Raw genomic sequence first — 57671 nt, 5'->3', positions numbered from 1 at the left:
GGACTCGGTCTCGCTCATGCCGAGGCAGAAGGTCGCCTCGCCCGAGGCGATCCTCGGCAGGTAGGTGCGCTGCAGCTCCGGCGAGCCGTACCGCAGGATGGCCGGGCCGATCTGCCGGTCCGCGATCCAGTGCGCCGCAACGGGTGCACCGGCTCGCAGCAGCTCCTCGGTGACGACGAGCCGGGCGCGGTTGCTGCGACCGCCACCGCCCAGCTCGGTCGGCCAGGTGATGCCGATCCAGCCGTGGGCACCGAGCTCGCGGCTGAAGTCGAGGTCGTAGGAGCGCAGCCACGCGTCGCAGCCGGGAGTGAACCGGCCCTCGTCCTGCCAGCGGTCCACCAGCGCGCGCACTTCGGCGCGCAGGGTCCGCAGGTCCTCCGGTGCCCGGTCCGTCGTCGTCGCGGTCACGGTCATCGCTCCTCCTCGATCTCGTTCACGGCCTTGCGCGCCACGCCGTACCCGCGGCGCGCGGCGTCCCGCAGCGTGTGGGCGGCCGCCGCGCGTTCGTCGTCCTGGACGGGCGCCCGCTCGACGGCCCCGGATGCCGCGACGCCCAGGCCGGCCAGGTGCTCGAGCCACTCCTGGTGGCCCGGCACATCGGGCGCCACCTCCTCGACCACGGGCTCGGCGCCGAGCCGAGCCACGCCCCACCGGGTGTGCAGCCGCACCAGCGAGCTCGCCCCGGGGGCGGCGGTCACGTGCTCGACCCGCGCCTGGATGCGCGACAGGTCGCCCCCGCCGTGCAGCCACACGAGCTCGCGCGCCCGGGCCGCGATGTCAGGGGCGCCTCCGCCGCCGGGCAGCCGCACGGTCGGTCGCGCGAGGTCACCGACGAACGAGGAGTTGACGCACCCGCGGACGTCGATGTTGCTCGCGTCGAGCACCACGCGGTCGAACCGGCGCCCCATGCCGAGCAGGACGTCGGCCGTGGTCCCCGTGAAGCCCAGTGCGTTGCCGTACGCCGGGTAGTCGGTGGTGCTCGTCGGCAGCTCGGCAGCGGCCTCGTGGGTGCTCGCGCCGGCCTCGAACACCTGCGTGAAGTCGTTGCCGCGCAGCCGGTAGGCCGTCTGGCCGGCGACGACTGGCCAGTGGAATCCGGTGAACACCCAGCCGCCGCGCCGGTACTCGCGGGCCGCGCGCACCAGGAAGTCCAGCACCGGGGTCGCGGGCCGCGTCGTCACCGGGCCACCGTCGTCACGTCGGGCGCCGCCGGGCGCTGCCCGTGCAGCACTTCGTCCGTCAGCCACTGCGCGAAGCCCTCCGCCGTGCGCGAGCGACGGGAGTAGGACTCGAAGGCCTCGACGTCGCGCGGGTAGCGGCCGATGGCGCCGTCCGGCAGCACCGCCCCCGGATGGTGCACCACCGCGCTCGTCAGGACGCCGGGCACCGTGATCCCCGCGTCGCGCACCTGCTCGGTGCTCACGACCTCCTCGGCCACCAACACCACGCTGGACGACGCCTGCGCCGCGACGAGCACCTCGCCGAGCGGACCGCGCACCGCTCCGTTGCCCTGCGCGTCGGCGAGGTCGACGTGCACGAAGGCGACGTCCGGGCTCAGTGCGGCGACGACCCGCGAGGCACCGAACGGGCTGCCCACCTCGGCGAGGCGCCCGTTCGACCAGTCCTCGTCGACGTAGCCGGTGCCGGGCAGGTCGGGCACCGGCATGAACGGCACCCCCCAGGCTCCGGCGGTGAGGGCTGCGGTCAGCAGGCCCAGGCTCAGCTCGTGCCGCTCGACGCTGGTGTCCCCGGACTCCGCGGCGCGGCGAAAGCACCAGGCCGGCGACGGCCCGACGGCGCTCCAGCAGTGCCCGTAGGTCACCGAGCGCAGCGTGCCCGCACCCAGCAGCTGGTCCATCAGCAGGCCGCCAGAGGCGATCACGAGGTCGAGGTCGCGCAGGCCCTGCCGCACCATCTCGTGACCGACGCAGAACAGCTGGGCGCCGAAGTTGCCGAGGTAGACGCTCGTCCCGGGCCGGACGTACCGCGCTACGGCCCCCGCGAGGTCCATCGGCTCCGATCCGCTCACGCGTACGCCTCGGGCAGCATGTGCAGGCCCTGGCCGAGGTGCGCGCCACCGTCGATCTGGATCAGCTGGCCGGTCATCAGCGCGCCGGCCGGGCTGGCGAGGAACGCGACGAGCTCGGCGACGTCCTCGACCGGCGTGGGCACCTTCATGGGCGTCGCCCGGTCGACCAGCTTGCCGAGCACGTGCCCGCTGGCCTCGTCGCTCAGCGCGTGGGTCAGCACGGTGCCCGGGCCGATGCAGTTCAGCCGGATGCCGTCGGCCGCCCACTCCAGCGCGAGGGTGCGGGTCAGGCCCAGGACGCCGGCACGTGCCGCGATCGAGTGCGCCATCCCCATGCCGCCGCGCTCGACGCCAGACAACGAGATGTTGATGACGCTCCCGTGGCTGCGAGCGAGGTAGGGGTAGGCGGCGCGGGTGAGGTGGAAGACGCTGGTCAGGTTGAGGTCGAGCACCGCGCGCCAGCCGCCCGGGGTGATGTCGACGGCCGGGGCGAAGAACTGACCACCGGCGTTGTTCACCAGCAGGCCCAGGCCGCGCGCGTCAGCGACCTCGGCGAGCGCCGCCGTCACGGCGTCGGTGTCCCGGACGTCGCACACGCGGTAGTCGTAGGAGTCCGGCCGGGTCAGCCCTTCACGGGTGCCGGCCAGGGTCTCCTCGTGCCGGCCGATGCCGGTCACGGTCGCGCCGAGCTCCACCAGCCGCGCCACGGCGGCGCGACCGATGCCGCTGCCGGCGCCGGTGACCACGGCGCTCAGGCCGGTCAGCGCGCCCTCGGCGAGCACACGCACGTCGGCGCGCTCGCGCGCGGCGGCCCGGTCGTTCGGTGCGGCGGTGGGCGTCGTCATCGGGTGGCCTCTTCCTGGAGTGGTTGCGCAGCAATGCGATCGGGACGGTTTGCGGTGGGCAGAGCGGGTGCCGCCGTGCGCGACGGGCGCACGCCGTCGAACGTCACTGGCAGCTGCGGGACGCCGGCGCCGTCGTCCCCCTGGACGACGACCGATCCCGGCCGCTCGGCCCGGGTCGCCCGCAGCGCCTCCACGGGGTCGCGCACCGGGCCGGCCGGTACGTCGAGCGCCGCCATCAGGTCGCAGACCTCTCGGACGGAACGGCGCTGGGTCCACGCCTCGACCACGTCGTCCCATCGGCCGGGATCGGCGAGCCGCTGCTGAGCGTCGGTGTCCGCCAGGGGCCCGAGGTCCGCCTCCAGCACCGGACGCAACCGCGACCAGTGCTTGTCGAGGCCCGCGTACACGTACGCGAAGCCGTCCGTGCAGCGGTAGACGTTGGACGGCGCGGTCGCCGCGTCCGCATTGCCTCGCCCCGGCCGGAACGTGCCCTCCTCGGCGGCCACCAGGGCCGCCGGCCCGGTCAGCGCTGCCACCGCGACCTCGCTCATCGCGACGTCGACCAGCAGGCCGTCGGTACGCTCGGCGTCCGCGAGGGCCATGGCCGTCGACAACCCGGCATAGAGCCCGCTCAGGACGTCGGTCGGGTAGCCCGCGCTGATCCGCGGCCGGCCGTCCTCGGCGGCGTTGAGCAGCGCGAAACCACTGACCGCCTGCGCGATCGAGTCGAAGCAGGTGCGTGCGTCGTCTGCGCCGTACGCGCTGACGAGCGTCACGACGAGCCGCGGGAAGGCTGCGTGAAGCGCCGGCCAGTCCAGGCCCAGCCGCTCGCGGGTGCGTAGGCCGAAGTTCATGACCAGCGCGTCGGCGTCCGCGAGCAGCTCGTCGAGCCGCCCACGGTCACCGGCGTCGTGCAGGTCGAGGGCGGTCGCCTGCTTGCCGGTGTTGTACGTCCGGAAGTAGGGGCTGCCGAAGCGGCTGCCCGGCAGGGCCCGCGAAGGGTCGCCGGCGAGCGGCTCGACCTTGAGCACTTCGGCGCCGAAGTCGGCGAGCAGCTGGCCGCAGACCGAGCCGGCGATGTACTGGCTCAGGTCGACGACCCGCAGTCCCCGCAAGGGCGCCGGCACCATCAGCTCGTGCCTCGCGCCGGCGCCGCGTCCCTGCTGAGGGCCTGGCGACGCAGCAGCTGGGACGGCCGGTAGCGCGGGTCGCCGAACAGGTCGGCCATCGAGCGCAGCGACGCGTGCACGCGCGCCGGGCCGTCCTGGGCCAGCCGCTCGAACGGGCCGGTGGGGTGGTTCATCGCGAGCCGCAGGGCGACGTCGACGTCGTCCGCCGTCGCGGTCCCCTCCTCCACGACGACGCTGGCCTCGTTGACCATGCAGTGCGCGAGCCGGTCGGCAACGAACCCGGGCAGGGCCAGCACCTCCACGCTCGCTGCGCCCAGGGCGTCCAGCACCATCGCGACGGCCGGCGTCGGACGGATGCCGGCCACCTCGTCGTGGACGACCTCCGCGAACGCCTCGCCGCGCGGCGAGCGGTGCAGCCGCAGCCAACCCACGCCGTCCGGCAGCACCTCCAGCCAGCCGCCGTCCGAGCTGTCGACGACGACCTGCGCGCCGCCCTCGACGAGCTCGCGCACCGCCGAGACGTCCTGCGTGGTGGGCGCCCCGTGGCACGAGTAGACGACGACGCCATCGCCGTCGGTGCCGGTGGAGGACGTCGACTCCGTCGCGGGGGCGTCCGGGCCGGAGAAGGCGACGCTCGCGCCGCCCGCGTCGCCGGGGCGGCGCACCACGCGCTGCACGGCGTCGCGCGGCTTCTCGACCGCGTAGTCGTAGAACCCGCGCCCCGCGGCGCGCCCCGTCATCCCGGCCCGCACGAGCCCGCGCACCTGCGGGATCGGTCGGTAGCGCGGGTCGCCGAACTCGCGCAGGGCGGTCTCGGACGACGCGAGATGCGTGTGCAGCCCGGTGAAGTCGAGCAGCGTCAGCGGCCCCATCGGGTGTCCCAGCGCGCCGGTGGCGGCAGCGTCCACCACGGCGGGTTCGATCCCTTGCGCCGCAAGGAGCTGGGCCTCGTAGTACAGCGGTCGGCAGACCCGGTTGACGACGAAGTTCGGCGAGTCGCGGCACACCACCGGCGTCTTGCCGATGGCCTCCACGAGCTCGCGCGCACGGGCCGCCACCTTGTCGCTCGTGCCCGCCCCGAGGATCACCTCGACCAGCCGCATCTTGGTGGGCGGGTTGAAGAAGTGCAGCCCGACCAGGCGCTCGGGGTCGCCGAGCGCGCGGCCCATCTCACTGACGCTCAAGGACGACGTGTTGCTCGCGACGAGCAGGTCCGACGGCCCGGCGGCCGCCACGCGGGCGAGCAGGTCGCGCTTGACGTCCATGTTCTCGACGACGGCCTCGACGAGCACGTCGGCGTCGGCCACCGCCTCCTCGAGGGTGTGGCCGGTCACGGACCCCAGCGTGTCGCCGTCCGCGCGGGCGTCGTCGTCGATGGCGGCCAGCCCGGCCGCGGTCGCCTCGGGTGTCACGTCGACGACGCGCACCTGCGCGCCGGCCCGGTCAAAGACCCGCGCGATACCGCGGCCCATCGGGCCGAGCCCGACGACCACGACCCGAAGGCCGTCCAGGTCGCTCACGCCTGCACCCTCTCGATCACCGCGGCGACGCCCTGCCCTCCGCCGACGCACAGGCTCGCGACGCCGTAGCGCGCGCCCCGGCGCTCGAGCTCGTTCATCAGCGACACCACGATGCGCAGGCCGCTCTGGCCGGTGGGGTGGCCGAGCGCGATGCCGCCGCCGTTGACGTTGACCCGCTCCTCGTCCAACCCGAGCTCGGTGACGTTCTGCACGATCTGCGCGGCGAACGCCTCGTTGATCTCGAACACGTCGACCGCGCCCACATCGAGGCCGGCCCGCTCCAGCGCGAGCGGGATCGCGTGCGTCGGCCCGATGCCCATCATGCTGGGGTCGACGCCGACGGCCGCGAACGACAGCATCCGAGCGCGGGGCACCAGCCCGTGGCGCTCGACCGCCTCGCCGCTCGCCACGACGAGAGCCGCTGCGCCGTCGGCCATCTGGCTGGAGTTGCCGGCCGTGACGGTGCCGTCCTGCTGGAACGCCGGCCGCAGCCGGGCCATCCGCTCGAGGTCGGTGTCGCGGCGGACGGTCTCGTCCTGGTCGAGGCTGCCGTCGTCGGTCGAGACCGGCACGACCTCGTGGGCGAAGCGGCCCTCCTCCCACGCGCGCAGCAGCCGCTGGTGGCTGCGCACCGACCACGCGTCCTGGGCCTCGCGCGAGACGCCGAACTTCTGGGCCACCTTCTCCGCGGTCTGACCCATGTTCAGCCCGCAGATCGGGTCGGTTCCGCCGTCCTTCCACCCGTCGGCCAGCGTGATGTCACCGCGCCGGGCGCCGTCCCACCGCAACGAGTAGGGCGCGATGAAGGGCATCGTGCTCATGCTCTCGGCCGCGATGGCGAGCACCGCGTCGGCCTCGCCGGACAGCACCGACTGGCGGGCCAGCTGCACGGTCTTCAGGCCCGACGCGCACGCCATGTTGATCGTCTGCGCGGGGACGTGCTGTGCCACACCGGCTCGCAGCGAGATCTGCCGGCCGGGGTTGGGGCCGTTGCCGGCCTGCCGGCAGTTGCTGACGATCGTCTCGTCGACCGCGTCACCTGGCAGGCCCGCGCGCTCGAGCGCCGCCTCACCGGCGAGACCGCCGAGCTCGACCACCCGAACGTCGCGCAGCGACCCGCCGTAGCGGCCGTGGGGCGTGCGGACGCCACCCACGAGGAAGGCTTCTCTGGTCATCTCGGTCTCCGTCTCCTGGTGCTCTGTGCTGGTCCTGGTGTCGTGCGGGAGTGGCGCGGGTCTCTCAGCTCACCGTCACGACCCGCTTGCTCTTGTGCGTGCTGCGCGGCAGCGAGCCGGCTGGCGCCACCTCGACGAGGCAGCGGACCGTGAGCTCGGCGCGCACGGCCGCCGCGAGCTCGTGCGCGACGTCCCGGGTGCAGCCGGGCTCGATCTCGACGCGCAGCTTGATGCCCGTCAGGTAGCCCGTCACGCCGTCGGTCACGTCGTCGTCGAGGACGATGAGGTACTCGCCGGTGGTGCCCTCGGTGCGGCGCACGACCTGCTCCACCGCGCTGGGGAACAGGTTCACGCCGCGGACGACGAGCATGTCGTCAGCGCGGCCCACCACTCCCCCGGGCAGCCGGGCCAGGGTGCGACCGCACTCGCAGCGCGTGCTGTCGCGGACGACGACGTCACCGGTCCACCAGCGCACGAGCGGCGTCGCCTGCTTGTCGAGGTGGGTCAGCACCAGGACGCCGGGCGTGCCGTCCGGCACCGGCTCGTGCGTCTCGGCGTCGACGACCTCGGCGTACGCGAAGTCCTCCGCGAGGTGGCCGCCCTGTTGGCTCTCGCACTCCCACGCGATGGGCTGGAACTCCAGGCTGCCGTAGCCGTCGAAGCACTTGGCGCCCCACCGCTGCTCGATGTGCGCCCGAGTCGCAGGCACGCCGGCCCCTGGCTCGCCGCCCACCTGGATGCGGCTCACGGACGAGCCGGTGAGCGGCGTGCCGAGCGCCTCGGCGGTCTCGGCAAGGTGCAGCATGAACGACGGCGTGCCGCTGATCGCGGTGGTGCCGTAGCGGAAGATCGTGTCGATCTGCCGCTCGGTCTCGCTCGAGCCGCCTGGCAGCACGGTGGCGCCGATCCGCTCGTAGCCGGCAGTCGCGCCGAGGCCGCCGACGAACCAGGCGTACCCGAAGAGGCACTGGTACACGTCGTTGTCGCGCACGCCCTGGCTGTAAGCCGAGCGCGCGTACAGGTCCGCCCAGCGGTCGAGGTCGTACTGGGTCCAGAGCACGGGGGTGGGCCGGCCCGTCGTCCCTGACGAGAAGTGCACGCGTCGGCGGTCTCGTGGCTCGGCCGCGGCCATCGAGCCCCACGGCGGGTCCTGGTCGAGGCTGCGCACGTAGTCGGCCTTGCTCACCATGGGCAGCGCCCGCAGGTCCTCGAGCGACCTCAGGTCACCGGGCTCGAAACCCAACCCGGCCCACTGCTCGCGGTAGAAGGAGCTGCGCTGGCCCACCTGCGCGAGCTGGCGCTGCAACGCGGTCAGCTGCTGCGCCGCGAGCTGCTCGCGGTCCAGCGTCTCGACGTGGTCCCAGTACCGCTCGCTGTACGGCGTCCCGGTGCTCATGCCCGGCTCCTTCGCAGTCCGTTGACGATGAAGTCGGCGTACTCGCTGGCGACCCGCTGCACCGTCGACCAGTCGCCGCGGTCGGGGTCGTACCAGAGGCTGATCCAGTTCAGGGCGCCGAGTGCCGGCTTGGTGGCGAGGCGGCTGTCGACGTCCCGGAAGACGCCCTTCTGCTTGCCCTCCTCGATCACGTCGGCGAAGAGCTGCTCGTACTGGTCGCGCATGGCGATCACCTTCTCGAGGGCTTGCGCCTGCGCGGGCGCCTCGCTGAGCCGGTGCATCTCCACGGCCTGCACGGCGACCCGCTGGAAGGAGTTGCGGGTCATCATCAGCCCGGCGTGGTGGTGGGCCATGCGCCACAGGCGGCTCTCCGGCTCGACGTCTGCGGCGACCGCGATCGGCTGGGCGCCGGCGATCATCTCCTCCATGCCGGTCAGCACGACGTCGAGGAAGATGTCGGCCTTGGCCCGGTAGTAGTGGTAGACCCGACCCTTGGTGGCCTTGAGCAGGTCGGCGATGTCGTCGATCGTCGTGGCCGCGAAACCGCTGCGGGTGAAGGCGATCGCGGCCGCCTCGAGGATCTCGCGCTGGCCCGGGCCGGAGCCGGACCGCGACAGCGGGGAGCTCATGCCTGCGCCTCCTCGGGGACGAGCGCGAGCGGGCGGATCGGCGAGCCGGTGCCGCCGCGGATGGGCAGAGGCGAGGCGGTGAAGAAGAACTCCCACACCTCGTCACGAGCGATCGGGGCCAGGTTCATGGCCTCCATGATGGGGACCCCGTTCTCGACGAGCAGGTGGCAGTGCACCTCGATGCTCGGCATGGGCATCCGCTCGTAGGCCACGGTGTCCGCGCCGGTCGCCACGACGCCGTGGTCGGTGAGCCAGCGCGCGCCCGACAGGACGACGCCCGGCGCGCCGTCGTTGGTGCCGAGGTACGTCGCGTTGTCGGACCAGTGCTGGTCCCAGCCGGTGCGCACCAGGACGACCGACCCGGGCTCGGGACGCTCGTGCTCGCTGAACCACGCCTCGAGCAGGTCCGCGTCGACGCCGTCCTGCGCAGTCAGCGGCCGGCCGAGCGCGACCGTGGCGTCGACGAGGTGCCCGCGCGCGAAGAACGGCGCGAGCTCGTGCACCGACACCTCCTTCATGCCCTCGGAGTACGACTGGTTCTTCGTGATGTCGACGCCGCCGTACACCTGCCCGAGCCGCGAGACGTGGGCCAGACCGTCGACGTGCGTCCCCACGTGGCCGCCGGTGGTGATCATCTCGGAGGCCGCGGAGACGCCGTCCGGGTACATGACCTCGCCGTGCTGCTTGGTCAGCGTGAACCCGTACGGCGGGTGGTTCGGGTGGTGCGGGATGCCCGTGTACATCTGCTGCGCGAGGTCGTAGACCCGCTGGCGACCGGCAGCCGGCCACGGCACGTCGAGCGACCAGGACGCGTGGGTCACGCCTCCACCTCGCCGGCCGCCTTCGCCGCTGCCTGCGCCTCGGCCTTGATCGCGCGGCCGAGCACGAGACGCTGGATCTCGGAGGTGCCCTCGTAGATCTCGAGGATGCGCTGGTCGCGGTACAGCCGCTCCGCGGGGCACGGCTTGCAGAACCCGTCGCCGCCGTACACCTGGACGGCGGTGTCGACCGCCCGGTGCGCCACCTCGCTGGCGTAGAGCTTGGCCATCGCTCCGAGGACGGAGACGTCGCCGCCCTCCTGGTAGGTACGGGCCGCCTGGAAGGTGATCATCCGTGCCGCGGTCAGGCCGGTCGCGATGTCGGCCAGGGGGAACGAGATGCCCTGGTTGTCGATGATCGGGGTGCCGAAGGTCTGGCGACGGGTGGCCTCGCGGCTGGCCAGGTCGTACCCCGCGAGGCCGACGCCCATCGACTGCGCGGCGACGCTGATCCGGCCGGCGTTGAGCGTGAGCATGGCGAGCTTCATGCCGCGGTTCAGCTCGCCGAGCACGTCCTCGTCCCGCACGACGGTGTCGAGCTTGAGGTTGCTGGTCTGCGTGCCGCGGATCCCCATCTTGTCCTCGTACCGGTCGATCGTGACGCCGTCGGCGTCCTTGTCGACCATGAACGCGGTGATGCCGCGGGTGCCCGCGGCGGGGTCGGTGAGCGCGAACACCACGTAGTGCTGCGAGGCGCCGCCGTTGCCGATGTAGATCTTCTCGCCGCGGATCCGCCAGCCGTCGCCCTCGCGCTCGGCGGTGGTCCGGATCCGTGCGGCGTCGCTGCCGGCGCCCACCTCGGTGAGGGCGAAGCTGACCGCGCGGCCCTGGGCCATACCGCCCAGGTAGGTGCGCTTCTGCTCGTCGGTGCCCGCCAGCACCAGCGGCGTGCCGCCCAGCGCGTACGCCGTGAGGATCGCCCCGGTGGACGCGCACGCCCGTGAGACCTCCTCGATGACGGCGCAGGTGGTCTCGAAGCTGGCCCCCTGGCCGCCGTACTCGGTGCCGACGAACAGGCCGGCCAGGCCGTGCTCGGTGAGCACCTTCACGCTCTCCCAGGGGTAGCGCTGCTCGCGGTCGAGCTCCTCGGCGAGCGGGGCGAAGTACTCCGCGGACAGGCTGCGGGCACGCTCGCGCCACGTGCGGCCGGAGTCGTCGAGCTCGGGTTCCCAGATGACGGACACGTCCGCCCTCCAATCAGTGGGTGCGGTTGGCGGGGTCTGCAGAGGCCGCGGCCTCGGGGGCCGGGGCCCCGGCAGGAGCCTCGGCGGTGCCGGGACGACGTCGAGCCCGGCGCGCCAGGGCGTGCCAGATCCCGACGAGCCCGTTGGGGGACAGCAGGAGCACGGCGGCGAGAACCCCACCGAGCACGATCTTGTCGGCGTCGCCGCCGAACGACGCGAGCTGCTGCTGACCGGTGAGCAGCGCCGCGCCGACGAGAGGCCCCAGCAGCTGGCGTCGTCCAGGCAGGATCACCGCGGTCAGCATGAACAGCAGGAAGAAGGACGACAGCAGGTCCGGGCTGACGTAGCTGCGCTGGTAGGCGTACAGCCAGCCGGCGAGGGCCGTCACCGGCGCGGAGAGCACGAAGACCAGGACGCGGGTGCGCCGCACGTCGACGCCCATGGACGTCGCGAGGTCGCCGTTCATCTGCGCCATCAGGGCGGTGGCGCCGAGCCGCGAACGGCGGAACCGCGCGATCAGCGCGATCACCAGCACCAGCAGCAGGAACGCTATGGGCCACAGGTCGGCGTTGGTGCGAACGACGTACTGTCCACCCATCGCGGGAAGGGTCAGCAGCGGCACGCCGACCAGGCCGTCCGACCCGCCGAGCGCGTCGCTGCTCGACACCACGGTGAGGCCGATGATCGCGGCGGCGTACGTCACGAGCGAGAACACGAACTCTCGCGTGCGCAGCGTCGCGAGCCCGAGGACGAGAGCGAGGACCACGGCCACCACGAGCGCCAGCAGCAGCGCCGGGAGCGGCGCCCAGCCGGACCGCACGGTGACCATCGCGGTCGTGTAGGCACCCGCGGCCCAGAACAGCGTGTGCCCCAGGCTCACCTCCCCCAGGTACGACAGCACGACGTCGTTGCCGTAGGACATGATCGCGAAGATCGCGACCAGCACGAACGTCGTGTAGATCTGGTTACCGCCGCCCAGCAGCGTGGGCAGCAGGTAGCCGACGATGAGCAGGGCGACCCAGCCCAGGGCGCGCAGGGGGCCGCCGAGTCGGCGGCGACCGCCGATGGCGCCCGGCGTGCCGGTGGCGGACACGGGCTGGCCGGATGCGGTGTGGTCGGACGAGGTGACGGTCATCGGGTACCCAGCCCCTGAGGTCGCACGACGAGGACGACGAGCAGCACCGCGAACGCGGCGGCCATGGCGTAGGCCGGCGAGACGTACGCGCCGAACAGCGCCACGAACACCCCGAGCCCGAGACCCACGACCAGACCGCCCTTGAGGTTGCCGATGCCGCCGAGGACGACGACGAGGAACGTGATGATGACTTCCTCGAAGCCGATCGAGGTGAGGATCGGGCTGCGCGGAGCCACGACGACCCCGGCCAAGGCGACGCTCGCGGCGGAGAACACGAACACCCCCAGGTACACGCGTGCCGCGTTGATGCCGTAGAGCTGGGCGAGCTTCGGGTCCTCGGCGACGCCGCGCACCACCCGGCCCAGGTTGGTGCGACCCAGGACGTAGACGGTGCCGCCGTACATGACGAAGGCCATGACGACGATCAGCACGTCCTGCAGGGTGAACCGCGCCGACGACAGCGCCACGGTGTGCGCCTGCAGCGGGCTGTCGATCACCTGCGGGTTGCCCCCGAACACCAGAGCCGCCCCGCCCTGCAGCAGGTAGCCGAACGCCAGCGTCACGAGCATCAGGTTGACGATGTTCTGGTCGAGCGTCAGTCGCGTCATCGACAGCTGCATGAGCGCCCCCAGCGCGGCCACCACGAGGACGGCGATCACGGCCGCCAGCAGGTACGGCACGCCGAGGTGCGCCATCACGAACCAGGTGACGAAGGCGCCGACCATGTACAGCTGGCCGTGCGCGAAGTTCACCAGCCGGGCCGCGCTCAGCAGCACCGTCCAGCCGACGGCGAGCAGCGCGTAGCCGGCGCCGAGCGCCAGGCCGTTGACGAGTTGGGCGAGCAGCTTCATCGGCTCAGCCCTCCGAGGTAGGCGCGGGCGATCCGGTCGTCGTCCCGCATGGCGTCGGCGCTACCAGAGCCGGCCACGTGGCCCTGTTCGAGCAGGTAGAGGCGGTCAGCGACGTCGAGCGTCGCGCGCACGTTCTGCTCGACGAGCAGCACCGACAGGCCGCCGTGGACGAGCTCGCGGACGTGCTGCAGCACCTCGACGACGAGCCGAGGCGCCAGTCCGACGGACGGCTCGTCCAGGATGAGCAGCCGCGGCGCGGCGCGCAGCGCCCGCGCGATGGCGACCATCTGCCGCTCGCCACCGCTGAGCGTCGAGCACCGTGCGGCGGTTCGGTCACGCAGCTGGGGGAACAGGCCGTAGACGTCCTCGACCTCGTAGCGCTTGCCGACCGCGTCCTTCGGCGCGCGCACCAGGCGGAGGTTCTCGTCGACGGTCATCTGCTCGAAGACGCCCTTGCCCTCGGGGACGAGCACGACACCCTGGGCCGAGCGGCGGTGCGCGGGACTGGCGCTGATGTCGCGACCGTCCAGCAGCACCTGGCCGGTCACGGACACGCGCCCGCGTGACCAGCCGGCGACGGCGTTGACGAGCGTGGACTTGCCGGCGCCGTTGGCTCCCGCGACGGCCACGAGCTCGCCCTCGCCGATCTCGAGCTCGACGCCGTCGAGGGCCACGCTGTGCCCGTACCGCACGCGCAGGTCACGGACCTCGAGCAGCGCGCTCATGCCGACCTCCCCAGGTAGGCCTCGAGCACGGCGGGGTCGCGCTGGACGTCGTCCGGTGCGCCGTAGGCGATCCGGACCCCGCGGTCGATGACGACGAGCCGGTCGACGACCTCCATGACGAGGTCCATGTGGTGCTCGATCAGGACGACGGCGACGTCGCGCTCGCGTAGGTTCCGCAGCAGGTCGGCCAAGGACCGCATGTCGTCTCCTCCGACACCGGCGGCCGGCTCGTCGACGAGCAGCACCCGGGCGCCGGCGCCGTACGCCAGCACGATGGACAGGGTCCGTTGCAGCCCGTACGGCATGTCGTCGGGGAACACGTCGTGGTACCGCGCGTCGATTCCGAACTCTCGCAGCAGGTCTGCGGCCTGGCCGCGGCAGGCGGCCCGCTGCCGGGCCTCCCGCCACGGCGTGAGAACGCTCGCCGCGAGACCTGCCGCGCCCTGCACCTGGAACGCCGCCATCGCGTTCTCCAGGACGGTGAGGCCGCTGTAGAAGGAGTTCTGCTGGAACGTGCGACGCAGTCCCCGGTTGGCGAGGCGCTGGGTGGAGACGCCGGTGGTGCTGGCGCCCTCCAACCAGGCCTCGCCGCTGTGCCGGATGGTGTTGGTGACGGCGGCGAAGCTGCTGCTCTTACCGGCGCCGTTGGGCCCGATGATGCCGAGGATCTCCCCCGCATCCACGTGCCACGAGACGTTCGACAGCGCCCGCAGGCTGCCGTACCTCACGGTCAGTCCCTCGACCTTGAGGGAGGGCGTGGTGCCGCTCACGAGCTCACCTCCGTCATCAACCCGCTCCGTCGTTCGGTGATTCGGTATCTGCTGGGTCAGCCGCTGGTCTGGCTCACTTGCCCCAGACGGAGTCCGGCACGGGGATCTCGTCCTTCACGACGATCTTCCCGTCCTTGACGGTGAAGGCGTAGACCTTGGAGCGCATCTGCCCGGCGTCCGTGAACGTCACGTCGCCGAGGATCGTGTTCGTGAAGGTCTGGCCGTGGATGGCGTCGGCGACCTTCTGCCGGTCGGTGCTGCCGGCCTTGGCGACAGCCTTGGCCCAGATGTCGACCGACTGGGCGCCCAGGGCCCGGTACTTGTCCGGCAGCTCACCGCCGGACTTCTTGGTGTAGGCCTCGATGAAGGCCTTGTTGTCCGCGAAACCGGAGAAGGGTTCGGCCTCGGGGAAGTAGATGTCGGCGGACAGCAGGCCGTCGATCTTCGACCCACCGGCGAGCTCGACCACCTTCGGCGACACCGTGCCGAGGCCGGCGAAGTGAGGTGCGGAGATGTTGGCCTCGGCGTACTGCTTGGCGAGGGCCGGCATGCCGGAGGACTCGGCCGCGTTCGCGGAGAACACGACGTCTGGCTTGCTGCTGCGGATGTTGCTCAACGGCACCCGGAAGTCGGTGTCGGTGTACGCGAACTTCTGGACCGAGCCGATCTTCACGCCGGCCTGCTTCAGCTGATCGCTGAGGTACTGCCCGGCGTCGTTGCCGTAGGCGTCGTTCTCGAGCAGCATCGCCACCGTCTTGGCCTTGAGTGTCTTGGCGATGTACTCGGCCGCCGCGTAGCCACCCACCGCGTTGCCGGCGTTGAGCCGCACGGCGTCCGGGTCGGCGCCGCCGATGATCGACGCGTTCTGCGGGATGGTCGTGATGTTGAGGATTCCGGCTCGCACCAGCACCGGCTGGATCGCGAGGGTCACGGGGCTGTTCCAGCCGCCCATGACGACCGACACGCCTTCACCGGCGAGCGCAGTGGCGGCGCTGACGCCGGCCGCCGGCGTGCTCTGGTCGTCCTTGGCGATGACCTCGAGCTTGCGGCCCAGCACGCCGCCCTTGGCGTTGACCAGGTCGGCCTGCACCTGGATGGCCTCCAGCACGTCCTTGCCGTTCGGGCCGGCCGGACCGCTGAGGGGAACGATCACCCCGATCTTGATCGGGCCGGACGAGTCGTTCTTCGTGGCTGAGGTCGAACCGCCGTTATTGGCGCAACCCCCGACCAGCGCGACCGCAATCCCCAGGACCCACACCTTGGCGAGCTTCACCGAAGCCTCCCGCTCTCGTAGCGACATCGTTGTCCGTGCCGGGCCTGCCGTGCGGATGTGCGGGGCGGCCCGTACTACTGCGTAGGTTGGGAGCCTGGTGGACGACGCACTCGGAAGTCAAGGGTTTGCGCTGACCTTCTCGTGGGCTTGTGCCGCAAGCATTTTCGACCATGCCCAAACCGTTGCCCCTGGACATACTCTCCGGTATGGTCCGCGTCGACCCCACAACCGGAGTCCGGCGAGGAGGGCACGTGAACGACGAGGTCACCGTCCAGGACGGCGGTGTGCGGTACGACGCGCACGACCATGTGGCGGTCGTGACGATCGACCGCCCCGAGGCCCGCAACGCCCTGAGCACCGACGTCCTGCGCGGTCTGGTGCAGTCCCTGGACCGCGCGGAGCAGGACGACGACGTCCGCGCCGTGGTCCTCACCGGAGGGCCGGCGATCTTCGCGAGCGGCGCCGACGTGCGCGAGCTGCGCGCCACCACGCCGGCCGAGTACCTGCAGTCTGAGCGGATGGCCGCGTGGCTGCGCTTCGCGCGCTTCAGCAAGCCGTCGGTAGCGGCGGTGTCCGGTTACGTCCTCGGTGGTGGCTGCGAGCTCGCCATGACGTGCGACCTCATCGTGGCCTCCGACACCGCCGTGCTCGGCCAGCCCGAGATCCGGCTCGGCATCATCCCCGGGGCCGGTGGCACCCAGCGCTGGGCGAGGGTGTGCGGTCGCTTCCGCGCCGCCGAGCTCGTCCTCGCCGGGCGCACCGTCGACGCCTGGACGGCCCACGGGATGGGCATGGTCAGCCAGGTCGTGCCCGCCGAGCGGGTCGTCGAGGCCGGTACCGCCCTCGCCCAGCAGCTCGCGTCGTTCAGCCCCGTGGCCACGCGCCTCGGCAAGGGTGCGCTGCGCTCGTCGGAGGAGCTGCCACTCACCGGCGGCCTGGACCACGAACGCTCGGTGCTCGCGACCCTGCTGTCGACCGAAGACCACCTCGAGGGCATCGACGCCTTCCTCGGCAAGCGCCCCCCGACGTTCACCGGGCGGTGACCACGACCGTGAGGAGCATCGTGAGCGAACACCCCCAGCCGGTCACCGAGGTCGTCGTCCCGGACGCCGGCAGCCCCCACCGGCTCGACGGCGAGGCCGTCTCAGCGCTGGCTGGCGAGCTGCGCCGGGCCCGCAAGGCCGCAGGCGTCGTCCTGGTGCGCGTCGAGGGAGACGCGTGGCACCAGGCGCCCCCCGGAGAGCTGCCGGATGTCGACTGGGCCGTGGACACGGTCGCCGGGCGGTACCAGGCCGTCGTCCGTCAGCTCTTCGCGCTCGACCTGCCGGTCGTCGTGCACGTCGACGGTGCCGTGAGCGGGCTCGGCCTGGCCCTCGCCGCGGCCGCGGACCTGCGGGTCTGCAGCTCGCGCAGCACGTGGGCGGTCGGGCACCCGGCGACCGCTCTGCTCGGCGGCACCGGCTGGCTGCTCGAACGCCTGGTGGGCACCGGACGGTACGCCCACCTGGCCTGGACCGGACGCTCGCTGGACGCAGCGCAGGCGCTCGCCGTCGGCCTCGTCGGCGACGTGGACGACGACCCGCAGGCGGGGCGGGCGCTCGCCGAGCACGTGGCGGCGCTTCCCGCCGCCGCGACCTCCGCGCTCAAGCGGGCCACGGCCAGCCGCCACCGCTCGGACCTCGACGTCGCGCTGGGTTACGAGTCCTGGCTGGCAGGCGTCGCCGCCGGCCAGTGAGCGCTGCGCAGTCGGGACCGCTCGCTCCTCCTCGACGACCGCCAGGCCCCGAACAACTCGTGGAAGGCAGGACGGACAAGGGGTTCCGCGGCTTGCGAGTATCGGGGACCCAACGAAGTACCGTCCCACGACGCCACTGCGAGCGACCGACAGCAGCCGGTCCCACCGGCGTCCGGTAGCCTTCCTCAAGCGACAGGCGCACTCATGCGAACCCCGATGATCTTGTCGGGCCCAGTTCTCTTGAGCGTTCTCTTGTCGCCCCCGCCCCCGTAGCTCAGGGGATAGAGCAAGGGTTTCCTAAACCCTGTGTCGGAGGTTCGAATCCTCTCGGGGGCACCGCGCCCTCCGGTTGGCGGGAGCCCTTCTGCCGGGCGGGCGTCCAGCGCACAATGACGCCATGTTCATCTCCGGCATCAGCGAGGACACGGCGGACGGCGAGGTCGCCGCCTACTACGAGGGCCAGCGCGCGGCGTGGGGGTTCCTGCCCGACTACGCTCGGGCGTTCTCGACCCGACCCGACGTCGCCCGCGCGTGGGGCGCCCTCAGCGCTGCAGTGCGCGACGGCATGGACCGGCGGCTGTTCGAGATCGCGACCATCGCGGCCGCGCGCGCCCGCCGCTCGACGTACTGCACCGCGGCGCACTCGAAGTTCCTGCGTGACGTCTGCGGCGACGAGGCCACCATGCGGGCGATCTGCGAGAACCCGGACGGCAGCAGCCTCGAGCCTCGCGACCGCGCCGCCTACGAGCTGGCGGCGGCCGTGGCCGACGACGCGTCGTCCGTCACGCAGTCGCAGGTCGACCAAGCACTGGCCCGTGGCCTGAGCGAGAAGGACGTGGCCGACGTCGTGTTCGCCGCCGCGGCGCGCTGCTTCTTCACCGCCGTCCTCGACGGCCTCGGCGCCCAGCTCGACCCGCAGACCGCGGGAACGTTCTCCCCCGACCTGCTCGGCAGCATGGTGGTCGGTCGACCGGTCGGCTGACCACCATGCCGCGCGAGCAGGCACGTCGGTGCGTCAGCTCAGCAGGACACCGACGGGTTCCACTGGGCGAACATCCCGTTCGGGTTGTGCGCCCAGAGCCACACGTGCAGGTCGTCGTGGATCGGCATGCCGGGCTCGTGACCCAGCATCGGGCCGTTGAACCGCTGACCGAACAACGACGGCACGTCGTCGTCGGTGCTGAGGTCCTGGTCGGCGTCGACGTGGAAGTACTCGACGCCGACGAGGCGCACCCCGCCGTCGGGTGACGGCACGTAGAGCAGGATGGGCGGCTGCGTCACGTCGGTGCCCATGAGGCGTCCGTAGTTGATGTAGTGGAAGCCCATCGTCCCGGTGGGCGAGGCCTCGCAGTGGTCGCTCGGAACGTAGCCGTCGGCGATCGCCGTGGCGACGTCGTGGTACTTGGCCGTGGCGGCGCGCACGGACGCGAGCGTGGCGGTCACCGAGGCCTGCGAAGCGGGGGCAGCCTGCGCCGGAGCGGCGGTCACGGCGAGCCCGACGAGAGCGGCGCCCACCGTGGACGCGGCGGCGACGCGGGCAGAACGAGTGCGGTTCAACGGACATCTCCTGTCAGAGCGCGGCTCGTGGCCGCGAAGATCCCGGACGGTCGTCCGGCACCGCACAGACTGCTGCGCACCACTTGTGAGTCACTTGGGCCCGGCTTGCACGGGACCTCTGACCTGGCCGTCGCCGTCCCACGGACCCCAGGGTGGTGGGGAGCGTTCCGCGGGGGTGGTCGCACCCCCACCGACCCCGAGGGGGTAGTCATGCCAGCCATCAAGGACGCCGCTGAGGAGTTCCTCAGCCACCGCCGCATCGCCGTCACCGGCGTCTCGCGCAACCCGGGCAGCCACGGCAGCAACGTCGTCTACCAGCGCCTGCGCGAGCGCGGCTACGAGGTCTTCGCCGTCAACCCCAACACCGACCAGGTCGAAGGTGACCGCTGCTACCCGAACCTGCACGCGATCCCGGACGGCGTGGACGTCGTCGTCATCGGCACCCGGCCCGAGCACGCGCAAGGCACCGTGGAGGAGTGCGCCGAGCTCGGCATCCAGCGAGTGTGGATGCATCGGGCACCCGGCCAGGGCAGCGTCTCGCCGCAGGCCGCCGCCTACGGGCGCGGCCACGGCATGACCGTCATCGACGGCGGGTGCCCGTGCATGTTCGGCCCGACGGCGGACCGCGGCCACCAGGTCATGCGCTGGGTGTTCACCCTGAACGGCCACGTGCCGCGCACGGTCTAGGACGTCGGGACCGAGCACGACGAAGGGCCCCGCCGAGATCGGCGAGGCCCTTCGCGTGCCGGCGAGCCGGCGGGTGGATCAGATGGGGCGGACGTTCTCCGCCTGCGGGCCCTTCGGGCCCTGCGTGACGTCGAACTCGACGCGCTGGTTCTCGTCGAGCGAACGGTAGCCGTCCGACGCGATCGCCGAGTAGTGCACGAAGACGTCGGCGCCGCCGCCGTCCTGAGCGATGAAGCCGAAGCCCTTCTCGGCGTTGAACCACTTCACTGTGCCCTGGGACATGGATCCTCCTGGTGGGGGCGATACGGCCGGCACTTTGCCGGTCGTGGCGGCCGCGGTGTTCGACGTCCACGAGGAGGGCGAAGCCCAACAACGAGAAAGCGTCCGCGAGATCCCGCGGACGCTTTGGTAAACGATCGAGGAACTGCTACTGCAACCACGCCCTACGGTACCTGGTCCAGCGCCCAGTACCAAGTAGGGCCGCCGCTCAGGTGGTGCAGCCGTCCGGACCGCACACCTCGGCGCCCGCGCCGTCGGTGCTCGGCACGCTCAACAGCGCGGGCCGATGCTCGCTCCACGCCTGGCGCAGCGCCTGCTCGAACAGCTCCACGGGCTGGGCGCCGCTCACCGCGTACCGCCGGTCGATGACGAAGAACGGCACGCCGTTCGCGCCCAGCGCCTGGGCCTCGGCCTGGTCGGCCGCGACGTCGTCGGCGTACTCGTCCGAGCCCAGCACCTCGCGCACGCGCTCGGCCGCCAGCCCCACCTCGGCGGCGAGCCCGGCCAGCGTCTGGGGGTCGCCCACCGCCTGCCCCTCGGTGAAGTAGGCGCGCAGCAGCCGCTCCTTCAGCGCGTCCTGCACCCCGTGCTCAGCGGCGAGGTGCAGCAGCCGGTGGGCATCGACGGTATTCGCGCGCTGGGCCGCTTCGAGGTGGTACTCCAGGCCGTCCTGCGCGGCGACCTGCGACACGCGCTCGTTCATGGCCAGCCCCGCCTCGCGGCCCCCGCCGTACTTGCGGCCGAGGTACGTCGCGACGTCCTCGGTGCTCTCCCGCGGCGCCGTCGGGTCGAGCTGGAACGAGCGCCAGGTCACCTGCACCGGCACCCCGGACGACGCCACGGCCGCCTCCAGCCGCCGCTTGCCGATGTAGCACCACGGGCACACGATGTCCGACCAGATCTCGACCTTCAGCGCATCAGTCACGCAGGCGCCAACACCGCTGCTGCCCCGAGCCTTCCCGCTCAGGCGGCGACGGAGAGGAACTCCTCCCACGACGGGTCGAGCGACTCCGCCCCCCGCAGCGCCCACAACGGCCCGGACGGCGCGACCGGCCGCTGGTGCAGCCGCCACCCCATCTCCTCCGGCGTCCGATTGCCCTTCGCGCTGTTGCAGCGCAGGCAGCAGGCCACGAGGTTCTCCCACGCGTCGGCGCCGCCGCGCGAGCGGGGCATGACGTGGTCGACCGTCGCGGCCTGGGCGCGGCAGTAGGCGCAGCGGTGGCCGTCGCGTCGCAGCACGCCCCGACGCGTCACCGCCACCGCCCGCCGGCGCGGGGCACGCACGTAGCGCACGAGCAGGATCACCGAGGGTGTCGCCATCGACAGCCCGTCGCGGTGCACGGAGCCGGGGCTGCGCAGCGGCTCGTCGGACTCGGCCAGCACGCTGGCCTTGCCGCCCAGCACGAGCACCACGGCCCGCTTGAACGACACCACCGACAACGGCTCGTAGCCGGCGTTGAGCACGAGCGTGCGCATCGCGCGCCCCTCTCTCGCCGGCGCGGCCCAGCTGGCGTGCGGGACACGTCGGCGTCTCGGAGTCCGCCCGGATTGACGGCCCTGGCGTCAGGGTAGGCGGCGAACCGCCCGAGGTCACGCAGAAAACGCGCACGGGCCCGCCACCGAGTCGGTGGCGGGCCCGTGCGAGAAGGCCGTGCGACGTCAGCCGTGGACGCGGCCGTACGTGGCGCTGCTGGAGTACACCGCACGCTTCTGGACGTCCTTGCCGGTGCGGGGGGCGTCCCACATCATGCCGTTGCCCGCGTAGATGCCGACGTGGCCGGGCAGGAACACCAGGTCACCCGGCACGGCCTCGCTGCGCGAGATGCGGGTGGTGGCCGCCCGCTGCGCGCTCGAGGTGCGCGGCAGGTCGATACCCACCTGGCGGAAGACGTAGGAGGTGTAACCGGAGCAGTCGAAGCCAGCGGGCGTGGTGCCGCCGTACTGGTAGGGCGTGCCCTCGTAGCGCGCGGCGATCGCCATCACGGCGGCGCCGAACTCCGGCGACCCGGGCGCGCCGGCCTTGATGCTCACCGGAGCGGGCGCGGGCGCGGCAGGCGCGGTGCGCTCGCTGGAGCGGCTGACCCGCTCGGTGGCGCGCTGCAACTTCACGACCGGCTTCGGCTTGGGCTTGGGCTTCGGCTTGGTCGCCACCGCCGTGAAGCCGATCTCGCCGAACGACGGAGCGGCGGCGACGCCGTCCACCAGCGCGGCGGGCACAGCCGACGCCTGCTGGACGCCGTTGGGCGCCTCGGTCGTGGTGGCCGCGGTGTCGACGCTCGCCGGCGCGGCGTGAGCCTGCAGGCCGAGCGAGGCGACCAGACCGCCGGAGACCGCGAGCACCGCGGACGTCTTGGCGACGGCACCGGTCGAGCTGGATGAGGGAGCGAGGAGCGTGGACGCGTGTCGCGCGGGCGCGCGATGGCGCCCGGGGGTACGAGTCGTCACAGTCGTAGAGCCTCTCCGACGCCTTCGAGGTGAGCTGTCGGGTTCGGGTGGAGAGTGTTCACCCGGCCACCGGTGCTGGGCTCGCGCCCTGCTGTGGTGGCTTCACCCCAAGACCGTCACGGATGGCTTCCGCGCCGGTCGGACTACGTGGGTCCCCCGCCTCTGCCAGACGGTGTCGTGCGGTTCCTCGGGATGCGGTGGCAGAGTTCGGCGTCCGCGTCGAGGGCCCTCCGCGGGGACGGTGGGCACGGGCCAAACTACACAGTCCGACCCCGTGCTGTCACGCCCCCGGCGAGTCCGCGTCACCCGGGCGTCACCGAGCCGGTGCCGGGACGGCGAACACGTGCTCGGCGGTGCGGCGATCGACGGCGACCTCGCGCCCGTCGGCGCCCACCACGACCAGCCGGTCGCCGTCACGCCGCACCTGCACCCGCTCGCCCGGCCGCAGCCCCGCCTGGTGCAGCGCGCCGAGCAGCTGCGGGTCGCCCTGGGCCGGCTCGCCGATGCGGTGCACGACGACGTCTGACGCCGTCGCCCCCGCCAGCTCGCCGAGCTGGCGCAGGCCGCCACCCAGGAACTGCTCGCCGCCGTCTGACTCCCCCAGCTCGTCCAGACCCGGGATCGGGTTGCCGTACGGCGACTGGGTGGGGTGGTCGAGGATCTCGAGCAGCTTGCGCTCGACCCGCTCGCTCATGACGTGCTCCCAGCGGCACGCCTCCTCGTGCACGAACTCCCACTCCAGCCCGACGACGTCGACGAGCAGTCGCTCGGCCAGGCGGTGCTTGCGCATCACGCGGGTGGCCTTCTGCCGGCCGTCGTCGGTGAGCTCGAGGTGCCGGTCGCCGGTGACGTGCACCAGGCCGTCACGCTCCATGCGCGCCACCGTCTGCGACACCGTCGGACCGCTGTGCCCGAGGCGCTCGGCGATGCGGGCGCGCATCGGCACGATGCCCTCCTCCTCGAGCTCGAAGATGGTGCGCAGGTACATCTCGGTGGTGTCGATCAGGTCGCTCACGTGCGCTGGGCCTCTCTGGTGGTCGCTCGGGGCGAGCCTACGCGGCGAGCGCGCCACCGCCGCGCCGTGCGGGAGGCGGCCCCCTAGCGTGACGGCGTGCCTGACACCGTGCTGTGGTTCCGGCGCGACCTGCGCCTCGCCGACCACCCTGCGCTGCACGCGGCCGCCCAGGCTGCGGACGGCGGCCGCGTGCTGGCGCTGTTCGTCCTCGACGACCGGCTGCTGAACGCCTCCGGCGCACCGCGCGTCAGGTGGCTGCTGAGGTCGCTGCAGGCGCTGCGGGCGGCCACGGACGGCGCGCTCGTCGTCCGGCACGGCAACCCCGCCAATGTGCTGCCTGACGTCGCGCGCGAGCTGGGTGCGGCGTCGGTGCACGTCACCGCGGACGCCGGCCCCTACGGGCGCGGGCGCGACGAGGCGGTCGAGCGAGCCCTCGAGGTGCCCCTGGTGCGCACCGGCACGCCGTACGCCGTCGGCCCGGGCTCGGTGACCAAGGGCGACGGCACGCCGTACCAGGTGTTCACGCCCTTCTCGAAGGCTTGGACGGCGCACGGCTGGCCGGCCCCGGCCGGCGACCCGCCGCCGGGGCTGCGCTGGGCCCGCACGGTGGACTCCGCCGACCTGCCTGCCGAGCCCGACCTCGACGGCGTCGAGCTGCCGGACGTCGGTGAGCGGGCAGCCCTGCAGCGCTGGCGGGAGTTCCGCGACGACGCCCTCGACCGCTACGCGGACGACCGCGACCGGCCCGACCTCGACGGCACCTCGCAGCTGTCGGCGCACCTGAAGTACGGCGAGATCCACCCGCGCACGCTGCTGGCCGACCTCGCCGGGCGCCGCAGCAAGGGCGCTCAGACCTTCCGCAGCGAGCTGTGCTGGCGCGAGTTCTACGCCGACGTCCTGTGGCACCACCCCGAGAGCGCCCGCGAGTACCTGCGGCCCGAGTACGCGCGGCTGGGCTACGACGAGCCCGGCGACGGTTTCGACGCCTGGCGCGAGGGCCGCACCGGCTATCCCTTCGTCGACGCCGGCATGAGGCAGCTGCGGGCCACCGGGTGGATGCACAACCGGGTGCGCATGGTCACCGCGAGCTTCCTGGTGAAGGACCTGCACGTCGAGTGGCAGCACGGGGCGCGGCACTTCCTGCGCTGGTTGCGCGACGGCGACCTCGCGAGCAACAACCACGGCTGGCAGTGGGTGGCCGGCTCGGGCACGGACGCCGCGCCGTACTTCCGGGTCTTCAACCCGGTGGGCCAGGGGCTGCGCTTCGACCCCGACGGTGCCTACGTGCGGCGCTGGGTGCCCGAGCTCGCGCACCTGCACGGTGCCGCGGCGCACGAGCCGTGGGAGCACGACGACGGCTACGCCCACGACTACCCGCGACGGATCGTCGACCACGCCGAGGAGCGGGCTGAGGCGCTGCGCCGCTACGAGAGCGTGCGCCGCCGCTAGGTCGCTAGGGTCGCTGCGTGAGCACCCTCGTCATCCCTCAGCGTTACAACGGCCCCTCCCGGTCGGGCAACGGCGGCTGGACCTGCGGCGCGTTGGCGCAGCACGTCGTGGCCGGCGAGGGCGAGGCCGTGCAGGTGCGGCTCATGGCGCCCCCGCCGCTCGACGTCGAGCTGGCGGTGACGGGCGACGACCGCGAGGCGACGGCGGCTGACGGCGAGCGGCCGGTGGCGGTCGCCTCGCTCGTGCCGTCGCCGTTCACCGAGGCGGCGGTGGAACCGGTGTCGTGGGACGTCGCCCTCGACGCCCAGTCGCGCTACCGCGGTCTGCACGACCACCCCTTCGCGACCTGCTTCTCGTGCGGCACGGGGCGTCCGGCGTCCGACGGGCTGGCGCTGCGGCCAGGACCGCTCGCCGACCGTCCGGAGGTGACGGCCTGCACGTGGGTGCCCGCTGACGACGTCGCCGGGCCGGACGGGCGCGTGACCACCGAGGTCACGTGGGCGGCGCTCGACTGCCCGGGCGGCTGGTCGGTCGACCTCGCCGGGCGCCCCATGGTGCTCGGCACGATGACGGCTCGGGTCGACGCGCTCTCGCGGGCCGGCGTCCGGCACGTCGTGATGGGCCGGGTGCAGCGCCAGGAGGGCCGCAAGGCCTGGACCGAGACGGCGCTCTACGCCCTCGACCCCGCCCCGCGCCTGCTCGCACGCGCCGCGGCCGTCTGGATCGCCGTCGACCCCGCCACCATCACCCCCTGACCAGCCGTGCCGGCCGCACATCGTGGTGGCGGCGCATCGCCGGTGATGCCCAGCCGCCACGATCGTGAGCCCCACGACGTGCTCGGGGACCCACTTCACGTGATCATCGGGGGACCACCAATCCGCTCGGGGGGTGGCGTCGAAGAAGGGTCGACCACGTGATGCCACGCCTGAAGGGAGTCCTCATGGGCTCGACGCAGCGGCGCTTGGGAGTCGTCCCGGACGACGCCAGGGCCACCGGCGACGCCGCCGACTCCCTGGAGGCGCTGGTGACCCAGGTCGCCCGCGGGGACGAGGCGGCCTTCGAGGTGCTGTTCCGCCGCACGGGCGGCCCGGTGCTGGGCGTTGTGCGGCGCGTCCTGCGCGACCCCGCGCAGTCCGAGGAGGTGGCCCAGGAGGTCATGGTCGAGGTGTGGCGCACCGCGACCCGCTTCGACCCTTCCCGCGGCAGCGCCACCACGTGGATCATGACCATGGCGCACGCCCGCGCCGTCGACCGCGTCCGGTCGGCCCAGGCCGCCCGCGACCGCGACGAGCGGGTGGGGCGCCGCGACACCGTGCGCGAGTACGACGAGGTGGCCGAGGAGGTCGAGGTGCGGCTGGAGCAGCAGGCGGTGCGCAGCTGCCTCGGTGGGCTCACCGAGCTGCAGCGCGAGTCCGTGCAGCTGGCCTACTACGGCGGCTACACCTACCGGGAGGTCGCCGAGCTGCTCGACGTGCCCCTCGGCACGATCAAGACCCGCCTGCGCGACGGTCTGATCCGTCTGCGCGACTGCCTGGGGGTGCCAGCATGACTCGCGACGGCACGACGCACGACCTGCACACCCTCACCGGCGCGTACGCCCTGGACGCCCTCGACGACCCCGAGCGGCGCGAGTTCGAGGCCCACCTCGCCGAGTGCGAGTCGTGCACCGAAGAGGTCCGCGGCCTGCGCGCCACCGGCGCCATGCTCGGGGTGGCCGCGGCCAGCGGCGTGCCGGCGTCGTTCCGGGACTCGGTGATGGAGCAGGTGCGTGCGACGCGTCAGCTCCCGCCCGTCTCGGACGCCGGCACCGTCACCTCGCTGCTCCGGCGCTCGCGCGTGGCGTCCCGCACGTTCCTCGCCGTGGCGGCCGCGCTCGTCGTCGTGGCCGGGAGCCTCGGCGCGGTGGCGGTGCAGCAGCACCGGGAGGCCGTGCGGGTCGAGCAGGCCGCTTCGCAGATGGCGGCCGTGCTCGCCGCGCCGGACGCCCGGCAGATCGACGGCGGCGGTGTGGCCCGCGTGATCGTCGCCCCGTCGGAGGGCAAGGCGGTGTTCGTCGGCCAGAAGCTGCCGGCCACCGACGCCCAGCACGTGCTGCAGCTGTGGGTGATCGACGGCGGTGCGCGCTCGGTGGGCCTGATCCACGGGTCGCAGGCCCTGCTCGCGACCGGTGTCACGCCGGGCGCCAAGCTCGGCGTCACCGTGGAGCCGGCCGGTGGCTCCAAGCAGCCCACGACGGCACCGATCATGACGATGGACCTCGGCGCCTGACGCGGTTCCACAACTGAACCGCAATACCGTTGCACCGCACCACATCCGGACGTACCGTCATGGCACACGGGAAAGGAGGTGGTCCGAGAGGTGATTGATCTACGGACGCGTGAGGTGGCTGCCCGCTAGCCGCCGTCGAAGTCGGACGGGCTCCTTCGATCCCACGACCGCGAACGGTCCCCTCGGGGACGCCGTGGCCAGCGAGATCCAGGCAGTCACCGTTGGCCCGCAGGAGCCGCGCCTCGTCCAGCGCGGCGGTCCCTCACCGAGGGGCAGCCTGCGGGCCTTCACCTGCCCGCGTCAGGGACGCAGCGCGGCGGCCTGGCGGGCGAGGCCCTCGACGACGTCCCAGCGCCCTTCGCGCACGGCGTCCTTCGGCGTGAGCCACGACCCGCCGACGCACGGCACGCTCGGCAGCGCGAGGTACGTCGGTGCGCTGGTCGGGGTGATCCCGCCCGTCGGGCAGAACCGCAGGTGCGGCAACGGCCCGGCGACAGCAGCCAGGTAGTCGCGGCCACCGCTCGGCTCAGCGGGGAAGAACTTCATCGCCGTCAGGCCGCGCTCGGCGAGCGTCATCATCTCGGTGACGGTGCCCGCACCGGCCAGCAGCGGGACGCCGGCCCCGAGCGCCGCGTCGAGCAGGCGCGGCGGCGAGCCCGGGGTGACGAGGAACGACGCCCCCGCCTCGACGGACGCCGTCACCTGGTCAGCGGTGACCACCGTGCCTGCTCCCACGAGCATGTCGGGCACCTCGGCGGCCACGCGCCGGATGGCCTCCAGTCCGGCCGGCGTGCGCAGAGTGATCTCGATGACACCCACACCGCCACGCAGCAGAGCGCCCGCCAGGGGGACGGCGTCGGCGACGTCCTCGATCACCACCACCGGCACGACCGGCGACGTGGTCATGACGTCGTCGACGGTCACGGGACCCACCGTCGGCGCGCTCACGAGGCGCTCCCGAAGGCCGGAACCGCCTGCGGTGCAACCACTGCAGAGGGTGGCGTTCCGAACACGTGCGCCCCTCGATCGGCCGGCCCGACGTTCCCTCGCATCACACCGAACAGCTCACGTCCCGTACCGCGCTCACTCCCCCCCGTCGCGTCAGCCGGCTCACGGGCGGCCAGCTCGTCGGCGTCGACCAGGACGTCGAGCTGCCCGGTGGTGCAGTCGAGCCGCACGACGTCACCGTCGCGCAGCCGCGCGATCGGCCCACCGTGCACGGACTCCGGCGTCACGTGGATCGCAGCGGGCACCGCGCCGGACGCCCCCGACATCCGCCCGTCGGTCACGAGCGCCACGCGGAAGCCGCGCCGCTGCAGCACCGTCAGCGACGGCGTCAGCTGGTGCAGCTCGGGCATGCCGTTGGCCGAAGGCCCCTGCTCGCGCACCACGACGACGACGTCGCGGTCGAGCTCGCGGCGCGAGAACGCCTCCAGCACAGCGGTCTGGTCGGAGAAGACCCGCACCGGCGCCTCCACCACGCGGTGCTCGGGCGCCACCGCCGACACCTTGACCACCGCGTGACCGAGCGACCCGCGCAGCACCCGCAGGCCGCCGTCCGGGGCGAACGGCGCGGACGCCGGGCGCAGCACGTCGAGGTCACCGCTCACGGACGGCGCGTCGTCCCACCGCAGGTCGCCGGCGTCGTCCAGCCACGGCGTTCGGCGGTAGCGCTGCAGACCGTCACCGGCGAGGGTGCGCACGTCGGGGTGCAGCAGCCCCGCGTCGAGCAGCGTGCCGACGAGGAACGGCGTGCCACCCGCGGCGTGGAAGTGGTTCACGTCCGCCGTGCCGCTCGGGTAGAGCCGCGTGCACAGCGGGATCACGCGCGAGAGGTCGTCGAGGTCCTCCCACGTCAGCTCGATACCGGCCGCCGCCGCCATCGCAACGAGGTGGATCGTGTGGTTGGTCGAGCCGCCGGTGGCCAGCAGCGCGACCGCGCCGTTGACCACGACGCGCTCGTCCACGACCTCGCCGATGCCGTACGGCGCGTCGCTGGCTGCGATCTGCGCAACCCGTTGCGTGGCAGCGGAAGTGAGCGCCGCGCGCAGGGGGTCATCGGGCGAGATGAAGGCGGCGCCGGGCAGGTGCAGGCCCATGACGTCCATGAGCAGCTGGTTGGAGTTCGCGGTGCCGTAGAAGGTGCACGTGCCGGGCGAGTGGTACGACGCCACCTCCGCCGCCAGCAGCTCGGTGCGACCCACCGTGCCTTCGGCCGCGGCCCGGCGTACCGCGGCCTTCTCGGCATTCGGGAGCCCGCTCGCCATGGGTCCTGCGGGCACGAAGGCGGTCGGCAGGTGACCGAAGGCCAGCGCCCCGGCCACCATGCCGGGCACGATCTTGTCGCAGACACCGAGCATCAGCGCAGCGTCGAAGACGTCGTGCGACAACGCGATCGCCGTGGCCATGGCGATGACGTCACGGCTGAAGAGGCTGAGCTCCATGCCCGGGCGTCCCTGGGTGACGCCGTCGCACATCGCCGGCACGCCACCGGCCACGCGGGCGACGGCTCCGACGTCCGTGGCGGCCGCCTTGATGTCGCGCGGGTAGGTCTCGTACGGCGCGTGGGCCGAGAGCATGTCGTTGTAGGCCGTGACGATCGCGATGCTCGCGGCCTCGTCGCCGGACAGCGCCGCGCGCTCGCTCGCACCGCACGCCGCGACGGCGTGGGCGAGGTTGCTGCAGCCCAGCGCCGACCGCGGGCGCCCGTGGGCGCGCGCCGCGGCGAGCTGTGCGAGGTAGGCCGAGCGCTGCGGCGCGCTGCGCTCGACGATGCGTTCGGTGACGTCGTGGACCACACGGTGCAGCGGGGTGACGCGTGCCATCAGGCTCCTGTCGTCGTGGCCGGCCGAGATGCGGCGGGCCACGGACGACGACGCTGGCGTCCGCGATGGGTGTGACTCAGGTCACGCTATCGAGGTCCGTGATCGGGGTGCCAAACCTACTCGGGCGTAGTCCCGCCATCCGGACGCCGCCGCTTCCGGCAAAATCCCCGGAATTCGTACGCCTGGCCCGCCCCAGGCGTACGAATTCCCAAGAATTTGCCGGTCACTCAGGCGGGCGGGATGTTCTGGTTGACGTGGAACAGGTTCGTCGGGTCGTAGGCCCGCTTGACCTGCCGCAGCCGGTCGTAGTTCGGCCCGTAGGCCGCCCGCACCCGCTCGGCCCCCTCGTCCTGCAGGAAGTTGACGTAGGCGCCCCCGGCGGACGTCGGGTGAAGCTGCTCCCAGTACGCCTTCGCCCAGCTGGTGATCGCTGGGGCGTTCGCCGGGTCGGGGTCGACGCCGACGATGACCCCGGCCCACCCGCCGCGGCGGTAGGGGAACGCCGTCGCGTCGGCCGCCACGCGCGTGGCCGCACCGTCGATCGGGTACAGGTGCATCGTGGAGTGCCCGGTCGGGAGCTCGGCGCCGTACCGCTCGTGGACCGCGACGGCCTCGTCGCTGACGTGCTCGTAGACGTCGGCGCGCCAGTACCACTGCAGGCCCGCGGGGTAGAGGGCGTCGAAGGCGCTCTGCAGCGCGGGGAACGGCATCGGCTGCACGCCCACCAGCAGCGGCGAGCCGAACTCCCGCACCGGCGCCAGCACCTCGTCGGCGCGCGCCGGGTCGCCGGTGTAGCACCAGACGATGCCGGCGGCCTTGCGCCCGTGCAGCTCCTCCGGGAACGGCGGCGCCGGCGGGATCGTGAGCAGGGCGAACCACCCGCTCAGCTCCTCGGGCAACGTCGGCAGCAGGTCGCGGTACCAGCGCAGGACGTCGCCGGCGTCCTCGAGCGCGTACAGCACCGGCCCACCCACCACCGTGCCGTGGTCGCCGATCGCGTGCGCGCGGAACGTGAACCGCGTGACGACGCCGAAGTTGCCGCCGCCGCCGCGCAGCGCCCAGAACAGGTCCGGGTGCGACTGCGCGTCGGCCGTTACGACCGACCCGTCCGCCAGCACCACCTGCGCCGCGAGCAGGTTGTCGACCGTCATCCCGAAGCGACGCGTCAGGTAGCCGACACCGCCGCCCAGCGTCAGACCGCCGACTCCGGTGCTCGACAGGAACCCGCACGGCACCGCGATGCCGTCCTCGAAGGTCGCGGCGTCGACGTCGTGCCAGGTGCACCCTCCGCCGACGTGCACGACACCTGCCTCGGCGTCCACCGTCACCTCGCGCAGGTCCGCGAGGTCGACGACGAGGGCGCCGTCCGCCACGCCGAGCCCGGCGGCGTTGTGGCCGCCACCACGCACGGCCAGGTCGAGGTCGTGGTGGTCACGAGCGCAGCGCACGCACGCGACGACGTCCTCGACCGAGGCGCAGCGCGCGATGGCCGCCGGACGCCGGTCGATCATCGCGTTGTACACGGCCCGGGCCGCGTCGTAGCCCGCGTCGGAGGGGCGCACGAGCGCGCCGGTGAGGTGCTGGGCCAGGTCGTCCAGCACCGCCTGAGTGGCCTCGCCGGGGGTTCGCTGACGACCGATGCCGGCCGCGACGGTACCTGTCGGGTGAGTGCTCATGGTGGTCCTCCCGCGTCCACCCGGTGGGTCCGGGTGCTTCGCTCGAGGACGCTAGGAACGCAGCGTTCCCTCAGCGTTCGCATCGGCGTTCGGGCCGGCGTTCGGGCCGGTGTTCGGGCCCTCGCCGCGCGCCGCCAGGTCGGCGCGGCACCGCTGCAGCACCGCCAGGCTCCCGTGGGCCGTGGCGAGGCGCTCGACCTCGCGCAGCGCCTCGACGGGCCGCGAACCCGGCAGCAGCGCAGAGCGCCGGCGCAGCACCTCCGGCAGCCACCACAGCTCCTGGCGCGACGCGGCCGCGGCCTGAGCGGCGTCGAGCGCCGCCCGAGCCCCACCGTCGTCGCCGACCCCCGCCCGTCCTTCAGCGAGCAGCGAGAGCCAGAAGGGCATCCGGGCCAGGGCTCCCTGGTGCTGCAGCCGGCGGATGGCGTCCTCCATGGCCGCAACGCCCTCAGGGCCGCCGCGCGCCCATCCGCCCGTCACGAGCGCCCACTCGCGGTAGTAGGCGACCTCGTGGCGACGGCACAGCTCGGTGAGCTCGTTCGCCGTGGCCGTCAGCCGGTCGACGTCGCCGAGCAGCTGGTCGGTGACCGCGGCGTACGCGAGCGCCACCACCACGTCGTAGGGCCGCCCTCCGCGCCGCGCCTCGCGCACGGCGTCGTCGCGCCGCTCGAGCGCCCCGGCGGTGTCGCCGAGCAGCCAGCAGGGATGGGCCGACCAGGCGCGCGCGTGGACCCGTGGCCGCGTCCCCACGACGGTCGAGACCAGGTCGGGGTCGTCGTCCCACGTGCGGTCCAGATGGGCTACCGCCTCCCGAGACCGACCGGCGGTCGCCACCGAGCCACCCAGCGCGAAGCGACCCTGGGTCGCCAGATCCGGCTCGTCCTCGGCCAGGTCGACCGCCCACGTCGCGAGCCGCAGCGCTTCGCCGTGCCGTCCCTGCACGAACCGTGACCCCCACAGGCCCACCACCGAGGCGATGAGCGTGCGCCGCCGGCCGAGCCGCTCGGCGAGCTCGACGAGCCGCTCGGAGTTCTCGACCAGTGGCGGCGCGGCGTAGCCGTACGCGACGTTCAGTGGCTCGCTCATGGCGAAGAGCAGGTCGAGCTCGCGGGCGTCGCGCACCGGACCCTCCGGGAGGGTGCGCAGCAGTCGCCGCGCGCTGCCGTAGTGGGCGACGGCGTCGCGCATCGCCATCAACCCCACCGACCGCTGGGCCGCCGTCACGTAGTGCTCGATGGCTCGCTCCGGCCGGCTCCCCCGCTCGTACAGGTCGGCCAGCTGGACGGCGACGTCGTCCAGCCGCCCGGAGTGCGCCAGCTCCAGGCTCTGCGCGAGGCGCCGGTGCATCAGCCACCGTCGCGGCGGCGACACCAGCGCGTAGGCCTCTTCACGCAGCAGGTCGTGGGAGAAGTCGTATCCGCCGGCGATCTCGACGAGGATCCGCCGGTGCCACAGCTCGTCGACCGCGTCGACGACGACGTCGGCCTCGTGGTCGCTCGCACCGATCAGGAGCTCGAGGTCGAAGTCTCGGCCCACGCACGCAGCCAGCCCCGCGACCTCGCGGGCGACGGCGGAGGCCTCACCGAGTCGGCGGCGCAGGACGCCGCCCAAAGCGTCCCGGCCGGGATCGGACGCGGTGCGCGGCCGGGGCATCGGCGGCCCACCGACCCCCGACCGCGCGGCCTCGACGACGTGGAGGGGGAAGCCGCCGGTGGCGGCGTGCAGCTCCGCGGCCTGGCTCGCCGTCAGCTCGCGACCGGTCAGGTGGCTGCCCAGCCGGGCCACCTGCGGCACGTCCAGGGGTGCGAGGTCGACGACCTCCGCGCTGCCGTCGGCCCGCAGCTCCGCGACCCACGCCGAGTGCTCGCCCTGGCCGGCCAGCTCGCGCGGCCGCACGGTGACGAGCAGGTGCAGCGCCAGGCCGGGTGTGCGGGCGGCCCGCTGCACCAGGAACGTGAGCCAGCTGAGGGTCTCGACGTCGCACCACTGCAGGTCCTCGAGCACCAGCAGCGTGGGGCGCCCGGCGCCGAGGACGACCTGGGCCAGCCCGTCGTAGAACCGGCGGCGGCGCCACCCCTCGCCGCGGCCGAGGACGCCGGCCGAGAGCGTGTCGACGTCCTGCGAGGCAAGCTCGCCCAGACCTTCGGGGTCCGGGGGGACCAGCCGGGCGACCTCACGCCGCGCCGCCACGTCCGCCGACGAGAGCGCCGCCCGCAGGTCGGGGGCGGCCAGCCACTCGGCCACCGGCGCCAGCGGCGGACGCCCCGACCGGGCGAAGCACCTCGCCACGGCCACGGCACCGCCGCCGTCGCGGACGCGGCGAGCCACCTCGAGCGCCAGCCGGGTCTTGCCGACGCCTGCCTCGCCGCTGATGACGGTGACGGCGCCGGGACGGTGGCGGGCGTCGTCCCAGCGCTGCCCGAGCTGGCGCACCTGCTCGGCCCGGCCCACGAGCGGAGCCTCGGCGACCGACGGGCGTCGTCCCTGCGGCCGCTGCGCGGTGCTCTGCGTGCCCCCGGGCCGCTCGCGGTGCAGCGCCGCAGCCGCGGCCACGACCGCCGACCCCGGACCGATCCCGAGCTCACGCTCGAGCACCGACACGCACCGGTGGTACGTCGCCAGCGCAGCCGACCGGTCGCCGGCCGCGGCCTGCAGCTGGATCAGCTGCAGGTAGCCGCCCTCCTCGAGCGGCTCGAGCTGCACCCGCCTGCGGGCGAGCGGAAGGGCCCGCGCCAGGTCGCCCACCTGGGCGTGCGTCTGCGCCAACAGGTCGCACAGGTCGACGCACTGGCGCTGCAGCGCCTCTCGCTCGGCCAGCACCCAGTCGTCGAGGGCTCCGGGCAGCAGCGGCCCGGCGTACGCCGCGAGGGCCAGGTCGGCGTGCCGCACGAGCCCGTCACGGTCTCCGTCACGGCTGGCGCGCGCCGCCGCGGCCGCCTCGCCCAGCAGCACCCGGACGTCGACCCGGCAGGTGGGACGGTCGCGCCAGCACAGGGCCGTGGGTCCGGCGACGAGGGACTCGTCGTCGCCCAGGACGGCGCGCAGGTGGTGCAGCTCTCGGCGCAGGTTCGTGCGCGCCTGGGCCTCTTCGGAGTCGGGCCAGAACAGCGCCGCGAGGTGCGTGCGCGGCTGCGGCGCGCCACCGTGCAGCGCGAGGTAGGCCAGCAGCAGCGCGGTGCGGGTCGCCAGAGCCTCCTCAGTGCCCGGGGCACCGCGGTCGATCCGCTGACCGCCCAGCAGGACGACGTCGAGCACCGCGCACCTCCCGCTCCTCTGGGTCTCCTACGGCTGCAGGCGCTCCGTGCGCCAGGACGACGCGTCGTCCAGGCCGCCGTCGCCGGCCCGCCGGAAGACCAGCCGGTCGTGCAGCCGCGAGCGCTGACCGACCCACAGCTCGACGACGTCCGGGCGCACGAGGTAGCCGCCCCACGTCGACGGCGCGGGGACGTCGTCCGGCGAGCCGGTGTCGGGCCAGCGCGCCTCCTCGGCCGCCACCTTGGCCTCGAGCTCGGCGCGCGAGCCGATCGGCTGCGACTGCCGCGAGGCCCGCGTGGCCACCTGCGAGCCGCGCGGACGGGCGGCGAAGTACGCCGCGGCGTCCTCGGCGGACGTCGGCGTCACCGGCCCGCGCACCCGGACCTGGCGGAACATGGGGTGCCACAGCAGCACGAGGGCCGCGTACGGCTGGTGCGCGAGCTGGTGACCCTTCGCCGACCGCGTGTTGGTGTAGAAGGTGAGGCCGTCCGGCGACAGGCCCTTGAGCAGGACGCTGCGCGCGTCGGGCAGCCCGTCGGCGTCGACGGTGGCGACGACCATCGCGCCCGGCTCGGCGACGCGCGGGTCCGCCTGCGCGTCGGCGTACCACCGCTCGATCCAGCTGAGCGGCGCGCCGGGGCCGCCGGCCTCATCAAGATCGCCGATGAGGTCACCGGAGTAGTCCATCCGTGCCGTGGGGTCGACCACGGGCTTGACCACCGAGTCGACGGGCCGCTGCTCGCTCACGCCGCCGAGCCTAGGCCCCCGCTGGCGGGTTCGTGGGTGCGTGCACAATGGCGGGCGACTCGACGACGAGAGAGGAGCGTCATGACCGACGCTGACACGACCTTCCGGCCCGGCTTGGAGGGCGTCATCGCCTTCGAGACCCAGATCGCCGAGCCCGACAAGGAAGGCGGCTCGCTGCGCTACCGGGGTGTCGACATCACCGACCTGGTGGGCCACGTCTCCTTCGGCAACGTCTGGGGGCTTCTCGTCGACGACGAGTTCAACCCCGGCCTGCCCCCGGCCGAGCCGTTCCCGCTGCCGGTGCACACCGGCGACGTCCGTGTCGACGTCCAGAGCGCGCTGGCCCAGCTGGCGCCGATCTGGGGCTTCCGGCCGCTGCTCGACATCGACGCCGACCAGGCGCGCGAGGACCTCGCCCGCGCCTCGGTGATGGCCCTGTCGTTCATCGCGCAGTCCGCGCGCGGCCAGGAGCTGCCGATGGTGCCGCAGCGCGAGGTCGACAAGGCGCAGACCATCGTCGAGCGCTTCATGATCCGCTGGCGCGGCGAGCCCGACCCGCGCCACGTCGAGGCCGTCGACGCCTACTGGGTGTCCGCCGCCGAGCACGGCATGAACGCCTCCACCTTCACCGCCCGCGTGATCGCCTCGACGGGCGCGGACGTCGCCGCCTGCCTCAGCGGCGCGGTGGGCGCGATGAGCGGCCCGCTGCACGGTGGGGCGCCCTCGCGCGTGCTGCACATGATCGAGGGGGTCGAGCAGACCGGCGACGCCGGCGCCTACGTGCGCGGCGTGCTCGACCGCGGCGAGCGGCTCATGGGCTTCGGCCACCGCGTCTACCGCGCCGAGGACCCGCGCGCCCGCGTGCTGCGCTCCACCGCCGAGCGGCTGGGCGCGCCCCGCTTCGAGGTCGCCGCGGCGCTCGAGAAGGCCGCCCTCGAGGAGCTGCACGCCCGCCGTCCCGACCGCGTGCTGGCCACGAACGTCGAGTTCTGGGCTGCCGTGATCCTCGACTTCGCCGAGGTGCCGGCGAGCATGTTCACGCCGATGTTCACCTGCGCCCGCACGGCCGGCTGGTCGGCGCACGTGCTCGAGCAGAAGCGCACCGGCCGCCTGATCCGGCCCTCGGCCCGCTACGTCGGCCACGGGCCGCGTACCGCGCACGACGTCACGGGGTGGACGGACTCGCTCGGCCAGCGCTGACGTGCGGGAGACTGCGCGGGTGAGCATCACGATCCCGCCGCAGCTCCTGCCGTCCGACGGCCGCTTCGGCTCCGGGCCCAGCAAGGTCCGCCCGCAGCAGGCCCAGGCCGTCGCCGACGCCGGGCGCACCCTGCTCGGCACCTCCCACCGCCAGCAGCCGGTGCGCGACCTCGTGCACCGGCTGCGTGCCGGCCTGGCCGAGCTGTTCGCCCTGCCCGACGGCTACGAGGTGGTGCTCGGCAACGGTGGCTCCACGCTGTTCTGGGACGTCGCCACCTCGTGCCTGGTGCGCGAGAAGGCCCAGCACCTCGTGCTGGGCGAGTTCTCGGCGAAGTTCGCCGCCGCCACTCGGGCCGCGCCCTTCCTCGCCGATCCGACCGTGATCGAGAGCCCGCCGGGGTCGCGGCCCGCGCCGCGTGCCGAGGCCGGGGTCGACGTCCACGCCTGGCCGCACAACGAGACGTCCACGGGCGTGTGGGTGCCGGTAGAGCCGGTGCCGGGCGCGACGAGTGCGGCGGACGGCGGCCCGCTCGTCGTCGTCGACGGCACGTCCGCCGCGGCCGGGCTGCCCGTGGACGTCGCCGCCACCGACGTCTACTACTTCGCGCCGCAGAAGGGCTTGGCCTCCGACGGCGGCATCTGGATCGCCCTGATGTCACCGGCCGCGATCGCGCGGGCCGAGCAGCTCGCGGCCACCTCGCGCTGGGTGCCCGCCTCGCTCGACCTCATGACGGCCGTCACCAACAGCCGGCTCGACCAGACCTACAACACTCCCGCGATCGCGACGCTGATCATGATGGCCGAGCAGGTCGACTGGCTGCTGACCCAGGGCGGCCTCGCGTGGTCGACCGCCCGCTCGGCCGACTCGGCGGCGCGGCTGTACGGCTGGGCCGAGCGCACGCCGTACACGCGGCCGTTCGTCACCGACCCCGACCACCGCTCGCCGGTGGTCGGCACGATCGACTTCGTCGACGAGGTGGATGCTGCAGCGGTCGCGAAGACGTTGCGCGAGAACGGGATCGTGGACGTCGAGCCCTACCGCAAGCTCGGCCGCAACCAGCTGCGCATCGCGATGTTCCCCGCCATCGACCCGGGCGACGTCGAGGCCCTCACCGCGTGCGTCGACCACGTCGTCGAGCGCCTCTGACGCCCACCACCCCGCGCCCCACGAGACCGCTGACCACCAGGGCGCCGACCGCGACGAACACGAGCACCCACGGCTCGGTGGGTGCGGCGTCGGCGGCCGTGCGCTGAGCCGCGGCGGAGGGAGCAGCCGTGGCGGAGGGAGCCGCACGAGGTGGAGCAAGACCGCGATCCAAGCCCAGGGGCACCCGCCACAGCGGCTGGTGCGCACCCTCCGAGCTCACGATCGCGGTCCGCGCGCCGGGCTCGACGACGATCGCCTCGCCCTGCCGCTGCGTCGGCAGGTCGACCCGGTCGGCGGCGACCAGGTCACGACCGGACCACCGGTACACGAGCGCGGCACCGTAGTCGCGCACCAGGAGTCGACCGTCCGGCAGCGCGTCCGCCCCCGTCACGAGCGTCTGCGTGATGTGCGCCACGAGCCGGGCGGTCACCGGGCGTTCGGTGTCGCGTCCCGCGAGGAGCCGCCGTACCGCCGACCGCGGCACCTCGTAGACGTCGGCGCGCAGCAGCGCCTTGGTGATGACGAGCAGGCGCCCGTCGGGCGTGAAGACCAGCGCCTCCGCGTCCGCCGGGCCGCCCGCGTATCGCACGTCGAGCCGGGCTGCGCGCACCGTGGCGTCGCCGACGGTGCTGGGCTCGGCGAGCCGCCAGATGCTCACGTGGTCGCGCGTCGCCCCGTTGTCTCCGATGTCACCGACCAGCAGCGAGCGCCGACTTCCCGATGACGCCGACGCCAGCGACTCGGTGTCGACGACGTCGGCCGGCCGGCCGGCTGAGTCCGTGAGTCGCAGCACCGCCACCGTGCGGCCGGTGCGCAGCGAGACCCCGTAGACGAGGGCGGCGGCACCGGAGTCGTTGATCGTCCAGACGACGTCGCGTCGGGCCGCGCTGAGGGCCAGGCCGCTCGACTCCGTGATCCGGGCGTCGCGCACGGTCGTCACCCGCGTGGGATCAGGCTCGGGTGCGGCAGCAGCGGCGGAGGCAACGGGGCCGAGCGCGCTCAGCCCGACGGCGAGCGCAGCCGCGCGCCACCACCTCACGCGAGCGCCCGGGCGACCTCGTCGTCGAGCATGCGCGCGAGCGCGGGGTGGACGTTCCAGTCCGCGGTGAGGGCGCGGTACTCCGCCGCCGACGCCGGACGCGGCGCACCGCCCGACCACACCGCCCGCACCATCGCGTTGCGCGGGGTGTGGCGGGAGTCGACGAACTCGACGACGTCGACCTTGTAGCCGAGCATGCGCAGCACCAGCGCCCGCAGCGCGTCGGTGAGGACGTCGGCGTACCGCTCGCGCAGGATCGGGTGGCGGGTCAGGGCGGTGTAGGGCAGCGGTGCGCCTGGCCCCTCCTGGATCTGGCGCTGCACGTCGTGGTGGCAGCACGGGGCGGCGAGCACGACGGGCGAGCCCCAGCGCACCGCACGCGCGAGCGCCTCGTCGGTGGCGGTGTCGCACGCGTGCAGGGCCAGGACGAGGTGCGGCGGCTCGTCGTCCGCGAACGGCGACGCCTCGGCGATGGTGCCGGCCTCGAACGACAGCCCGTCCAGCCCGAGGGACACCGCGAGCTCGCTGTTGCGCGCCACCATGTCGGGCCGGACGTCGACCCCGACCGTGCGTACGTCGCCGCGCCGCTCGCTGATGAGGCGGTGCGCGGCGAAGGTGAGGTAGGCGTTCCCGCAGCCGAGGTCGACGACGCGCAGCGGGCCGTCGTCGGGCAGGCGCTTGAGCGTGGGCTCGAGCAGGCGCAGGAACGCGTCGACCTGGCGGCGCTTGTCGGCGTCGGCGCCGAGGGCGGCGAAGAGCGGGTCATCAGGGGCGAGCAGGTGCTGGCGCGTGCGGTCGTGCGAGCGCACGGCGACGTCGCGGCGGCTGGTGGCCGTGCGGTGCACCTGGGCCGCACCCTTCTTGGTCACGCGCAGCTGCAGGGTCTCGTCGACCGTCTCGACGTGCCAGTTGCCGAACGGCTCGGCGAGCAGCGCGTCGACGGTGGCGCCGGCCGCGCCGTACGGCGTGTTGCGCGTGGTGGCCTGCCGGCCGTCGTGGGTGACGACCTGCAGGTGCCGGCCCTGCTTCAGGTCGACCGGGCGCAGCTCGGCGCGGGCTACCGAGGGCGTGCCCGTGCGCCGTCGTCCGGCCGCCACCGCGCGCAGCAGCCGCTCGGGGTCGAGCAGCAGGGGGCGGAGCTGGGCGAGGGCGTCCTCGAGCACGATCGGCACTCCCCCATTCTCCCCCGCCCCACCCCCACCCCCAACCATTGGCGGGCGGGGTTGGCCAAACAGTCTTTGCAAAGAAGTCTTGGCAAAGGAGTCTTGGCGAAGTATCTTCGGCGTATGAGCACCGAGGGCACCTCCCGGCCGGACGACGTCCGGCTCGACGCCAAGAACCTGCGCGGCCTGGCCCACCCCGTGCGCGTGCGCCTGCTCGGCCTGCTGCGCCACGACGGCCCGGCCACCGCGACCCAGCTCGCCGAGCGCCTCGAGCTGAGCAGCGCCGCCACCAGCTACCACCTGCGTCAGCTCGCGCAGTACGGCTTCATCACCGAGGACGTCGGCCGCGGCCAGCCCCGCGAGCGCTGGTGGAAGGCCGCCCACCGGGCCACCACGATGGACCTGCGCGAGGCCGCCACCGACCCCGAGTCGGCCGCTGCCAGCGAGATCTACCTGCGCAGCGTCGCCCAGGCCTACGCCTCGCAGCTGCTCGCCGCCGTCGACGAGATGCCGCACCGCCCCGAGCCCTGGGTCGGCCGCGGCACGCTGAGCGACCTCGACCTCCAGCTCACCCCCGAGCAGGCGGACGAGCTCACCGAGCGGATGTGGGACGTCGTCGAGAGCTACCAGCGCTCGGACGACCCCGAGCAAACCTCCGAGCGGGCCCCCGCCGAGGGCACCGCGCGCGTCACCGTCCAGCTGCAGGTCTTCCCGCGCCCGGGGACCTTCCGATGAGCCGCCGCCCCGTCGCGGCGCTGCTCGCGGCGTACGGCACGTCGCTCGTGGGCACCCGGCTGTCGATGATCGCGGTGCCGCTGTTCGTGCTCGAGACCACCGGCTCGGCGACACGCACCGGCCTGGTGGCGCTGGCCGAGATGGGTCCGTACGTCATCTGCCAGGCCCTCGCCGGGCCGGTCACCGATCGCATCGGCCCGCGCCGCATGAGCATCCTGTCGGACGTCGTCAGCGTCGGCTTCGTGGGCCTCATCCCGGTACTGCACGCCGCCGGCGCCTTGCACTTCGGCACGCTGCTCGCGCTCGTCGCCCTCGCGGGTGCGGTGCGCGGCCCGGGTGACAGCGCCAAGTACGTGCTGGCGCCGGTCGTCGCGGCGACCTCGGGCCAGCCGGTCGAGCGCGTGCTGGGCCTCACCGACGGCATCAGCCGGGCCGCTTCGGTGATCGGCCCGCTCGCGGCGGCCGCGCTGGTCACGGCGGTCGGGCCCGCCACCGCGATCGGCCTGGACGCCGCGTCGTTCGCGGTCTCGGCGCTCGTCGTCGCCCTCGGCCTGCGCGCGCACGAGGCTCGCGCGACCACACCACCCCACGAGGACGACGCCGCGCCCTACCTGCAGCGGCTGCGGCAAGGCGGCCGGTTCGTCTGGCGTGACGGCCTGCTGCGCTCGATCGTCGGCATGATCGGCGTCACCAACCTGCTCGACGCCGCCTACTCCGGGGTGCTCATCGCGGTGTGGGCCCAGCACCGTGGCGGGGGCGCGGGGCTCATGGGCGTGGCCGCTGCCGCGAGCTCGGCCGGCGCGGTGATCGGCGCCCTCACGGCCGCCACGGTGGGCCACCGCCTGCCGCGGCGCGCGGCGTTCACGCTCGGCTTCTTCGGCATCGGCCTGCCGCGCTTCGCCGTGCTGGGCCTCGACGCTCCGCTGTGGGCGGTGATCGCCGTGCTGTTCGTCGGGGGTATCGGCGCAGGCGTCATCAACCCGATCCTGGGCGCCGTCGAGCTCGAGCGGATCCCCGAGCACCTGCGAGCCCGCGTGATGTCGCTGATCACGAGCATGGCGTGGGCACTCATCCCGTTCGGCGGCCTGGTGGGCGGCGTGCTCACCGAGCAGGTGGGCATCAGCACGGCCCTGCTCGTGTGCGGCGTGGCCTACTTCGTGGCCACGACGCTGCCCGCGCTGCGCCCGGAGTGGAAGCAGATGAACCGAGCCGTGGCCGCCGAGACGCCCGCGCCGCCGTCTCGGGATGCGATCACCGCCTGACCACCCCACGATGTGCGTGACTTTCAGGCACCGCCCTCGTTGAGCACTGTGCGACCCCGGGGGTGGGGTGCGCCGGACGAGGAAGGACCCGATCGTGAGCGGTGCACACAGGAACAGCGCAGGCACCCGCACCATCACCGTGCGCTGGCGCAGCGTGGCCGCGCTGGTGCCGGCCGCTGTGCTGGCGGCGACGGGCATCGCGCTGGCGCAGACCGGCGTGCCGTCGCGCACCAGCGGTGCGGTCGTGCCGCAGGTGCCGCAGCAGTCCCTGACCCAGCCCGACCGCGTGGGCAGCGACGTCGCCCCGGCCGGCACCAGCCCGGACGGCGCGAACCCCGAGCTCGCACCCGGTCTGGCGCTTCCCGACGGCACGGCACCGCTGAGCCGGCAGCCCGTGCAGCTCGACCGCCTGGGCATCCCCGCCCGCGCGCTGGCCGCCTACCGCCTCGCGGCCCGCCTCGTCACCGACGCCGACCCGGCCTGCGGCATCGACTGGGCGCTCGTGGGGGCGATCGGTCGCGTCGAGAGCGACCACGCGCGGTTCGGCGGCAACGCCCTGGACGCCGCCGGTGTCGCCCGCCCGGGCATCATCGGCATCCCGCTCGACGGCAGCCGGGGCACCGCGCGCATCGGCGACACCGACCGTGGCCGCTGGGACCGCGACACCGTCTACGACCGCGCCGTCGGGCCGATGCAGTTCATCCCCGGCACCTGGCGCGTGGTCGGCTCGGACGCCAACGGCGACGGCACGCGCGACCCGCAGAACGTCGACGACGCCGCCACCGCCACCGCCGTGTACCTGTGCAGCGGGCCGGGCGACCTGCGCAACGGCACCGACCTCTACCGCGCCATCCGGCGCTACAACAACTCCGACAGCTACGTGCGCACCGTCGTCGCCATCGCGGACGCGTACCGCCACGGCGTCACGGCGCTTCCGGCGTCCAGCCTCCCCGCAGCCCACATGGCGCCGGCGTCCGGCGGCTGGGACCCGGTGCAGGCCGCAGCAGCGGCGGCCCAGGGCAACGGCTCGGGCCCACGCACCGAGGCCGCGGGCGCCTCGCGGACGTCGACCGCCCGCTCCGGTGGGTCTGGTGGGTCCGGTGGCTCTGGCGACTCCGGTGGCTCCGGTGGCGCAGCGAACGGCCCGGACGCCGGCCAGCCCGCTCCGGCGCCGACGTCGGCCTCGGGTGGGGCCGCCGCAGGGGTGGTCGCCGGCGCGTCGTCGGCCGTCTCGTCCGCCGTCTCGTCGGCCGCTTCGCCCGTGACGTCGATCGTCACCTCGCTCGTGACGCGGCTCGTGCCGCTGCCGACGCCGATCGTCACGACGACCACCCCCTGCGCCGTCGACCTGCTGGGGGTTAAGGTCTGCACGGTCACGACCATCACGGCCACGCCGACGACCTCGACGATCACCAAGACCGTCACGAAGGCGCCCTAGACCTCGACGCCCCTCGGCTCAGCGCACGAACGCGCCCACGATCGCGACCACCACGAGGGCGACGAGCGCGATGCTCACCACGGCCTGCCGCGTGCGGGGGGTCACGCCGTCACCCTAACCCGGTCGCTCACGCGGCCGAGCGGGAGTCGTTGGCCTGCACGCTGGCCAGCCGCTCGCGGGCGACCTGGCGCTCGTGGGCCACGCTCTGCACCTGCAGGTGCGGCGTCTGGCGCCACCGGTAGGTGAGCCGCAGCTCGTCACGGCGCAGCACGTAGGCCGTGGCGACCAGCGCGGTCACCACCGACACGAGCCCTCCGAACAGGATCGTCCACCGCGGGCCGAAGGCGCTGCCGAGCCAGCCGATGAACGGAGCGCCCACCGGGGTGCCACCCATGAAGATGGCCATGTAGAGGGCCATCACCCGCCCGCGCATGCTCGGCTCCACCGTCAGCTGCACCGTCGCGTTGGCGCTGGTCATCAACGTCAGTGACGACAGGCCCACGGGGATCAGGGCGACGGCGAAGAGGGTGTACGTCGGCATCAGCGACGCGGCGCTGGCGAAGACGCCGAACGCGAGCGTCGCGCCGATCACCAGTCGCAGCCGCGGCCGCTCACGCCGGGCCGCGAGCAGCGCGCCGCCCAGCGAGCCGATCGCCATGATCGAGCCCAGCAGTCCGTACTCCCCGGAGCCCTTGTGGAACTGGGCGGTGGCCATGATGGCCGTGGTCATCTGGAAGTTCAGGCCGAAGGTGCCCACGAGGAACACGACGACCATGATGAGGATGAGGTCGGGCCGCCCCCTGACGTAGCGCAGCCCCTCCCGCAGCTGGCCCCGGCCTCGCGCCGCGACCGGAGCCGGCATGAGCTCGCTCACGCGCATGCGCAGCAGCGAGGCGATGACGGCCAGGAACGTCACGGCGTTGATGAGGAACACCGGCCCCGTACCGACCCAGGCGATGAGCAGGCCGGCCAGGCCAGGGCCGAAGATCCGTGCGGCGTGGAACGACGCGCTGTTGAGACTCACGGCGTTCGAGAGGTCCTCCCGCGGCACCATCTCGCTGACGAACGCCTGGCGGGCCGGTGAGTCGACGGCAGCCGCGACGCCGAGGGCCAGGGCGAGCGCGTAGGCGTGCCACAGCTGCACGCTGTCAGTGACGACCAGCACGCCGAGCACCAGGCCCACGAGTCCCATGGCCGACTGGGTGCCGATGAGCAGGCGACGCTTGGGCACCCGGTCAGCCAGGACGCCGGCCAGCGGCGCGAGCAGCACCATCGGGGCGAACTGCAGGCCGGTCGTGATGCCCACGGCGACCGCGGAGTGGTCGGTGAGCACCGTCAGGACGAGCCAGTCCTGGGCCACGCGCTGCATCCAGGTACCGATGTTGGAGACGATCGCTCCCATGGCCCAGACGCGGTAGTTGAAGGCGCGCATCGCGCGGAACGTCGGGCTCATGATTCGGCCATCCGCTGCAGGATCTCCGCGGCGCGGGCGAGGGTGTCGCGCTCGTCGGGCGACAGCTCGGCGAGCCGCTTGGCCAACCAGGCGTCGCGGCGCTTGCGCGTCTCTCGCACCACCGTCGATCCCTCGGGGGTGAGCGCCACCAGCACCTGACGGCCGTCCGTGGGGTGGTCGGTGCGGCTCACGAGACCGAGCTCCTCGAGCGCGGTGATGGTGCGCGTCATCGACGGCGGCTGCACCTTCTCGTGCGCCGCGATCTCGCGGGGCGTCAAGGGGCCGTGGACGTCGAGTCCGGCGAGCACGGAGTACTGGCCGGGCGTCACGTCGTCGACGCTGCGCTCCTGCCGGACGCGGCGCGAGGCCCGCATGATCGCGTGGCGCAGCTCGACCGCCAGGGCAGGAACGCCCAGACGGGAGCCGCTGCGGGTGACGGCCGGTGCGTCGTTCGTGGTGCTGTGAGTTGCCATCGGTCGTTAGCCTACCTCATTACTTGTGCTCATTAACCATGCTAACGATCGGCACAACACCGACTGGCCTTGAGCCATTCCGTGCCGGTGGCTACTGCGTCGCCGCGGCTACCCGGCCCCCCAGGCGCTCGAGCACAGGAGCGCTGCCGGAGATCTCCACCACGTCGAGGTCTCCGCGCATCAGCGGCGGCAGGGCCTCGAGCCGCCCCCACAGGTAGAGGTCGAGCGAGAGCGCGTCGCCGCGCAGGACTGCGTCCGTGACCGCGCCTGCCGCCTGCGCCGGCGAGAGCGCGCGGACGTCGTGGCCACCGTCCGGCAGAGCGACCAGCCGCCCGCCCGCACCCCAGTCGAGCAGCACCGTGCCCGGCGCACCGGATGCCGACTGCGGCTCCGCGACCACGTCCGGATCGCCCGCCATCCAGGTGAGCACCTCGTCGACGCCGTCCGCGGCCAGGCCCGGCGCCGCGCGGTGCAGCGGTGCACCCACGGCGGCCTCGGCGTCCACGCGGTGCACGAGCGCCTCGTGGGCCATCCGCCGCGCCCAGGCGGCGCAGGTGCCCTCACCGGCACCCTCCATCCACGTCCAGCACGCGGCGTCGGGGCCGACGTCCGCGAGCAGCTGCGCCAGCTCGCGCTGCTCGGCGTCGTGCCGGTCGAGCGCCTCGGTGAACGCCAGGCCGTCACCCAGCGGCCACTCCCCCTGCTGCGGACGCCGGCCCAGGCGCAGCAGCGCCACCTTGTGGGCGTAGACGTCACCGACGTGCCGCACGAGGTCGAGCAGCGTCCAGCCGGGGCACGTGGGCACCGCGGCGCTGGCGTCGCCGCCGCGGGCGAGCTGCGAGAGCCGTCGGGCGTCAGCGGTGAAGGCCGCGAGATAGGCCTCGTGGGTGAGCCAAGAGCTGCGGTCAGTCGTCATGCGCCCACGCTAGGCCCGCCCCCGCCCCCGCCGTCTACGCAGATACCCGCCGATCTCCGGTCGTGAGGGCCGCCTGAGCGGGTCTCGAGCCGGATCTCGACGGGTATCTGCGCCGGGTGGGTCAGCTGACGCCGAGCAGCTGCTTGATCGGGTCGATCGCGAAGTAGATGACGAACAGGACGGCGGTCACCCACATGAGCACGTGGAGCTCGCTCGCGCGGCCGCGCACGATCTTGATGACCACGTAGGCCACGAAGCCCGCGCCGATGCCGGCCGTGATCGAGTACGTGAACGGCATCAGCACGATGGTGAGGAAGGCCGGGATCGCGATGTCGAGGTCGTCCCAGGCGATCCCCTTGACCTGCTGCATCATCAGGAAGCCGACGACCACCAGTGCCGGCGTCGCCGCCTCGTAGGGCACCACCGCGACCAGCGGCGCCAGGAACGTGGCGAGCAGGAACAGCACACCGGTGACCACCGAGGCCAAGCCGGTGCGCGCCCCCTCGCCGACACCCGACGCCGACTCGATGTACGAGGTGTTGCTCGAGATGCTCGCCGCGCCACCCGCAGCGGCGGCGATCGAGTCGACCACCAGGATCCGCTCGACGTGCGGCGGGTTGCCCTCGGCGTCCAGCAGGCCACCCTCCTCCCCGATGGCCACGACAGTGCCCATGGTGTCGAAGAAGTCGGCGAGCATCAGGGTGAAGATCAGCAGCACGGCGCTCACGACGCCGATGGCCGAGAACGAGCCCAGCAGGCTGAAGTGGCCGAGCAGCCCGAAGTCGGGCTTGGCGGCGATCTGGTCGGGCAGGGTCGGCACGTTCAGGCCCCAGCCCTTGGGGTTGACGACCTTGCCGGTGGCGTCGGTCTGGCTGCCGATGTTGCCGACCGCCTCGACGATGATCGCGAGCACGGTGGCGCCGACGATGCCGTAGAGGATCGCGCCGCGCACGCCCTTGACGAGCATGATGATGATGGCCAGCAGGCCGATGACGAACACCAGCACCGGCCACCCGGCGAGGAACCCGCCGATGCCGAGCTCGACCGGCGTGGGGCCGGCCGGCTTGCGCACGATGCCTGCGTCGACGAGACCGATGATCGTGATGAACAGCCCGATGCCGACGCTGATCGCGACCTTGAGCTGCGGAGGCACCGCGCGGAACACCGCCTGCCGGAAGCCCGTGAGCACGAGCACCAGGATGATCAGGCCCTCGATGACCACCAGGCCCATGGCGTCGGCCCAGGTCATGCCGGGCAGCTTGGCCACGCCGAAGGTGACGAACGCGTTGAGCCCGAGGCCGGTGGCGAGCGCGAGCGGGTAGTTGGCCACGACACCCATCAGGATCGTCATGACGCCCGCGACCAGCGCGGTGGCCGCGGCGACCTTGGCCAGGTTCGGTGCGCTGCCGCCGCCGAGGAACGCGCCGGTGCTGTCGGCCTGGGTGCCGATGATCAGCGGGTTCAGCACCACGATGTAGGCCATCGTGAAGAAGGTCGCCAGGCCACCGCGGACCTCGCGGCCGACGGTGGAACCGCGCTCGGCGATGCGGAAGTAGCGCTCGAGCGCGTTGCCACTGGCCACCGGGGGGCGCTCGGCGGTTTTGGTGGTGGTGCGGGTGCTCCCGGACGCAGCGGGGCGCTTGCGGTTCTTCGCGGACATGAAGGACCCTTCGAGGTCGTGCACGGGGGGAGGGCCGGGCGACGGCGACCGGACGGCGCACATGCTGCCAGAGTCGCGGCCGGGCGTGGGGCGTGCCCTCATCCGATCCGGGCCTAGGCTGACCTCGTGAGCACGCCACGGACGACGGACGCCGCACCCGAGCCGCTGCAGCCGATCCAGGTCGACTCGGTGCGCATCGTGTCGTTCGGCCTGCTCGGCTGGGTGGTGGCGCTCGCCGTCGTCCTGCTCGTGCCGGCGCTGCACACGGGCGACCGCTCGTGGTGGCCGTGGGCGTGCGTCAGCGGGATCGTCCTGGGGCTGGTCGGTCTGGCCTACCTGCTGCGCGGGCGCGGCAACGCGGCCGGCGCGCGCACCGGCCGCGACCACTCAGCCGGGTGACCGGCTCACGGCTCGAAGACCACGCCGTCCAGGTAGACGTACGGCCGCGAACCCGACGCCACGGAGCGCACCGTGACACGGTGGTCACTGGTCGGCTTCGTGCTGCGGTACACCAGCTTGCGGCGGCGGACCGTTCGCGAGTACGTGTCGACGGTGAGCCAGCTGCCGCCGTCGACCTGGATCCTCACCTTGCCGCACGTCGGGCACGTCGTCATCAGCACGCGGACGAGGCGTGACTGCATGTTCGGCCAGACGGTGACCGAGGCGCCGTAGCGGTTGGCCCGGTGCTGGGTGCCCATGAACGTTCCGCGCACGCGCTGCAACGACCACGCGCCCGAGTACTTCAGCGCACCCCTGGCGTTGTCGTCGACCGGGATGTTCGCCGACACGTAGGGCGACCAGGGGCCCGGCGCTCCCCCCGCGGCGACTGCTCGCGCGCGGAACCGCCACTGCCGTGCGGTGGGCCAGATGGTCGTGCGCGGGTCGAAGGTGCGCCCGGTCGCCGTCTTGACGTCGAACTGCTGCCAGCCGCTCCACTGCCTCGAACCGGACTCGCGACCCGCCACCTGCAGCTGGTTGGTGATGGTCGACCAGCTCGGCTGAGTCGTCGTCGTGCGCCACCGCACAGGGAACAGGGAGGTGGTCGAGACGTTGGACACCACCTCGGGAGCGGACACGACCGTCGAGGCGGTGCTGCGCCGCAGCGCCAGCTGGCCGGTGACCGCCCTGCCGAGTCCCGTCAGTGGCCGGCCCGAGGCGGAGGTGGCCCGCAGCTGCCACGTGTAGACCCCCTCGGGGGCCGCGCTGCCTGACGTCGTGAGCCCGTTCCAGGCGAGTGAGAACCGCCCGCTGTGCGAGGTGGCAGTGACCGTGCGCACGGGGGAACCGGCCCGGGTGACGGCGAGGGTCACGGCGCCTGCCAAGGGTGCCGAGGCGATCCCGTCGAGCACCCAGGTGTCGTGCACCCCGTCGTGGTTGGGCGAGAACGCCGACGGTGCCGACAGCGCCGTCAGCACGACGCGCGGCATCCTGGTCAGGGGCAGTCGCGCCAGCCGCAACCCGCGGTCGCCGGCCAGCCACATCAGCCGGCCGTCGCGCAGCTCGACGGCTCGCAGGCCGGGCAGCCGCACCGCCTGGGCGACGTCCACGACCGTGGGGTCAGCGGCGTCGACATCCACCACCCGCAGCACACCGGCGGTGCCCGAGACCGGCTGCACCCACGCGAGGACGCCGTCCTCGAGGGTCAGGGCCGGAGCCCACGGCCCCTCGGCCGCCGGTAGCGCCGGCAGCGTCCGCAGGAGCGCCCCCGAGGTCGTGCGCACCTGCAGATCGCCCACCTTCGGCTGCACGAGGAGGCGGTCACCCCACAGACCGACCTGCGCGGCGCAGCCACCGGTGCACGCGGCCGCGACCACCTTCGACGGCGGGGTCGCGAGCGTGCGACGCCACACCTCGCCGGTGTCGGTCGACCACGCGAGCGCGTCACCGAAGATCGCCCAGGTGCGCGCGCCCGGCAGCGTGAAGCGCGCGCGGCCGGTCGTCATGTCGACCACCGTGCCTGCCACGACGGCGGTGGTCCCCGACGCCTCGACCTGCTGCACCGCTGGAGCCGCGGCCCCGCAGCAGTACGACCACGCACCGACGGTGGTATCCAGGTCGGAGAACGTCGTCGCACCCGCCTGGCGTGCCAGCCGGCCGGCCGCGAGCGCGAGCGTCGTCGGCGCGTTGCCCGCCGGCCGGTCGAGCGCCTGCAGCGGGCCGACACCGTCTGCCGTCACGCGGTGTGCGCCCACAGCAGCCGGCAGTCCGTTCTCGAGCTGCTCCTCGACGACGTGCTCACCGTCGAAGGCGAAGGCCCGCACCGAGCGCAGCGGCGGCGTGGTGCGGGTCTGCAGCGTCGTCGTCCCGTCGGCGGTGACGGCGTACAACCCCGCCTCGGACGCCGGTGCGTCGTCGGTCAGGAGCAGGTGGTCCGCCTCGGCGACGGCCGAGGCGGAGTTCATCTCGGGTAGCGCTGTGACCTGGGTCAGGTCGGCGTTGCCCACCCCCGCGAAGCGCGTGCCGGCTGCCGCCGTCCCGCTGCTGTTCAGCAGCCGGCCGCTCCACGCCGTGGCGTCGTCGGTGATGGCGAGGTCCGTGATGAGCTCGTCGACGGGGTGCGTGGCGACGGGGCCGCCCGTCTTGAGCACGCGCCGAACGGACGGTGGCTGCGCCGGCTGGGTGGCGTTCCCCGCGAACGCCCTCGTGGTCCACGCCACGGAAGACGGTGACACCGCGAACGTGTCCGGTACGAACTGGCCAGTGGCCAGGACCACCGACGGGCCACCGTCGAACGGGTACCACCGGACCCCACCGTCGGACAGCACCACGCCCGTGGCGTCGGCGGCGGCCGGGCGGTTGCCCGGCCAGGTCGTGAAGAACGCATCGGTCGCGAGGGTCGACGTCGAGCCACCAGCCAGGTGCCGGCGCAGTACCTTCGTCGTGCGGTTGACGTCGACGTACCCGTCCGGTGTGGCCGCGACGAAGGTCCACCCCGGCTCCAGCGTCAGTGGCGTGATCGTGCGAGCAGCCAGGTCGATGGTGAGGTAGGCGCTGTCGTGCACGACCACGTGCGCGGACGACGCCGAGGCCTCCACTGCCCGCGGGTTGCGCACCTGCTGGGCCGAGCGCACCGGCTCGTCCGTGCCCTGCTGCCACCACAGCCACCAGGCACCGTCGGAGTCGGGCTGCAGGATGAGGCGGGTGCCGCCGGAGGACGCGAGCACGCGCCGCGGGATGGGGCTCACCTCCGGCGACCGCGGCACCGCCACGGTGTCGGCCGGGTCGGCGACGGCGGAGTCGACGCCGGGCCACGCGGTAGCGCTGATCGCAGCCGCCGGCGCGGCCAGGGGCGCCGCACCGGCCGCCGTCCCGGCGCCGATGGCACCGCCCAGCAACGACGACGTGACCAGACCCACGAAGAGCGCGCGACGACGCATGACCCCGACCCCCTGCTGCACGAGTGAGCGGACCCTAGCAGCGGGCCCGGACAGCTGGGAACGTCTCGGACGAGAAGATCAGCCGTCTGCGGCAGGCTCGCCGATGGGCTCAGCGCGCTCGATCAGCACCGGCTCGTAACCCAGCTCGTCGAGCACCGGCTCGTCGATCGGCTCGGGACGGCGCTCGACGTCCACCTCGCTGTGCGCGCCGCAGCCGTGGTCGAGGCTCACGACCTTGCCGTCGGACGGCGACCACTGGTTGGCGCAGACCCCGAAGACCTGCCGCAGCGCACCCGCCATGGGTACGAAGTATCCGCAGGTCGTGCACTGGGCGGGCGCCTGCTCGGCGTGCGGGTCGTGCGGGCCGTGCTCGCCGTCGTACCAGCGCTGAGCGGCCTCGTCGCGGCCAGCCGGCGAGAGCACGCGGGGGCGTCCGAGGCCGAGCTCCCAGACGGCGACGGCGTCGATGTCCTCGTCCCCGGTGGCCTCGAAGCCCTGCTCGAGCAGCGGGTCGTCGACGCGCTTGGGCAGGACGTCTCCTGGTGACAGGTCGCCCGGCGCGAGCCGGTCGGCCCACGGCAGCCACTGGGGTGCCAGCACCGAGTCGGCACCCGGCAGCAGGTGCACCTCGCTCACCGTGACGGTGCGCGAGCGGGGCGCCCGGGCGAGGGTCACCGACCACTGCCACCCGCGGTAGGCCGTGGAGGTGCAGGCGAACGCGTGCGTGACGACGCGCTCGCCCTCGCCCGTGGCTCCGAGGTGCTCCCCGACGCTTCCCGGCTCGGCGACGTCCTGCGCGGCGGCGAGGGCGACGTCGACGGCGGCGACGAGGGCGGCGTCAGCGGTGGCCGGTCGCGAGCGCCGCGCGGCGGTCGGTGCGGTGGTGTCAGTGGGCACCCGCCGATTGTCCCGTAGACGGCCCCGCGATGCGAACACACCCCTGAGATCTCGTGGCGAGCGGCCCGTGTCGTCGCGCCTGACGGGCAGGATGAGCGGGTGGACCCCCGAGATGGCGAGCGGCGGCGGCCGGCGCTGCACCGCGCGGCCGAGGTGGGCCGGTCGTTCGGGCGCGCGTCGGCCCGGGTCGGGGGGGCCGCGCGTCGGCGCGTGCGCAGCGCCACGCGGGCGCAGGGCGCCGGCGAGTCCGGTCTGGCCAAGGTGATCGAGCTGCACGCGGTGTCGGCGGCGGGTGACGCGCTGGTGCTCATCGCCTTGGCCAACACCGTCTTCTTCGCCGTGCCGGTGGGCGAGGCGCGCAGCCGGGTGGCGCTCTACCTGCTCGTGACGATGCTGCCGTTCTCGCTGATGGCGCCGGTGGTGGGCCCGCTGCTCGACCGGTTCCGGCACGGACGCCGGTACGCGCTCGCGCTGACGCTGGTGTCGCGGGCGTTCCTGGCCTGGGTGATGGCCGGTGCGGTGGCTGGCGGCAAGGAGGCCTTCGCGCTCTACCCGGCCGCGTTCGGCCACCTGGTGGCGAGCAAGGCCTACGGCCTCACGCGGGCGGCCGCCATCCCGCGCGTGCAGCCGCAGGCCCTGAGCCTGGTGACCGCCAACTCGCGGGTGCTGCTCGGCGGGATCGTCGCCGTCACCGTGGCCTCGCCCGTCGGTGCGGGGCTCACCCGGATCGGCCCGGAGTGGGCGCTGCGGCTGGCCTTCGCCGTGTTCGCGGTGGGCACCGGCCTGGCCCTGGCCCTACCGCGCCGCGTCGACTCCGCCGTGGGCGAGGTGGACGCGCGGCTGTCGTCCGAGGCACCTCAGGACCGCCGCCAGCGGTGGAGCATCGGCCCGCGAGTGGTGCTCGGCTTGCGGGCCGTGGCGGCGCTGCGGGCGTTCACCGGCTTCCTCACGCTGTTCCTCGCGTTCGCCCTGCGCACCGACCCGATCACGAGCTCCCTGCCGCTGCTCGGGGTGATCGCGCTGGTGGCGGGTGCGGCCGGGTTGGGCAACACCATCGGGACGTCGCTGGGCGCCGTCCTGCGCCGCCTGACGCCGGAGGTGGTGGCCACGGCGATGGTGGGGCTCGCGGCGGTCGGCGCCGCCGTCGGGGCGCTCGGCTACGGGCTGCTGCCCGTGCTCGTGACCGGGCTGCTCGCCGGGTTGTCGTCGGCGCTCGCCAAGCTGGCCCTCGACGCCCTCGTGCAGCGGGAGGTGCCCGAGTCGGTGCGCACGTCGGCTTTCGCGCGGTCAGAGACGGTGCTGCAGCTCGCGTGGGTCGTCGGCGGCGCGCTCGGCATCGTGCTGCCGCTCGGCGGCGCGTGGGGGCTCGGCCTGGCTGCGGTCGGGCTCGCCGTCGTCCTCGCGCTGACTGTGCGCACCCTGCTCACCTCGCGGGTGCGCCGCACCCCCTGAGCCCACCCCGGTGGCGCAGGTTCAGCCCTCGAGGTCGGTCGCCACCGCGCGCAACAGCGAGGCGACCTTCGCGCCCGTCGCCTTGTCGGGGTAGCGACCACGGCGCAGGCCGTTGCCGATGCCGTCGAGCACCTTGATGAGGTCCTCGACGATGACGCTGAGGTCGTCAGCCGGGCGCCGCGTGCGGGCGGCCACGGACGGCGGCGCGTCGAGCAGGGTCACCTGCAGGGCCTGCGATCCGCGCCGCCCCTCGACGACGCTGAACTCCACCCGCGTGCCGCCCTTGATCGACGTCGTGCCCGCGGGCAGTGAGGAGCTGGGCAGGAAGACGTCGCCGCCCTCGTCCGAGCCGATGAACCCGAACCCCTTGGCGGCGTCGAACCACTTGACCTTGCCAGTCGGCACCTGAAACCCCTCGCTGCGGTAGGGCATGGCGCGCGGCACCATGCCGGAAGGGCGTGCCCCCCGACAACTGCGGAGGTCACGCCCGAGATAGGCACCAATGTAACCGCTGTGTCCACCCAGTTCGTGGCCGCCGTCCGACGTCGCGGACACCGGAGCGGCGGGTCAGCGGAACTGCTCGGGCTGGCTCAGCAGCTCGTTCATCGAGCCCGAACGGAACCCGCGCGGGTCGACCTCGGTGGTCGCGAACCCTGCGGCCGCCACGGCCGCAGCGAGCTCGTCGGCCCGACCGTCGAGCGCCGTCAGGGCGTCACGGTCGACCTCGACGCGCGCGCGGTCGCCCCCGAGGTCGCGCACCCGCAGGTCGCGCAGCGGCAGTCCGGCGCCCGCGAACCACGTGCGCACCGCGGCCTCCGCCCGGTCGACGCGCGCCAGGCCCGACGGGGTGATCTGCACGCCGTAGGCGATGCGGCTCGACAGGCAGGCCGCGGCGGGCTTGTCCCACGTCGGCAGCTGCCACTGCGCGGACGCTGCGCGCACCTGCGCCTTGGTGAACCCGCTGTCGCGCAACGGCGTCAGCGCGCCACGCTCGGCCGCCGCCCGGATGCCGGGCCGGAAGCCGGCGATCACGTCGTCGGCGTTCGTGCCGGTGGCGATGGCCGCCACGCCCAGCTCCGTCGCCAGCGGCCCGAGGACGTCGAGCAGCTCGGCCTTGCAGAAGAAGCAGCGGTCGCCGGCGTTGGCGCGGTAGCCCTCGCGCGCCATCTCGTCGGTGGACGGCGTGAGGTGCCGGACGCCCAGCCCCTCGGCGAACGCGCGGGCGTCGTCGAGCTCACCGCTGGCGAGCGAGCTGCTGACGGCGGTGGCGGCCACGACGCGCTCGGGCCCGAGGGCGCGCACGGCCGCGGCCAGCAGGAAGGCGGAGTCGGCACCCCCCGAGAAGGCCACCAGGAGCGAGTCCAGCTCCGCGAGCCGGCCCTCGAGGTCGGCCAGCCGCCGGTCGAGCACGTGCGCGTCGAGCCAGGCCGGGAAGTGCGTGAGGTCGTCGAGCACCACGCCCGCGCCGGCCGCGCGCAGCACCTCGGCGTCGTTGGGGCCGGTGGGGACGCCGACGCCGTGCGCGCCGGCCGCCGCTGCCCCGACCATGTCGCCTGGGTGGTCGCCGACGTACACCGCGACGCGGTGGTCGCGCAGCGCGATGCCCTTGTCGGCGCCGAACAGGCCGCCGACCACGACGTCGGGCTCCAGCCCGGCACGCTCGAGCACCATGCGCACCGACGACTCCGGCTTGGCGCTCACCACCACGACCCGGCCGTGCAGCGCGCGTACCTGCTGCAGCGACTGCTCGGCACCTGGCAGCGGACGCGAGTGCGGCACACCGAGCGTCGGGTAGAGCTCGCGGTAGCGGTCGGCCGTCGTCGCCAGCAGGTGGGAGGGCACGAACGGCGCGAGCATGTCGTCGAGCGGGATGCCGATGAGCGCGGCCAGCTCGTCGGTGGGGGCGTGGCCGCCGTGCTCGGCCACGGCCGCCTGCGCCGTCGCGACGATGCCCGCGCGCGAGTCGACGAGAGTCATGTCGAGGTCGAATCCGACGGCGAGGTCCACCCCGACAGGGTAGGCGTCGCTCGACCGCAGTAATCGAGTTGGGTCGTGTCGGTGGCGACTGCGACCATCGACGACGTGTCCACCGCCACGCGTTCCACGTCCCGCCCCAGCCTGTCCTCGCTCTGGCACGACCTGCCGCGCGAGGGCCGCCTGCTGCTGTCGACGGTCATCGTCGACGCGCTCGGGATCGGCTTCGTGCTGCCGTTCGGCGTGGTCTACCTGCACGAGGTGCGCCACCTGTCACTGACCACGGTGGGCCTGCTGCTCGCGGTGCCGTCGACGGTCGCGCTGGCGCTGCTCGGGCCGATCGGCGCGGTCATCGACCGGTACGGCCCGCGGCGCCTGCAGATGCTGGCGCTCGTCGCGAACCTGCTCGGCAGCGCGCTCCTGGCCTTCGCGACGTCGGCGGCGAGCGCCGCCGTGGCGTTCGGGCTGCTCGGGCTCGGCCAGGCGGTCTTCTGGCCGGCGTCGCAGTCCCTGGTCGCCGCCGTGATCCCGCCGGCGATCCGCCAGCGGTACTACGGCACGAGCTTCACCGTGCTCAACCTCGGCATCGGGGTGGGTGGCCTGGCCTCGGGGCTGTTCGTGTCGACGTCCGAGCCGTGGACGTTCCAGGTCATCTACCTGCTCAACGCCGTGTCGTTCCTGGCGCCGCTCTGCGTGCTGGCGCTGCCGCTGCGGCACGTCGGCAACGCCGTGCAGCACCACGCGGACGCCGACGAGCCGGCACCCGCGGGCAGCTACCGTGCCGTGCTGTCCGACCGCGCCTTCCGGCGGTTCCTGGTGGTCGTGTTCTTCGGCGCCTTCGTGGGCTACGCGCAGTTCGAGGCCGGCTGGACGGCGTACGCGCGCACCGTGGCCGAGGCGTCGACGAAGCTCATCGGCATCGCGTTCGCCGTCAACACCGCGACGATCGTGGTGCTCCAGCTCATCGTGATCCAGCGCATCGAGGGCCACCGGCGCACCCGGGTGCTCATGCTCATGAGCCTGGTGTGGGCGGCGTCGTGGTCGCTCATGGGCCTGGCCGGGCTCGTGCCCGGCTCGGTCGTGGCGGGCGTGCTGCTGTCGGCGAGCATGGCGGTCTTCGCCCTCGGCGAGACCTTCCAGTCGCCCGTCGTGCCCGCGATCACCAACGACCTGGCCCCGGCGCACCTGCGCGGCCGCTACAACGCGGTGGGGTCCATGGTGTTCCAGGTCGCGGCGATCGGTGGCCCGGTGGTGGCGGGCTTCCTGCTCGGTCACCACCTCACGGTGCCGTTCGTGGCCGTGCTGCTCGTGGGCTGTGCGCTCATGGTCGTGGTGCTCGGCCAGCTCGAGCGGGTGATCCCCGACGCGGCCAACGGCGTGGGGGCGTCCGCTGAGCCGGCCCAGGGCGCCGCGGTGACCGTGCCGGCTCAGCGCGAACGCGCCACGACCCCCGAGTCGGTCACCTGCTGACTACCCCTCACTGTCGGGCCCCGGCGACCCTGAGCGCAGAGCAGGGTCTGCGAACNGCAACAACTGACATGGCTGTCGGTGGTCTCTTCTAGGTTGGTGGGCATGGAGAACACCGCCCTGGCTGCCTCCTCGCCCTTCGGGGTCGAGGGCGCTGCTGGGGCGCGGTCGGAGCTGATCGAGCCGGGTCGCCGGCTGCAGGGGCGGCTGCTGGCCGTCGAGGCCGAGCGGCTGCGGTGGGCGCTGGACGTGCTGGCCGAGTGCACCGCGGCCGGGCCGCAGGTGCTGCACGGCAGCGACGTGGACACGTTCGTGCGCTCGCTGGCCGAGACCGAGATCGCCGCCACGCTCGGGATCAGCCTGGCCGCGGCTGGTGACCTGCTCGCGCTGGCCGAACGCCTGGCCACGGTGATGCCGACCGCGCTGGACGCGCTGGCCGCGTGGCCGAACGGCTCGTCGGCGCNGCTCGACGGGCCGGTGTGGGACGGGCCGTCCCCGCGCGCCTGGAAGGCCCGGGTGCACCGCGCGGTCGTGCGCGCCGACCAGCACGCCGCCCACCGCCGCCGCGCACGGGCCCTGCAACAACGACACGTGCGCACC

At 73.5% G+C, this 57671-nt stretch carries 53 protein-coding genes, 1 tRNA gene and 1 riboswitch (1 of these 55 only partly in view); of the genes, 17 read left to right on the top strand and 37 right to left on the bottom strand.

Features of this window, described 5'->3' with window-relative positions:
• The 16 genes from ASD06_RS14165 to ASD06_RS14090 all read right to left on the bottom strand — a co-directional run.
• Positions 1-414 carry the 5' end (the start) of an acyl-CoA dehydrogenase family protein gene (locus ASD06_RS14165; protein WP_056678979.1) on the bottom strand. 1860 nt of this gene lie to the left of the window's left edge, so only the first 414 of its 2274 coding nucleotides appear in the window; it begins with the start codon at positions 412-414; its stop codon lies beyond the left edge, outside the window.
• Positions 411-1181, bottom strand: coding sequence for a hypothetical protein (locus tag ASD06_RS14160; RefSeq protein WP_200942223.1), 771 nt, complete (start codon positions 1179-1181; stop codon positions 411-413). The genes ASD06_RS14165 and ASD06_RS14160 overlap by 4 nt, the downstream gene beginning before the upstream one ends.
• Positions 1178-2029 carry a CoA transferase subunit A gene (locus tag ASD06_RS14155; RefSeq protein WP_200942222.1) on the bottom strand — a complete coding sequence of 284 codons (852 nt, stop codon included), beginning with the start codon at positions 2027-2029 and terminating at the stop codon, positions 1178-1180. The genes ASD06_RS14160 and ASD06_RS14155 overlap by 4 nt, the downstream gene beginning before the upstream one ends.
• Complete coding sequence (locus ASD06_RS14150) at positions 2026-2874, bottom strand: SDR family NAD(P)-dependent oxidoreductase (protein ID WP_056678973.1); 849 nt, start codon at positions 2872-2874, stop codon at positions 2026-2028. Before ASD06_RS14150 ends, ASD06_RS14155 begins: the two co-directional genes overlap by 4 nt.
• Positions 2871-4004 carry a CaiB/BaiF CoA-transferase family protein gene (locus ASD06_RS14145; RefSeq protein ID WP_056678971.1) on the bottom strand — a complete coding sequence of 378 codons (1134 nt, stop codon included), beginning with the start codon at positions 4002-4004 and terminating at the stop codon, positions 2871-2873. Before ASD06_RS14145 ends, ASD06_RS14150 begins: the two co-directional genes overlap by 4 nt.
• Complete coding sequence (locus tag ASD06_RS14140; protein WP_200942221.1) at positions 4004-5524, bottom strand: 3-hydroxyacyl-CoA dehydrogenase NAD-binding domain-containing protein; 1521 nt, start codon at positions 5522-5524, stop codon at positions 4004-4006. The genes ASD06_RS14145 and ASD06_RS14140 overlap by 1 nt, the downstream gene beginning before the upstream one ends.
• A complete protein-coding gene (locus ASD06_RS14135; RefSeq protein ID WP_056678968.1) occupies positions 5521-6699 on the bottom strand; it encodes a thiolase family protein in 1179 nt (392 codons plus the stop codon). The genes ASD06_RS14140 and ASD06_RS14135 overlap by 4 nt, the downstream gene beginning before the upstream one ends.
• Before the next feature lie 64 nt (positions 6700-6763).
• Positions 6764-8095 (bottom strand): phenylacetate--CoA ligase family protein, encoded by a 1332-nt coding sequence (locus ASD06_RS14130; protein WP_056678964.1) that lies wholly within the window; start codon positions 8093-8095, stop codon positions 6764-6766.
• Positions 8092-8724, bottom strand: coding sequence for a TetR/AcrR family transcriptional regulator (locus tag ASD06_RS14125; protein ID WP_056678960.1), 633 nt, complete (start codon positions 8722-8724; stop codon positions 8092-8094). The genes ASD06_RS14130 and ASD06_RS14125 overlap by 4 nt, the downstream gene beginning before the upstream one ends.
• Positions 8721-9545, bottom strand: a complete 825-nt coding sequence (locus ASD06_RS14120; protein ID WP_056678957.1) for a cyclase family protein — start codon at positions 9543-9545, stop codon at positions 8721-8723. The genes ASD06_RS14125 and ASD06_RS14120 overlap by 4 nt, the downstream gene beginning before the upstream one ends.
• Complete coding sequence (locus ASD06_RS14115) at positions 9542-10726, bottom strand: acyl-CoA dehydrogenase family protein (RefSeq protein WP_056678952.1); 1185 nt, start codon at positions 10724-10726, stop codon at positions 9542-9544. The genes ASD06_RS14120 and ASD06_RS14115 overlap by 4 nt, the downstream gene beginning before the upstream one ends.
• 13 nt (positions 10727-10739) lie before the next feature.
• The gene (locus tag ASD06_RS14110; RefSeq protein WP_082538055.1) at positions 10740-11861 is read right to left on the bottom strand and encodes a branched-chain amino acid ABC transporter permease; all 1122 of its coding nucleotides are present in this window, start codon (positions 11859-11861) and stop codon (positions 10740-10742) included.
• Positions 11858-12712, bottom strand: coding sequence for a branched-chain amino acid ABC transporter permease (locus tag ASD06_RS14105; RefSeq protein ID WP_056678949.1), 855 nt, complete (start codon positions 12710-12712; stop codon positions 11858-11860). The genes ASD06_RS14110 and ASD06_RS14105 overlap by 4 nt, the downstream gene beginning before the upstream one ends.
• A complete protein-coding gene (locus tag ASD06_RS14100; RefSeq protein ID WP_056678947.1) occupies positions 12709-13437 on the bottom strand; it encodes an ABC transporter ATP-binding protein in 729 nt (242 codons plus the stop codon). Before ASD06_RS14100 ends, ASD06_RS14105 begins: the two co-directional genes overlap by 4 nt.
• The gene (locus ASD06_RS14095; RefSeq protein WP_056678944.1) at positions 13434-14207 is read right to left on the bottom strand and encodes an ABC transporter ATP-binding protein; all 774 of its coding nucleotides are present in this window, start codon (positions 14205-14207) and stop codon (positions 13434-13436) included. Before ASD06_RS14095 ends, ASD06_RS14100 begins: the two co-directional genes overlap by 4 nt.
• A 73-nt stretch (positions 14208-14280) precedes the next feature.
• On the bottom strand, positions 14281-15480 hold the full coding sequence (locus ASD06_RS14090) for an ABC transporter substrate-binding protein (RefSeq protein WP_056678941.1): 1200 nt from the start codon (positions 15478-15480) through the stop codon (positions 14281-14283).
• A 251-nt stretch (positions 15481-15731) separates the two neighbouring features.
• Here ASD06_RS14090 and ASD06_RS14085 point away from each other — a divergent pair, with 251 nt between their 5' ends.
• From ASD06_RS14085 to ASD06_RS14070, 4 genes are all read left to right on the top strand, one after another.
• A complete protein-coding gene (locus ASD06_RS14085; protein WP_200942220.1) occupies positions 15732-16523 on the top strand; it encodes an enoyl-CoA hydratase/isomerase family protein in 792 nt (263 codons plus the stop codon).
• A gap of 20 nt (positions 16524-16543) precedes the next feature.
• Positions 16544-17215, top strand: coding sequence for an enoyl-CoA hydratase-related protein (locus ASD06_RS14080; protein ID WP_162248084.1), 672 nt, complete (start codon positions 16544-16546; stop codon positions 17213-17215).
• 263 nt (positions 17216-17478) lie between these two features.
• Positions 17479-17551, top strand: a tRNA-Arg gene (locus tag ASD06_RS14075).
• A gap of 61 nt (positions 17552-17612) precedes the next feature.
• Positions 17613-18197 (top strand): carboxymuconolactone decarboxylase family protein, encoded by a 585-nt coding sequence (locus tag ASD06_RS14070; RefSeq protein ID WP_056678935.1) that lies wholly within the window; start codon positions 17613-17615, stop codon positions 18195-18197.
• 38 nt (positions 18198-18235) lie between these two features.
• On the opposite strand, the gene ASD06_RS14065 is transcribed toward ASD06_RS14070, so the two are convergent.
• Positions 18236-18772: a hypothetical protein gene (locus tag ASD06_RS14065; RefSeq protein WP_056678933.1), complete on the bottom strand. Its 537-nt coding sequence runs from the start codon at positions 18770-18772 to the stop codon at positions 18236-18238.
• 210 nt (positions 18773-18982) lie between these two features.
• On the opposite strand from ASD06_RS14065, the gene ASD06_RS14060 reads away from it, so the two are divergent.
• Positions 18983-19459 carry a CoA-binding protein gene (locus ASD06_RS14060; protein WP_056678931.1) on the top strand — a complete coding sequence of 159 codons (477 nt, stop codon included), beginning with the start codon at positions 18983-18985 and terminating at the stop codon, positions 19457-19459.
• A gap of 78 nt (positions 19460-19537) precedes the next feature.
• On the opposite strand, the gene ASD06_RS14055 is transcribed toward ASD06_RS14060, so the two are convergent.
• The 5 genes from ASD06_RS14055 to ASD06_RS14035 form a co-directional block, all read right to left on the bottom strand.
• A complete protein-coding gene (locus ASD06_RS14055) occupies positions 19538-19741 on the bottom strand; it encodes a cold-shock protein (protein ID WP_056678928.1) in 204 nt (67 codons plus the stop codon).
• 205 nt (positions 19742-19946) lie between these two features.
• Positions 19947-20663: a DsbA family oxidoreductase gene (locus ASD06_RS14050; protein WP_235502351.1), complete on the bottom strand. Its 717-nt coding sequence runs from the start codon at positions 20661-20663 to the stop codon at positions 19947-19949.
• Between the two features lie 38 nt (positions 20664-20701).
• Positions 20702-21214 (bottom strand): HNH endonuclease, encoded by a 513-nt coding sequence (locus tag ASD06_RS14045; protein ID WP_056678926.1) that lies wholly within the window; start codon positions 21212-21214, stop codon positions 20702-20704.
• Between the two features lie 183 nt (positions 21215-21397).
• The gene (locus ASD06_RS14040; protein WP_082538052.1) at positions 21398-22183 is read right to left on the bottom strand and encodes a C40 family peptidase; all 786 of its coding nucleotides are present in this window, start codon (positions 22181-22183) and stop codon (positions 21398-21400) included.
• 6 nt (positions 22184-22189) lie between these two features.
• Positions 22190-22406: riboswitch (cyclic di-AMP (ydaO/yuaA leader) on the bottom strand.
• A gap of 90 nt (positions 22407-22496) precedes the next feature.
• Positions 22497-23198, bottom strand: a complete 702-nt coding sequence (locus ASD06_RS14035; RefSeq protein ID WP_056678920.1) for a metal-dependent transcriptional regulator — start codon at positions 23196-23198, stop codon at positions 22497-22499.
• Positions 23199-23294: 96 nt separating this feature from the next.
• On the opposite strand from ASD06_RS14035, the gene ASD06_RS14030 reads away from it, so the two are divergent.
• From ASD06_RS14030 to ASD06_RS14015, 4 genes are all read left to right on the top strand, one after another.
• Complete coding sequence (locus ASD06_RS14030; RefSeq protein ID WP_056678917.1) at positions 23295-24647, top strand: deoxyribodipyrimidine photo-lyase; 1353 nt, start codon at positions 23295-23297, stop codon at positions 24645-24647.
• A 17-nt stretch (positions 24648-24664) separates the two neighbouring features.
• A complete protein-coding gene (locus ASD06_RS14025) occupies positions 24665-25402 on the top strand; it encodes a hypothetical protein (protein WP_056678914.1) in 738 nt (245 codons plus the stop codon).
• A gap of 185 nt (positions 25403-25587) precedes the next feature.
• Positions 25588-26196 (top strand): ECF RNA polymerase sigma factor SigK, encoded by a 609-nt coding sequence (sigK, locus tag ASD06_RS14020; RefSeq protein WP_056678911.1) that lies wholly within the window; start codon positions 25588-25590, stop codon positions 26194-26196.
• Positions 26193-26915, top strand: a complete 723-nt coding sequence (locus ASD06_RS14015; RefSeq protein ID WP_056678909.1) for an anti-sigma factor domain-containing protein — start codon at positions 26193-26195, stop codon at positions 26913-26915. The genes sigK and ASD06_RS14015 overlap by 4 nt, the downstream gene beginning before the upstream one ends.
• Positions 26916-27215: 300 nt before the next feature.
• On the opposite strand, the gene eda is transcribed toward ASD06_RS14015, so the two are convergent.
• From eda to pdxH, 5 genes are all read right to left on the bottom strand, one after another.
• On the bottom strand, positions 27216-27863 hold the full coding sequence (eda, locus tag ASD06_RS14010; protein WP_235502349.1) for a bifunctional 4-hydroxy-2-oxoglutarate aldolase/2-dehydro-3-deoxy-phosphogluconate aldolase: 648 nt from the start codon (positions 27861-27863) through the stop codon (positions 27216-27218).
• Positions 27860-29740, bottom strand: coding sequence for a phosphogluconate dehydratase (gene edd / locus ASD06_RS14005; protein WP_056679336.1), 1881 nt, complete (start codon positions 29738-29740; stop codon positions 27860-27862). Before edd ends, eda begins: the two co-directional genes overlap by 4 nt.
• A gap of 227 nt (positions 29741-29967) precedes the next feature.
• The gene (locus ASD06_RS14000) at positions 29968-31416 is read right to left on the bottom strand and encodes an FAD-binding oxidoreductase (RefSeq protein ID WP_082538051.1); all 1449 of its coding nucleotides are present in this window, start codon (positions 31414-31416) and stop codon (positions 29968-29970) included.
• A 51-nt stretch (positions 31417-31467) separates the two neighbouring features.
• On the bottom strand, positions 31468-34671 hold the full coding sequence (locus ASD06_RS13995; RefSeq protein ID WP_056678907.1) for an AAA family ATPase: 3204 nt from the start codon (positions 34669-34671) through the stop codon (positions 31468-31470).
• A gap of 27 nt (positions 34672-34698) precedes the next feature.
• Positions 34699-35418, bottom strand: coding sequence for a pyridoxamine 5'-phosphate oxidase (gene pdxH / locus ASD06_RS13990; protein ID WP_056678904.1), 720 nt, complete (start codon positions 35416-35418; stop codon positions 34699-34701).
• 81 nt (positions 35419-35499) lie between these two features.
• On the opposite strand from pdxH, the gene ASD06_RS13985 reads away from it, so the two are divergent.
• Both ASD06_RS13985 and serC read left to right on the top strand, forming a co-directional pair.
• Positions 35500-36618 (top strand): citrate synthase 2, encoded by a 1119-nt coding sequence (locus ASD06_RS13985; RefSeq protein WP_056678901.1) that lies wholly within the window; start codon positions 35500-35502, stop codon positions 36616-36618.
• 25 nt (positions 36619-36643) lie between these two features.
• The gene (serC, locus tag ASD06_RS13980) at positions 36644-37765 is read left to right on the top strand and encodes a phosphoserine transaminase (protein ID WP_056679332.1); all 1122 of its coding nucleotides are present in this window, start codon (positions 36644-36646) and stop codon (positions 37763-37765) included.
• On the opposite strand, the gene ASD06_RS13975 is transcribed toward serC, so the two are convergent.
• Both ASD06_RS13975 and ASD06_RS13970 read right to left on the bottom strand, forming a co-directional pair.
• Complete coding sequence (locus tag ASD06_RS13975; RefSeq protein WP_056678898.1) at positions 37728-38804, bottom strand: esterase-like activity of phytase family protein; 1077 nt, start codon at positions 38802-38804, stop codon at positions 37728-37730. The genes serC and ASD06_RS13975 overlap by 38 nt on opposite strands.
• Entirely contained in the window at positions 38801-39976 is a 1176-nt protein-coding gene (locus ASD06_RS13970) for an SAM-dependent methyltransferase (protein WP_056678894.1), read from the bottom strand. The genes ASD06_RS13975 and ASD06_RS13970 overlap by 4 nt, the downstream gene beginning before the upstream one ends.
• Positions 39977-40090: 114 nt before the next feature.
• Between ASD06_RS13970 and ASD06_RS13965 the strand changes: the two genes are divergently transcribed.
• The 3 genes from ASD06_RS13965 (at position 40091) to ASD06_RS19450 (ending at position 43402) form a co-directional block, all read left to right on the top strand.
• A complete protein-coding gene (locus ASD06_RS13965) occupies positions 40091-40702 on the top strand; it encodes a transcriptional regulator (protein ID WP_056678891.1) in 612 nt (203 codons plus the stop codon).
• On the top strand, positions 40699-41964 hold the full coding sequence (locus tag ASD06_RS13960) for an MFS transporter (RefSeq protein ID WP_056678889.1): 1266 nt from the start codon (positions 40699-40701) through the stop codon (positions 41962-41964). The genes ASD06_RS13965 and ASD06_RS13960 overlap by 4 nt, the downstream gene beginning before the upstream one ends.
• Before the next feature lie 94 nt (positions 41965-42058).
• Positions 42059-43402 (top strand): lytic transglycosylase domain-containing protein, encoded by a 1344-nt coding sequence (locus ASD06_RS19450; RefSeq protein WP_056678885.1) that lies wholly within the window; start codon positions 42059-42061, stop codon positions 43400-43402.
• Between the two features lie 127 nt (positions 43403-43529).
• On the opposite strand, the gene ASD06_RS13950 is transcribed toward ASD06_RS19450, so the two are convergent.
• From ASD06_RS13950 to ASD06_RS13935, 4 genes are all read right to left on the bottom strand, one after another.
• A complete protein-coding gene (locus tag ASD06_RS13950) occupies positions 43530-44855 on the bottom strand; it encodes an MFS transporter (protein WP_056678882.1) in 1326 nt (441 codons plus the stop codon).
• Entirely contained in the window at positions 44852-45229 is a 378-nt protein-coding gene (locus tag ASD06_RS13945; protein WP_369853759.1) for a MarR family winged helix-turn-helix transcriptional regulator, read from the bottom strand. Before ASD06_RS13945 ends, ASD06_RS13950 begins: the two co-directional genes overlap by 4 nt.
• Before the next feature lie 190 nt (positions 45230-45419).
• Entirely contained in the window at positions 45420-46244 is an 825-nt protein-coding gene (locus ASD06_RS13940) for a maleylpyruvate isomerase N-terminal domain-containing protein (protein ID WP_056678875.1), read from the bottom strand.
• Positions 46245-46365: 121 nt separating this feature from the next.
• On the bottom strand, positions 46366-47904 hold the full coding sequence (locus ASD06_RS13935; RefSeq protein WP_082538085.1) for an NCS2 family permease: 1539 nt from the start codon (positions 47902-47904) through the stop codon (positions 46366-46368).
• Positions 47905-48030: 126 nt separating this feature from the next.
• On the opposite strand from ASD06_RS13935, the gene ASD06_RS13930 reads away from it, so the two are divergent.
• Positions 48031-48303 (top strand): DUF2530 domain-containing protein, encoded by a 273-nt coding sequence (locus tag ASD06_RS13930; protein WP_056678872.1) that lies wholly within the window; start codon positions 48031-48033, stop codon positions 48301-48303.
• Positions 48304-48308: 5 nt separating this feature from the next.
• Here the strand turns inward: ASD06_RS13930 and ASD06_RS13925 are convergent, their stop codons facing one another.
• Positions 48309-51281, bottom strand: coding sequence for a FlgD immunoglobulin-like domain containing protein (locus tag ASD06_RS13925; protein ID WP_157371721.1), 2973 nt, complete (start codon positions 51279-51281; stop codon positions 48309-48311).
• A gap of 78 nt (positions 51282-51359) precedes the next feature.
• On the bottom strand, positions 51360-52178 hold the full coding sequence (locus ASD06_RS13920) for a DUF3027 domain-containing protein (protein ID WP_056678866.1): 819 nt from the start codon (positions 52176-52178) through the stop codon (positions 51360-51362).
• A gap of 99 nt (positions 52179-52277) precedes the next feature.
• Here ASD06_RS13920 and ASD06_RS13915 point away from each other — a divergent pair, with 99 nt between their 5' ends.
• Entirely contained in the window at positions 52278-53630 is a 1353-nt protein-coding gene (locus ASD06_RS13915; RefSeq protein ID WP_056678863.1) for a hypothetical protein, read from the top strand.
• Between the two features lie 21 nt (positions 53631-53651).
• Here ASD06_RS13915 and ASD06_RS20040 read toward each other — a convergent pair whose 3' ends face one another.
• Positions 53652-54035, bottom strand: a complete 384-nt coding sequence (locus ASD06_RS20040) for a cold-shock protein (protein ID WP_056679325.1) — start codon at positions 54033-54035, stop codon at positions 53652-53654.
• Between the two features lie 162 nt (positions 54036-54197).
• Positions 54198-55637, bottom strand: a complete 1440-nt coding sequence (larE, locus tag ASD06_RS13905; protein WP_200942217.1) for an ATP-dependent sacrificial sulfur transferase LarE — start codon at positions 55635-55637, stop codon at positions 54198-54200.
• Between the two features lie 51 nt (positions 55638-55688).
• Between larE and ASD06_RS13900 the strand changes: the two genes are divergently transcribed.
• Positions 55689-57074: an MFS transporter gene (locus tag ASD06_RS13900; protein WP_235502348.1), complete on the top strand. Its 1386-nt coding sequence runs from the start codon at positions 55689-55691 to the stop codon at positions 57072-57074.
• The last annotated feature ends 597 nt before the right edge of the window (positions 57075-57671 follow it).

Origin of the sequence: Angustibacter sp. Root456 (assembly GCF_001426435.1) — a bacterium.
In the GTDB taxonomy this organism is placed as follows: Bacteria; Actinomycetota; Actinomycetes; order Actinomycetales; family Angustibacteraceae; genus Angustibacter.
This window is presented reverse-complemented; position numbering and strand designations above follow the sequence as displayed.

Excerpts from the sequence above, each read along its gene's own strand:
- ASD06_RS14105 (WP_056678949.1), bottom strand. The coding sequence starts at position 12,712 with ATGAAGCTGCTCGCCCAACTCGTCAACGGCCTGGCGCTCGGCGCCGGC.
- ASD06_RS14015 (WP_056678909.1), top strand. The coding sequence starts at position 26,193 with ATGACTCGCGACGGCACGACGCACGACCTGCACACCCTCACCGGCGCG.
- sigK (WP_056678911.1), top strand. The coding sequence starts at position 25,588 with ATGGGCTCGACGCAGCGGCGCTTGGGAGTCGTCCCGGACGACGCCAGG.
- ASD06_RS14150 (WP_056678973.1), bottom strand. The coding sequence starts at position 2,874 with ATGACGACGCCCACCGCCGCACCGAACGACCGGGCCGCCGCGCGCGAG.
- ASD06_RS13935 (WP_082538085.1), bottom strand. The coding sequence starts at position 47,904 with ATGTCCGCGAAGAACCGCAAGCGCCCCGCTGCGTCCGGGAGCACCCGC.
- ASD06_RS13945 (WP_369853759.1), bottom strand. The coding sequence starts at position 45,229 with ATGCGGGCCTCGCGCCGCGTCCGGCAGGAGCGCAGCGTCGACGACGTG.
- ASD06_RS13965 (WP_056678891.1), top strand. The coding sequence starts at position 40,091 with ATGAGCACCGAGGGCACCTCCCGGCCGGACGACGTCCGGCTCGACGCC.
- ASD06_RS13985 (WP_056678901.1), top strand. The coding sequence starts at position 35,500 with ATGACCGACGCTGACACGACCTTCCGGCCCGGCTTGGAGGGCGTCATC.
- ASD06_RS14135 (WP_056678968.1), bottom strand. The coding sequence starts at position 6,699 with ATGACCAGAGAAGCCTTCCTCGTGGGTGGCGTCCGCACGCCCCACGGC.
- ASD06_RS13960 (WP_056678889.1), top strand. The coding sequence starts at position 40,699 with ATGAGCCGCCGCCCCGTCGCGGCGCTGCTCGCGGCGTACGGCACGTCG.
- ASD06_RS14045 (WP_056678926.1), bottom strand. The coding sequence starts at position 21,214 with ATGCGCACGCTCGTGCTCAACGCCGGCTACGAGCCGTTGTCGGTGGTG.
- ASD06_RS14125 (WP_056678960.1), bottom strand. The coding sequence starts at position 8,724 with ATGAGCTCCCCGCTGTCGCGGTCCGGCTCCGGCCCGGGCCAGCGCGAG.
- ASD06_RS14145 (WP_056678971.1), bottom strand. The coding sequence starts at position 4,004 with ATGGTGCCGGCGCCCTTGCGGGGACTGCGGGTCGTCGACCTGAGCCAG.
- ASD06_RS14110 (WP_082538055.1), bottom strand. The coding sequence starts at position 11,861 with ATGACCGTCACCTCGTCCGACCACACCGCATCCGGCCAGCCCGTGTCC.
- ASD06_RS13950 (WP_056678882.1), bottom strand. The coding sequence starts at position 44,855 with ATGAGCCCGACGTTCCGCGCGATGCGCGCCTTCAACTACCGCGTCTGG.
- ASD06_RS14055 (WP_056678928.1), bottom strand. The coding sequence starts at position 19,741 with ATGTCCCAGGGCACAGTGAAGTGGTTCAACGCCGAGAAGGGCTTCGGC.
- ASD06_RS13925 (WP_157371721.1), bottom strand. The coding sequence starts at position 51,281 with ATGCGTCGTCGCGCGCTCTTCGTGGGTCTGGTCACGTCGTCGTTGCTG.
- ASD06_RS14000 (WP_082538051.1), bottom strand. The coding sequence starts at position 31,416 with ATGAGCACTCACCCGACAGGTACCGTCGCGGCCGGCATCGGTCGTCAG.
- ASD06_RS14070 (WP_056678935.1), top strand. The coding sequence starts at position 17,613 with ATGTTCATCTCCGGCATCAGCGAGGACACGGCGGACGGCGAGGTCGCC.
- edd (WP_056679336.1), bottom strand. The coding sequence starts at position 29,740 with ATGGCACGCGTCACCCCGCTGCACCGTGTGGTCCACGACGTCACCGAA.
- ASD06_RS14100 (WP_056678947.1), bottom strand. The coding sequence starts at position 13,437 with ATGAGCGCGCTGCTCGAGGTCCGTGACCTGCGCGTGCGGTACGGGCAC.
- ASD06_RS14060 (WP_056678931.1), top strand. The coding sequence starts at position 18,983 with ATGCCAGCCATCAAGGACGCCGCTGAGGAGTTCCTCAGCCACCGCCGC.
- ASD06_RS14130 (WP_056678964.1), bottom strand. The coding sequence starts at position 8,095 with ATGAGCACCGGGACGCCGTACAGCGAGCGGTACTGGGACCACGTCGAG.
- ASD06_RS13940 (WP_056678875.1), bottom strand. The coding sequence starts at position 46,244 with ATGACGACTGACCGCAGCTCTTGGCTCACCCACGAGGCCTATCTCGCG.